This is a genomic window from Streptomyces lunalinharesii (assembly GCF_039532155.1).
GTDB classification, from domain to species: Bacteria; Actinomycetota; Actinomycetes; order Streptomycetales; family Streptomycetaceae; genus Streptomyces; species Streptomyces lunalinharesii.
This window is the reverse complement of record NZ_BAAARK010000004.1, coordinates 112,884-170,554: the sequence shown is the minus strand read 5'-3', so window position 1 is coordinate 170,554 and position 57,671 is coordinate 112,884. Positions and strand designations below refer to the sequence as shown.

At 74.6% G+C, this 57,671-nt stretch carries 11 protein-coding genes (2 of these 11 cut by a window edge); 4 read left to right on the top strand and 7 right to left on the bottom strand.

Translation table 11 applies throughout. The features are described from left to right. The 3 genes in view from ABD385_RS08445 to ABD385_RS08435 are tightly spaced (at most 34 nt apart) and all read left to right on the top strand, a layout consistent with a single transcriptional unit that may run on beyond the window. Positions 1–13,894: the 3' end of a type I polyketide synthase gene (locus ABD385_RS08445; RefSeq protein WP_344574416.1), read on the top strand. The gene continues 14,579 nt to the left of window position 1, outside the view; the window shows 13,894 of its 28,473 coding nt (coding positions 14,580–28,473); its start codon lies beyond the left edge, outside the window; its stop codon occupies positions 13,892–13,894. Between the two features lie 11 nt (positions 13,895–13,905). Next, the gene (locus tag ABD385_RS08440) at positions 13,906–19,278 is read left to right on the top strand and encodes an SDR family NAD(P)-dependent oxidoreductase (RefSeq protein WP_344574415.1); all 5,373 of its coding nucleotides are present in this window, start codon (positions 13,906–13,908) and stop codon (positions 19,276–19,278) included. A 34-nt stretch (positions 19,279–19,312) separates the two neighbouring features. Further along, positions 19,313–26,341: an SDR family NAD(P)-dependent oxidoreductase gene (locus ABD385_RS08435; RefSeq protein ID WP_344574414.1), complete on the top strand. Its 7,029-nt coding sequence runs from the start codon at positions 19,313–19,315 to the stop codon at positions 26,339–26,341. A 65-nt stretch (positions 26,342–26,406) separates the two neighbouring features. Here ABD385_RS08435 and ABD385_RS08430 read toward each other — a convergent pair whose 3' ends face one another. Further along, positions 26,407–27,597, bottom strand: a complete 1,191-nt coding sequence (locus ABD385_RS08430; protein ID WP_344574413.1) for a cytochrome P450 — start codon at positions 27,595–27,597, stop codon at positions 26,407–26,409. Positions 27,598–27,849: 252 nt separating this feature from the next. On the opposite strand from ABD385_RS08430, the gene ABD385_RS08425 reads away from it, so the two are divergent. Then, a complete protein-coding gene (locus ABD385_RS08425; RefSeq protein ID WP_425585378.1) occupies positions 27,850–48,204 on the top strand; it encodes a type I polyketide synthase in 20,355 nt (6,784 codons plus the stop codon). A 252-nt stretch (positions 48,205–48,456) separates the two neighbouring features. On the opposite strand, the gene ABD385_RS08420 is transcribed toward ABD385_RS08425, so the two are convergent. The 6 genes from ABD385_RS08420 to ABD385_RS08395 all read right to left on the bottom strand — a co-directional run. Beyond that, on the bottom strand, positions 48,457–48,705 hold the full coding sequence (locus ABD385_RS08420; protein WP_344574411.1) for a hypothetical protein: 249 nt from the start codon (positions 48,703–48,705) through the stop codon (positions 48,457–48,459). Positions 48,706–49,071: 366 nt separating this feature from the next. After that, positions 49,072–50,136, bottom strand: a complete 1,065-nt coding sequence (locus ABD385_RS08415; protein ID WP_344574410.1) for a tyrosine-protein phosphatase — start codon at positions 50,134–50,136, stop codon at positions 49,072–49,074. A gap of 298 nt (positions 50,137–50,434) precedes the next feature. Then, the gene (locus ABD385_RS08410) at positions 50,435–55,660 is read right to left on the bottom strand and encodes a type I polyketide synthase (protein ID WP_344574408.1); all 5,226 of its coding nucleotides are present in this window, start codon (positions 55,658–55,660) and stop codon (positions 50,435–50,437) included. 65 nt (positions 55,661–55,725) lie between these two features. Beyond that, on the bottom strand, positions 55,726–55,917 hold the full coding sequence (locus ABD385_RS08405) for a ferredoxin (RefSeq protein WP_344574407.1): 192 nt from the start codon (positions 55,915–55,917) through the stop codon (positions 55,726–55,728). A 92-nt stretch (positions 55,918–56,009) separates the two neighbouring features. After that, positions 56,010–57,185, bottom strand: coding sequence for a cytochrome P450 (locus tag ABD385_RS08400; RefSeq protein WP_425585370.1), 1,176 nt, complete (start codon positions 57,183–57,185; stop codon positions 56,010–56,012). 30 nt (positions 57,186–57,215) lie between these two features. Further along, on the bottom strand, positions 57,216–57,671 hold the 3' portion of the coding sequence (locus ABD385_RS08395) for a DegT/DnrJ/EryC1/StrS family aminotransferase (RefSeq protein WP_344574406.1). It continues 603 nt past the right edge of the window; only the last 456 of its 1,059 coding nucleotides appear in the window; its start codon lies off the right edge, out of view — the gene reads right to left on this strand; the stop codon is at positions 57,216–57,218.

Genomic DNA, 57,671 nt, shown 5'->3' with positions numbered 1-57,671 from the left:
CGACGACGAGCCCCTGGCCATCATCGGCATGAGCTGCCGCTACCCCGGCGGCGTCGGGTCGCCGGAGGACCTGTGGCGGCTGGTCGTCGAGGGCGGCGACGCCATCGGTGAGTTCCCCACGGACCGTGGCTGGGACGCCGAGGGCCTCTACGACCCCGACCCGGACCGGACCGGCCACACCTACTCGACCCGGGGCGGCTTCCTGCACGACGCCCCCGAGTTCGACGCCGGCTTCTTCGGCATCTCGCCCCGCGAGGCCCTCGCCATGGACCCCCAGCAGCGCCTGCTGCTGGAGACCTCCTGGGAGGCGATGGAGGCCGCCGGCATCGACCCGGCCACCCTGCGCGGCAGCAGCACCGGCACCTTCATCGGCGCCAGCTACCAGGACTACGGGGCCTCCGGCGCGAGCCCGGAGAGCGCCGAGGGACACCTGATCACCGGCACCATCTCCAGCGTCCTGTCCGGCCGCCTCTCCTACACCTACGGCTTCGAGGGCCCGGCCGTCTCCCTCGACACCGCCTGCTCGTCCTCCCTCGTCGCCCTGCACCTGGCCTGCCAGTCGTTGCGCAACGGCGAGAGCTCCCTGGCGCTGGCCGGCGGCGTCAGCATCATGTCCACGCCCGCCGCGTTCGTCGGCTTCAGCCGCCAGCGCGCGATGGCGCCCGACGGCCGCTGCAAGGCGTACTCCGACCAGGCCGACGGCATGAGCCTGGCCGAAGGCGTCGGGCTGGTCCTCGTCGAACGGCTCTCCGACGCCCGCCGCAACGGGCACCAGGTCCTGGCCGTCATCCGCGGCTCCGCCGTCAACCAGGACGGCGCCTCCAACGGCCTGACCGCCCCCAACGGCCCGTCCCAGCAGCGCGTCATCGGCCAGGCACTGGCCAACGCCAAGGTGGACCCCGACGGCATCGACGTCGTCGACGGCCACGGCACCGGCACCGCGCTCGGCGACCCCATCGAGGCGCAGGCCCTGCTCGCCACCTACGGCCAGGGCCGCGACCCCGAACACCCGCTGCTGCTGGGTTCGGTGAAGTCCAACATCGGCCACACCCAGATGGCGTCCGGCGTCGCCAGCGTCATCAAGATGGTCATGGCCATGCGCCACGGCACCGTGCCGCACAGCCTGCACATCGACCGGCCCTCCTCGCACGTCGACTGGAGCACCGGCGCCCTGCACCTGCTCACCGAGCCGCTGCCCTGGCCGAGCACCGGGCACCCGCGCCGCGCGGGCGTCTCCTCCTTCGGCCTGAGCGGCACCAACGTCCACACCATCCTCGAACAGGCCCCGGAGGAGCAGCCCGAGGAGACCACCGACACCGCACCCGCCCGCCCCCTCGACGCCACCGCCGTTCCGCTGGTCCTGTCCGGACACACCGAAGCGGCCGTGCGCGCCCAGGCCGGCCGACTGCTGTCGCACCTCGCCGACCACCCCGACCTGCCGCTCACCGACCTCGCCCGGTCCCTCGCCACCACCCGGTCCGCGCTGGAGCACCGCGCGGCCGTCGTCACCGACGACCCCGACGCGCTCGTCCGGGCGCTGACCGCGCTGCGCGACGCGACCGCCGACGGCGGGCTCCTCACCGGCCGCCCCGACTACGGCCGGCTGGCCTTCCTCTTCACCGGCCAGGGCAGCCAGCGCCCCGGAACGGGCCGTGAGCTCTACGACCACCACCCGGTCTACGCCGAGGCGCTGGACGCCGTCCTGGCCCGCTTCGACCTCGAACTCGACCGTCCGCTGCGGGACATCCTCTTCGCCGCCCCGGACACCCCCGAGGCCGCGCTGCTGGACGACACCCGCTACACCCAGCCCGCGCTCTTCGCCCTCGAAGTGGCGCTGTTCCGCCTCGCCGAGTCCTGGGGCCTGCGCCCCGACTACGTCGCGGGCCACTCCATCGGCGAGTTCGCCGCCGCGCACGCCGCCGGCGTCCTCTCCCTGGAGGACGCCTGCACCCTGGTGGCGGCCCGCGGCCGGCTGATGGCCGAACTGCCCGCCGGCGGCGCCATGACCTCCGTCGAAGCCACCGAGGACGAGGTGACCGCCGCGCTCGCCCCCTACGAGGGCCGGGCCACCATCGCCGCCGTCAACACCCCGACCTCCCTGGTCGTCTCGGGCGACGAGGACGCGGTGCGCGCCGTCGCGGCCCACTTCGAGGAGCAGGGCCGGCGCACCAAGCGGCTGCGCGTCAGCCACGCCTTCCACTCGCCGCACATGGACCCGATGCTGGCGGACTTCGCCCGCGTCGTCCGTGGCGTCACCTGCCAGGAACCGACCGTGCCGCTGGTGTCCACCGTCACCGGCACCCTCCTCACGCACGACGAGCTCGCCGCGCCGGAGTACTGGACCGGGCAGGTCCGCGGCACCGTCCGCTTCGCCGACGCCGTGCGGCACCTCACCGACCACGGTGTGACGACCTTCTTCGAGCTCGGCCCGGACGCGGTGCTCACCGGCGCGGTCCGCGAGGGCACCGACGAGGAGACCCGCGCCACCGCCGTCCCGGCCCTGCGCCGGGACCGGCCCGAGGCCCAGACCCTGGCCACGGCAGTGGCCCAGCTGCACCTGCACGGGGTAGCGGTCGACTGGGACGCCTTCTTCGCGGGCCGCGCAGCCGGCCGGATCGACCTGCCCACCTACGCCTTCCAGCGCGAGCGCTACTGGCCCGAGGCGCACGCCGCAACCACCGCACCCGGACAGCCCGCCGACGCGGCGGACACCGAGTTCTGGTCGGCGGTGGAGCGCGCGGACCTCGCGTCCCTGGGGTCCGCACTGGACCTGGACGACGACACCCTCACCACCGTCGTGCCCGCCCTCTCCGCCTGGCGGCGCCGCAGCCGGGAGCGTTCCACCGTCGACGGCTGGCGCTACCGCACCACCTGGAAGCGGCTGACCGTCCCGGCGGCCAGCGCACGTCCCACCGGGACCTGGCTGGTGCTCGCACCGGCCGACGGCGAGTCGGCCTGGCTCGACCCGATCGCCGACGTCCTCGGCGCCGACGCCGTACGCCTCGTCGTCACCGCCCCGGACCGCCCGGACCTGGCCGGGCGACTGGCGGAACTCGGCGCGGAACACGGCGAGTTCACCGGCGTGCTGTCGCTGCTGGCCACGGCCGGCGACGGGGACGCCGACGCCGCCGACGCCACGACCGCCGGCCTGCTGCTGACGACGACCGCCGTCCAGGCCCTGGGCGACGCGGGCATCGAGGCCCCGCTGTGGTGCGTGACCCGCACCGCCGTGGCCGTGGACCGGGCCGAACACCCGGCCCGCCCCGCCCAGTCCGCCGTCTGGGGCCTGGGCCGGGTCGCCGCCCTGGAGCACCCGCAGCGCTGGGGCGGTCTGATCGACCTGCCCGACGCGCTCGACGCCGGCACCCTGCGCCGCCTGGCCGCCGTCCTCGCCGACAACGGCGGCGAGGACCAGCTCGCGCTGCGCACCACCGCGGCCTTCGGCCGTCGCCTGGCCCAGCACCGGGCCGAACCGGCCCCCGACGCGGGCACCTTCAGCCCCACCGGCACCGTGCTCGTCACCGGCGGCACCGGCGCCCTGGGCGGCCACGTCGCCCGCTGGCTGGCCGCGGCGGGCGCCCCGCACCTGCTGCTGGTCAGCCGCCGCGGCGCGGACGCCCCCGGCGCCGCGGAACTCGCCGCGGAGGTCGAGGAACTCGGCGCCCGGGTCACCCTCGCGGCGTGCGACACCGCCGACCGCGACGCGCTCGCCGCGGTCCTGGCCGCCGTCCCCGAAGCGGAGCCGCTGACCGCGGTGTTCCACACCGCCGGCACCGTCGACGACGGCACCCTGGACACGCTCACCCCCGAGCAGTTCACCGCCGTCCTGCGCGCCAAGGTCACCGCCACCCACCACCTCCACGAGGCCACCCGCGAGAGGGAGTTGAGCGCGTTCGTGCTCTTCTCCTCCGTCGCCGGCACCCTCGGCGCACCCGGCCAGGGCAACTACGCCGCCGCCAACGCCTACCTCGACGCCTTCGCCGAACAGCGCCACGCCCTCGGCCTGCCCGCCACCTCGGTGGCCTGGGGTCCCTGGGCCGAGACCGGCATGGCGGCCGACGGCACCGGTGTCCAGGAGCGGATCCGCCGCGGCGGCTTCACCCCCCTGCCGCCCCGCCTCGCCCTCGCCGCCCTGCGGCGGGCGATCGAGCACGGCGTCCCGACGCTGACCCTCGCGGACATCGACTGGCCGCGCTACGCGGAGGTGTTCACCGCACTGCGGCCCAGCCCCTTCGTCGGCGACCTGCCGGCACTGCGCCGGGCCACGTCGCCGGCCGGGACGCCGCAGGCCGCACTGCCGGAACCGGCCCTGCGCCAGCGGCTGGTCGGACTCTCCCCGACCGCGCGCCCCGGCTTCGTCCTGGACCTGGTGCGCACCCGGGTCGCGGCGGTCCTCGGGCACACCGGCACCTCGGACATCGGCGCCGACCGCGCCTTCAGCGACCTCGGCTTCGACTCGCTGACCACCGTCGAACTGCGCAACACCCTCACGGCCGGCACCGGCCTGAAACTGCCCGCGACCCTCGTCTACGACCACCCGACCCCGACCGCACTCGCCGAGTTCCTGCTCGCCGAACTCCTCGGCACCCTGCCGGCTTCGGACCTCGACACCCCCGCGCCGGCCGGCCGTGCCGCGGACGACGACCCCATCGTCGTCGTCGGCATGAACTGCCGCTTCCCCGGCGGCGTCCGGTCGCCGGAAGACCTCTGGCGGCTGCTGAGCGACGGCGAGGACGCCATCGGCGGGTTCCCCGCGGACCGCGGCTGGGACCTCGACGCGCTCGCCCAGGGCGCCTCCGCCACCCTCGAAGGCGGGTTCCTGGAGGGCGTCGGCCTCTTCGACGCCGGCTTCTTCGGCATCTCGCCCCGCGAGGCGCTGGCCATGGACCCGCAGCAGCGCCTGCTGCTGGAAACCTCGTGGGAGGCGTTCGAGCGGGCCGGCATCGACGCGAGCGCGCTGCGCGGCAGCCGCACCGGCGTCTTCGTCGGCACCAACGGCCAGGACTACACCACCCTCCTGCGCCAGGCCAGCGGCACCGCCGACCTGCGCGGCCACGTCGCCACCGGCAACACCGCCAGCGTCATGTCCGGCCGCCTCTCCTACACCTTCGGCCTGGAGGGCCCGGCCGTCACCGTCGACACCGCCTGCTCCTCCGCGCTGGTCGCCCTGCACCTGGCCGCCAACGCGCTGCGCAACGGCGAGTGCACGCTGGCCCTGGCCGGCGGCGTCTCGGTGATGTCCAGCCCCGGCGCCTTCACCGAGTTCACGATGCAGGGCGGACTGGCCGCGGACGGACGGTGCAAGCCCTTCGCCGACGCGGCCGACGGCACCAGCTGGTCCGAGGGCGTGGGCGTCCTCGTCCTGGAACGGCTCTCCGACGCCCGCCGCAACGGCCACGACGTCTGGGGCATCGTGCGCGGCACCGCCGTCAACCAGGACGGCGCCTCCAACGGGCTGACCGCGCCCAACGGACGGGCCCAGCAGCGCGCCATCCGCCAGGCCCTCGCCGACGCCCGCCTCGCCCCCGCCGACGTCGACGTCGTCGAGGCCCACGGCACCGGCACCACCCTCGGCGACCCCATCGAGGCGGGCGCCCTGATCGCCACCTACGGTCCCGACCGGCCGCAGCCGCTGCTGCTCGGCGCCGTGAAGTCGAACCTGGGCCACACCCAGGCGGCCGCCGGCGTCGCCGGCACCATCAAGATGCTCCTGGCGATGCGCCACGGCGTGCTGCCCAAGACCCTGCACGTCGACGCCCCGTCCTCGCACGTCGACTGGACCGACGGCACCGTCGCGCTCGTCACCGAGCAGCAGGACTGGCCCGAGACCGGGCACGCCCGCCGGGCCGGCGTCTCCGCCTTCGGCGTCAGCGGCACCAACGCCCACGTCATCCTCGAACAGGCACCGGACACCGACGTGCCGGTGGCGGCGGAGCCCACCACGACGCCGGGCCTGGTGCCCTGGCCGGTGTCGGGCAGGTCCGCGGCCGCCCTGGCGGCCCAGATCGAGCAGGTCTCGGCACTGACCGACACCGCACCGCTCGACGTCGGCCACTCCCTGGCCACCGGCCGTACGGCCTTCGCGCACCGCGCGGTCCTCGCGACCGACGGGGCCGAGGTACGGGAACTCGCCCGCGGCGTCTCCCACGGGAGCGACGGGAAGGTGGCGGTGCTGTTCTCCGGCCAGGGCGCGCAACGCGTCGGCATGGGGCGGGAGTTGTCCGACCGGTTCCCGGTGTTCGCGGCGGCGTTGGACGAGGTGTTGGCGCACTTCGACGACGCGCTGCGGGAGGTGATGTTCGGCGGGGCGGACGGCCTGGACGAGACGGGCTCCACCCAGCCGGCGTTGTTCGCCGTGGAGGTGGCGCTGTTCCGCCTGGCGGAGTCGCTGGGCGTGCGGCCGGACTTCGTGGCCGGGCATTCGATCGGTGAGCTCGCCGCGGCGCACGTCGCCGGGGTGCTGTCCCTGGACGACGCCTGTGCGCTGGTCGCGGCCCGGGCACGGTTGATGCAGGCGCTGCCTGCGGGCGGCGCGATGGTGGCCGTCCGGGCGACCGAACGCGAGGTCGGTCCGCGGCTGGTCGACGGCGTGTCGATCGCGGCGGTCAACGGCCCCGAGGCGATCGTCCTCGCCGGCGACGAGAGTGAAGTCCTGCGCATCGCCGCCGAGTTGGCGGCCGAGGGACACAAGACCCAGCGCCTCGCGGTGAGCCACGCCTTCCACTCGGCGCTGATGGAGCCGATGTTGGCGGACTTCCGCCGGGTGGCCGAGGGGCTGTCGTACGAGGCCCCGCAGATCCCCGTCGTCTCCAACGTGACGGGCGAGGTGGCCACCGCGGAGCTGCTGTGCTCGCCGGACTACTGGGTGCGGCACGTGCGGGAGACGGTGCGCTTCGCCGACGGCGTGCGGGCACTCGAAGCCGAAGGTGCGACGGTCTTCCTGGAGTTGGGCCCCGACGGTGTGCTGGCCGCGATGGCCCAGCACACCCTGGACGGCGACGTGACCGTCGTGCCGGCGCTGCGCAAGGACCGGCCCGAGGAGACCGCACTGCTCACCGCGCTCGCCCAGTTGTACGTCGTGGGCGTCGGGGTCGACTGGTCCGGGATCTTCACCGGTACCGGCGCCCGCCGCGTGGACCTGCCCACCTACCCCTTCCAGCCGGAGTGGTTCTGGCCGGAGATCGCGACCGCACAGGACCGACAGGACGTCCCGCAGGACTCCGCGGACGCCGAGTTCTGGGACGCGGTGGAGCGTGCGGACCTCCCGACGCTCGCCGACGACCTCCAACTGGACGACGACGCCCTGTCGACCCTGGTGCCCGCGCTCTCCGCCTGGCGCCGCAAGCGCGTCGAACGCTCGACCGTCGACGGCTGGCGCTACCGGGTCACCTTCACCCCGCTGGCCGGCACCGCGCCCGGCACCCTCACCGGACGGTGGCTGGCGCTCGTCCCGACCGGCGGCACCGACGACGTGTGGACCGCCGCGGTCCTCGCGGCCCTCGGTGAGACGGCCGTCGTCGTCGAGGCCGACCCGAACGACCCGGCCGCACTCACCGAGCCGCTGGCCGAAATCGCCGCTCAGAACGCCGAGTTCGCGGGCGTACTCTCACTGCTGGCCGCCCCGTACGCCGACGCCCTGCCCACCGGTCCGGCCTGGCCGACCGAGGCGGTGGCGGCCCTGGCCGACGCCGGGATCGACGCCCCGCTGTGGTGCGTCACCCGCGACGCGGTCACGGTGGGCCGCGCGGAGACCGAGGTCAGCCCGGCCCAGGCGACGGTGTGGGGCATCGGCCGGATCGCCGCTGTGGACCACCCGGACCGCTGGGGCGGCCTGGTCGACGTGCCGCGGGTGCTCGACCGGCGCGCCACCGAACGGCTCCGCACCGCCCTCGCGGGCATCGGCGACGAGGACCAGGTGGCGCTGCGGCCCGCCGGCCTCTTCGGGCGCCGGCTGGTGCGCGTCGCCCCCGACGCCCCGACGGCCCCGTGGCAGCCGACCGGCACGGTCCTGATCGTCGGCCCGGCGGCCGGCACCGGCGGACACTGTGCCCGCTGGCTCGCCGAACAGGGCGCCCAGCACCTGCTGCTGGTCGACCCCACCGCATCGGACCCCGCACCGGCGCGCGCCGCACTCGACGCCCTGGGCGTCCCCGTGACGGTGCTCGACTGCGGCCCGTCCGACGGCGAGGCCCTGCTGACCGCGCTCGCCGCGCTGCCGGCCGAGGCGCCGCTGACCGCCGTCGTGTACACCGACGAGCCGTCCGACGCCGAGGAGCCCGACGCGGCCCTGGCCGCGCTGCGCGCCGACGTGGCGAGCCTGGCGGAGGTGGCCGAGGCGGCGAGGGGCGACCGTCCCCTGGACGCGTTCGTCCTCTTCTCCTCCATCGCCGCCACCTGGGGCGCCGGCGGCCGGGCCACCGAGGCCGCGGCCGGAACCGAACTCAACGAGATCGCCAGGGTGTTGCGGCAGCGGGGACTGCCCGCCGTGACGGTGGCCTGGAGCGGCTGGGCCGACGTCGCGTCCGACAGCCTCGCCGCCCACCTGCGGGTCAACGGGCTGCCCCCGATGGACTCAGCACGGGCCCTGACCGCGCTCGCCGGCTCGTTCGGCACCGACACCTCCGCGGTGACGATCGCCGACGTCCAGTGGGACCGGTTCGTGCCCGCCTTCACCCGCAACCGGCGCAGCGCCCTCTTCGCGCAGCTGCCGGAGGCCCGGGCCGCGCTGGCGCAGCCGGACGCCGCCGAGGCGGGCCCGGCGGGCACCGCGACCGGCCTGCGGGCCGAACTCGCCGCCCGCCCGGACGCGGAACGGACCGAGGTCCTGCTGGCCCTCGTCAGGGCCCGGGTCGCCGCGGTGCTCGGGTTCGCGGACGCCGACGCCGTACCCACCGGCCAGCCGTTCCGGGACCTCGGCTTCGACTCGCTGACCGGCGTGGACCTGCGCAACCAGCTCGCCACCGCCACCGGTCTGGCGCTGCCCGCGACCCTCGTCTTCGACTACCCCACGGCCGAGGCGCTCGCCGACCACCTGCGGGCCGAACTCCTCGGCGAGGACACGGCGCAGCACGGCGCGGCGCTGCGGGTGGGGTCCGCCGCCACGACCGACGACCCGATCGTCATCGTCGGCATGAGCTGCCGCTACCCGGGCGGGGTCGGCTCGCCCGAGGACCTGTGGAAGCTGGTCACGGACGAAGTCGACGCCATCGGGGGCTTCCCGACGGACCGCGGCTGGGACCTGGAACGGCTGCTGCACGGCGACCGGGACGGCCGCGGCCGGACCGTCACCGGCGAGGGCGGCTTCCTCTACGACGTGGCGGACTTCGACCCCGGGTTCTTCGGGATCGCCCCGCGCGAGGCCATGGTGATGGACCCGCAGCAGCGCATCCTCCTGGAAGCCACCTGGGAGGCCCTGGAGCGCGCCGGCGTCGACCCCGCCGGACTGCGCGGCGGCGACACCGGGGTGTTCGTCGGCGGCGGCTCGGGCGACTACCGGCCCGAGGCCGGCCAGTTGGGCCACGCGCAGACCGCGCAGTCGGCGAGCCTGCTCTCCGGCCGGGTGTCCTACACCTTCGGTCTGGAAGGCCCCTCGGTCAGCGTCGACACGGCCTGCTCGTCGTCCCTGGTGGCGCTCCACCTGGCCGCCCAGGCCCTGCGGGCGGGGGAGTGCTCCCTCGCGCTGACCGGCGGCGTGACGGTGATGTCCAGCCCGGTGAACTTCGTCGAGTTCGGCGAGATGGGAGCCCTCGCGTCCGACGGCCGCTGCCGGCCCTTCGCCTCCGCGGCGGGCGGCACCGGCTGGTCCGAGGGCGTCGGCGTCCTCGTCCTGGAACGGCTCTCCGACGCCCGGAGCAACGGCCACCAGGTCCTCGCGGTACTGCGCGGCTCGGCCGTCAACCAGGACGGCGCCAGCAACGGCATCACCGCACCCAACGGCCCCTCGCAGCGCCGGGTCATCCAGCGCGCGCTGGCCAACGCGGGTCTGGCGCCGGCGGACGTGGACGCCGTGGAGGCGCACGGCACCGGCACCACCCTGGGCGACCCCATCGAGGCGCAGGCCCTCCTCGCCACCTACGGGCAGGGCCGGGACGCCGAACTCCCGCTCCGACTGGGCTCGTTGAAGTCGAACATCGGCCACACCCAGGCGGCCGCCGGCGTCGCCGGTGTGATCAAGATGGTGCTGGCGATGCAGCACGGCGTGCTGCCCCGGTCCCTGCACATCGACGAGCCCTCGGCGCACGTCGACTGGACCGCCGGAGCCGTCGAACTGCTGGACCAGGCCGCCGAATGGCCGCGTACCGGACGCCCGCGCCGGGCCGGCATCTCGGCCTTCGGCGCCAGCGGCACCAACTCCCACGTGATCATCGAACAGCCCGCGGAGGTCGCGGCGGACGCACCCGCGCGCCCCGAGGAGGCCGGCGGCCCGCTGCCGGTCCCGGTGACCGGTGCCGTGCCGGACGCACTGCGCGCCCAGGCCCGACGGCTGCACGCCTACGCGACCGCCCGGCCCGACCTCACCGTCGCCGAGCTCGCGCTGTCCACGGCCACCACCCGGTCGGTCTTCGCCCACCGGGCCGCGGTCCTCGCCGAGGACCGCGAGGGGCTGCTCACCGGCCTGGCCGCGCTCGCCGACGGCCTCGACACGCCCCAGGTCCTGCACGGCCAGGTCGCGGACCGCCGCGGCAGGCTCGCGGTGCTGTTCTCCGGCCAGGGCGCGCAGCGCGTGGGCATGGGGCGTGAACTCCATGCCCGCTACCCGGTGTTCGCCGAGGCTTTGGACGCCGTGACGGCCCGCCTGGACGGGGAGCTGGACCTGCCGCTGCGGGACGTGATGTTCGGGGAGGCGGAGCTGCTGAACGAGACGCGCTTCACCCAGCCCGCCCTGTTCGCCGTCGAAGTGGCGCTGTTCCGACTGGTCGAGTCGTGGGGCATCCGCCCGGACTTCGCCGCCGGCCACTCCATCGGCGAGATCACCGCCGCGCACGTCGCCGGGGTCCTCTCCCTGGACGACGCCTGCCGACTGGTGGCCGCCCGGGCCCGGTTGATGAACGCCCTGCCCACCGGCGGCGCCATGGTCGCCGTGCAGGCCACCGAGGAGGAGGTCCGGTCGCACCTGGCCGACGGCGTGTCCGTCGCCGCGGTCAACGGACCGCGGTCGGTGGTGCTCTCCGGCGACGAGGCCGCGGTGCTGGGCATCGCGGAGAAGTTCACCGTCGACGGCCGGAAGACTACGCGTTTGCGGGTCAGTCATGCGTTTCACTCCGTGCACATGGATGCCATGCTCCAGGACTTCCGACGGGTCGCCGGAAGCCTCACGTACCACGCCCCGGCGATCCCGCTCGTGTCCAACGTCACCGGTCAGGCGGCCACCGAGCAGGAGGTGTGCGACCCCGACTACTGGGTCCGCCACGTCCGCGAGGCGGTCCGCTTCGGCGACGGGGTGCGCACCCTGGCCGAACGCGGCGTGACCGCCTTCCTGGAACTCGGCCCCGACGGCACGCTCTGCGCCATGGCCCAGGAAACCCTGGAAGCCCTGCCCGGGCAGCCGGTCACCGTCCCGGCGCTGCGCCGGGACCGCGGTGAACAGGAGTCCGTGGTCAGTGCCGTGGCCCGGCTGTACGTCGGGGGAACCGCCCCCGACTGGGCCGCCCTGCTCGGCCCGGCCGCGCCCCGCCGCACCGACCTGCCCACCTACCCCTTCCAGCACCAGCGGTACTGGCCGGCGACCCAGCCGGCCACCGACCCGGCCGCACCGTCCGCCGCGGACGACGGCTTCTGGTCGGCGGTGCGCGAGGCCGACTTCGCCGCGCTGGAGACGACGCTCAACGTCGACGGGGACGCCCTGGCCAAGGTGCTGCCCGCGCTCGCGGACTGGCGCCGCCGGCGGGACGAGGAACACACCGTCGACGGCTGGCGGCAGCAGATCACCTGGCAGCCGCTGACCCCGCAGGCCGCCCCCACCGCGGCCGGCTCCTGGCTCGCCGTCCTCCCGGCCGGCCACGCCGACGACCCCTGGGTCGCCGACGCCGTCGCCGCCCTGGGCCCGGACACCGTGCGCCTGGAAGCGCCCGGCCCCGACCGCGCGGACCTCGCCGCGCGACTGCGTGAACTCGCGCAGGAGGGCGCCGAGTTCACCCAAGTGGTGTCCCTGCTCGCGCTCGTCGACGCACCCGCACCGGGCGCGGCGGCCCCGGCGGGCCTGGCCCTGACCACCGCCCTGATCCAGGCGCTCGGCGACGCGGACCTGACCGCACCCCTGTGGTGCGTCACCCGCGGCGCGGTCGCCGCCACCCCCGCCGAACCGGTGCCCGGGCTCGCCCAGGCCGCGGTCTGGGGCCTGGGGCGGGTCGCCGCCCTGGAGTACCCGCAGCGCTGGGGCGGTCTGATCGACCTGCCCGACACCCTCGACGGCCGGTCCGCGGCCCGCTTCGCGGAGGTCCTCGCGGCACCGGGCACGGAGGACCAGATCGCGATCCGGCCCTCCGCCGCCCTCGGCCGCCGGCTGGTGCCCGTACCGGCCGGACGCGACGCGCGGGAGTGGGACCCCACCGGCACCGTCCTGATCACCGGCGGCACCGGAGCCCTGGGCGCCCAGGTGGCCCACCGGCTCGCCGCGGCCGGCGCCCGGCACCTGCTGCTGCTCAGCCGCCGGGGCGCCACCGCGCCCGGCGCGGACGGGCTGTGCGCCGAACTGAACGCGCTGGGCGCGGAGGTGACCCTCACCGCCTGCGACGTCGCCGACCGCGACGCGCTCGCCGAGGTCCTCGCCGCGATCCCCGACGAGGCCCCGCTGACCGGTGTGATCCACACCGCGGGCGTCCTGGACGACGGCGTCCTCGACAGCCTCACCCCGGACCGCTACGAGGCCGTGTTCCGTGCCAAGGCCGCCTCGGCCCTGGCCCTGCACGACCTCACCCGGGACCTGGACCTGGCCGCGTTCGTCCTGTTCTCCTCGTCCTCGGGCACGGTCGGCAACGCCGGCCAGGCCAACTACGCGGCCGCCAACGCCTACCTGGACGCGCTCGCCGAACACCGTCGGGCCCAGGGCCTGGCCGCGACCTCGCTCGCCTGGGGCGTGTGGGGCGGCGGGGGCATGGCGGCCGACCAGCGGGCCGCCGACGTGGCCCAGCGCACCGGCATCCGTCCCCTCGACCCGGACCTCGCCGTCGTGGCGCTGCGCCGGGCCGTCATGGACGGGCGTCCCACCGAGGTCGTCGCCGACCTCGACCGCGACCGGTTCCTGCGCTCCTTCACCGCGGTACGGCCCAGCCCGCTGCTCGGCGAACCGACCGGCACCGAGCACCGGACGGCGGACGACGACGGCGACGACGCCACCGGCGACGCGCTGCGCGCCCAACTGGCCGACCTGCCGCCCGCCAAGCGCACCCGGGTCGTCCTCGACCTGGTCCGCCGCCGCGCCGCGGCGGTCCTCGGACACCCCACGGTCGACGCCGTGGGCGCCGACCGGGCGTTCCGCGACCTCGGCTTCGACTCGCTCAGCGCCGTCGAACTGCGCAACCAACTCGGCGCCGCGACCGGACTCGCCCTGGCCACCACGCTCGTCTTCGACCACCCCAACCCCAACGAACTGGCGGACCACATCCTGGGCCGGCTCGTCCCCGACGCCGAGCCGGGGCAGGAGACGGCCGACGACGAGGCGGACGCCGCGGGCGTCCGGGCCTTCCTCACCTCCGTCCCCATGAAGCGACTGCGCGAGATCGGCGTGCTCGACCCCCTGCTGAAGCTCGTCGCCGAACAGGCCGCGGCCTCCGACGACGCGGCCGCCACGACGGCGGACGACGCCTACGACGCATCGATCGACGCCATGGACGTCGCCGACCTGGTACAGGCGGCGTTCGACGGCGACTCCTCCCACGAGCGTGGACAGAGCTGAAAGAGCGGACCATGACCACATCCAGTGAAACCGTCGTCGCAGCCCTCCGCGCCTCGCTGAAGGAGGCCGAGCACCTGCGCCGGCAGAACCACAAGCTCGTCGCCGCGGCCACCGAACCGATCGCCATCGTGGCGATGGCCTGCCGGTACCCGGGCGGCGTGGCGTCGCCCGAGGACCTGTGGGAACTGCTGGCCGCCGGCAAGGACGCGATCGGCGCCTTCCCCACGGACCGCGGCTGGGACCTGGGCGCCCTGCGGGACGCCGGCGTCGACGCCCGCGGCAACGCCGTCAGCCAGGAAGGGGGTTTCCTCGACGGCGTGGGGGACTTCGACGCCGACTTCTTCGGCATCTCCCCGCGCGAAGCCGTCACCATGGACCCGCAACAGCGGCTGCTGCTGGAAACCTCGTGGGAGGCCATCGAGCGCGCCGGCATCGCCCCCACCACGCTGCGCGGCAGCCGCACCGGCGTGTTCATCGGCACCAACGGCCAGGACTACGCCCACCTGCTGATCCGTTCGCTGACCGACGCCACCGGGGACATCGGCACCGGCATCGCCGCCAGTGCCACGTCCGGCCGGCTGTCCTACACGCTGGGCCTGGAAGGCCCCGCGGTGACCGTCGACACGGCCTGCTCCTCGTCCCTCGTGGCCCTGCACACGGCGGCCCACGCGCTGCGGGCCGGTGAGTGCACGCTGGCCCTGGTCGGCGGCGTGAACGTGATGGCGTCGCCCGGTTCCCTGATGGAGTTCAGCCGGCAGGGCGGCCTGGCGGCGGACGGCCGGTGCAAGGCGTTCGCCGACGCCGCCGACGGCACCGGCTGGTCGGAGGGCGCGGGGGTCCTCCTCGTGGAGCGCCTGAGCGATGCCCGCCGCAACGGGCACCCGGTCCTCGCCGTCGTCCGCGGCTCGGCCGTCAACCAGGACGGCGCCTCCAACGGCTTCACCGCGCCCAGCGGCCCGGCCCAGCAGCGGGTGATCCGGCAGGCACTGGCCGGCGCCGGGCTGTCGACCGGCGACGTGGACGTGGTCGAGGCGCACGGCACGGGCACCGCCCTGGGGGACCCGATCGAGGCCCAGGCGTTGCTTGCCACCTACGGCCAGGGCCGTGACCCCGAACGCCCGTTGCTGCTGGGCTCGGTGAAGTCCAACCTCGGCCACACGCAGGCGGCCGCGGGGGTGGCCGGGGTCATGAAGGTGGTCCTGGCGATGCGGCACGGGGTGCTGCCCCCGACCCTGCACGTCGACGAGCCGTCGTCGCACGTCGACTGGTCGTCCGGCGCGGTGGAGCTGCTGACGGAGCCCCAGGGGTGGCCGGCCGGCGACCGGCCCTGGCGGGCCGGGGTGTCGTCGTTCGGGATCAGCGGCACCAACGCCCACGTCATCATCGAACGGGCCGTCCCCGACGACGCGCCGCGGACGGAACCCGGCACGGCGCCCACCGACGTGCCGTGGCTGGTGTCGGCCAAGTCCGAGCAGGCACTGGCGGCACAGGTCGAACGGATCACCTCCGGCCGCGGTACGGCGTCGCCGCTGGACGTGGGCTTCTCGCTCGCCTCGGGGCGCTCGCCGTTCGCGCACCGCGCGGTGCTGCTCGCGTCCCCCGACGGCGCGCTGACGGAGGCGGCACGGGGCCGGGCGGAGGCGGACCGCCCGCTCGCCGTGCTGTTCTCGGGGCAGGGCGCGCAACGCGTCGGGATGGGCCGGGAACTCCACGGCCGGCACCCCGTGTTCGCGGCGGCCCTGGACGCGGTGCTGGCGCAGTTCGCAGCCGAACTGCCGGACCTGCGCCCGGTGATGTTCGGCGACGTCGACGGACTGGACGGGACCGGGTTCGCCCAGCCCGCGCTGTTCGCCGTCGAGGTGGCGCTGTTCCGACTGGTGGAGTCCTGGGGCATCCGCCCGGACTTCGTGGCCGGCCACTCCATCGGGGAGATCACGGCGGCGCACGTGGCCGGGGTGCTGTCCCTGGAGGACGCCTGTGCGCTGGTGGCGGCGCGGGCGCGGTTGATGCGGGCGTTGCCGGCCGGCGGGGCCATGGTGGCCGTCCGGGCGTCCGAGGAGGAGGTGCGGCCGCGGCTGGTCGACGAGGTGTCGATCGCGGCGGTCAACGGCCCCGAGGCGGTCGTCCTCGCCGGTGCGGAACCCCAGGTGCTGCGGATCGCCGCGGAGCTGGCGGCCGAGGGACGCAAGACGCAACGCCTCGCGGTGAGCCACGCCTTCCATTCGGCGTTGATGGACCCGATGTTGGCGGACTTCCGGCGGGTGGCCGAGGGGCTGTCGTACCAGGCCCCGCGGATACCCGTGGTGTCCAACGTGACGGGTGAGGTCGCCGCCGCGGAGCTGCTGTCCTCGCCCGACTACTGGGTGCGGCACGTGCGGGAGACGGTCCGCTTCGCGGACGGCCTGCGGACCCTGGCGGCCGAAGGCGCCTCGGTCTTCCTGGAGTTGGGCCCGGACGGCGTCCTGACGGCGATGGCGCAGCACAGCCTGGACGAGGCCGCGCTGTGCGTCAGCGCCCTGCGCGCGGACCGGCCCGAGGAACCCGCCCTGCTGACCGCGCTCGGCCGGCTGCACGTCGCGGGCGTGCCGGTGGACTGGGCGGCGTGGTTCGCCGGTACCGGCGCCCACCGCGTGGACCTGCCCACCTACTCCTTCCAACGCGAGCGCTACTGGCCCGCGCCCGCCGCGTCGGCCGGGGACGTGACCGCCGCCGGCCTGCTCCCCGCCGCACACCCCCTGCTGGGCGCGGCGGTGCCGCTGGGGGGCTCGGGCGGGCTGCTGCTCACCGGCCGACTGTCCCCGCGCACCCACCCCTGGCTGCTGGACCACGTGGTGGACGGCGCATGCGTCTTCCCCGCCGCCGGCTTCGTCGAACTCGCCGTCCGCGCGGGCGACCAGATCGGCTGCGACCACCTGCACGCCCTCACCCTCACCGAGCCGCTCGTCCTGGCCGGCGACGACGCCGTGCTCCTCCAAGTGTGGCTCGGCGCCCCCGACCCGGACGGCGGGCGCGAGGTCCGGGTGTCCTCGCGGGCCGCGGGCACGTCCGACCGGCCGTGGACGGACCACGCCCACGGCACGCTGACGCCCGAGGCACCGACCGCCGGACGAACGGCGCACGGGACGGCGACGTTCGACGCCTCGGCGTGGCCGCCGGCCGGCGCCGCAGCGACGGACCACGACGAGGACGTCGAACACGGCCCGGTGTTCCGGACCGTCCGCGCCCGGTGGACCCTCGACGACGAGACCTTCGTCGAGGCCGCGCTGCCCGACGAGGTGGCCGACGCGGCGGACTTCGGCCTGCACCCGGCGTTGCTGGAAGCCGTGACGCAGGCGGTCGCGCCCGACGGGGACCTCGCACCGTCGGCCTGGCACGGGCTCGAACTGCACGCCAGTGGGGCCTCGGACGTACGCATCCGCCTGACGAGGACCGGCCCGGACACGTACGCCGTCGCCGTCGCCGACGCCGCGGGTGCCCCCGTCCTTTCGGCGGACTCTCTGGTCCTGGCGGCCCGGAAGCCCCTTGCGCGACCCGCCGACAGCGGTGCGGAGGAAGGGGCGCTGCTGCGGCTGGACTGGGTACCGGCCGCCCCGACACCGGCCACCGACGAGGTGCGCAGCGTGACGCTGGGCACCGGCGGACTGGCGTCCCTGGCGGACGTGCCCGAACTCGTCGTCGCCCCGGTGCCGGGCGCCGGCGACGACGTCCCCGGCGCCGTCCACGAACGGACCGCGTGGGCGCTGGAGTTGATCCAGGCATGGTTGGCGGACGAGCGGTTCGCCGCCGCCCGCCTGGTGTTCGTGACCGACGGCGCGGTGTCCGGTGACGATCTGGTCGCCGCTGCGGTGTGGGGCCTGGTGGCCTCCGCGCAGTCGGAACACCCGGACCGCTTCGCCCTGGTGGACACCCCGGACGCGGACCTCCCGGCCGCGCTGCCGGGGCTGCTGGCCGCCGGCGACGCCCAGTTCCTCGTGCGCGACGGCACGGTGCACCTCGCCCGGCTCGCCCGGCTCGCCGCACCCGACGACGCCGCCCCGCACCTCCCCGCCTGGGACCCGGACGGCACGACGCTGATCACCGGCGGCACGGGTGGCCTGGGCAGCCTCCTCGCCCGGCACCTCGTGGCCGAGCACGGGACCAAGCACCTCGTCCTGGTGAGCCGCAGCGGCGAGAGCGCACCGGGTGCCGCCGCACTGCGCGCCGAATTGACCGCCCTCGGCGCCGACGTGACGATCGCGGCCTGCGACACCGCCGACCGGGCCGCGCTCGGCCGGGTGCTCGACTCCCTCACCCATCCGCTGGCCGCGGTGATCCACACGGCCGGTGTGCTGGACGACGGCGTGGTCACCGCACTGACCCCGGAACGGCTGTCGGGCGTGCTGCGCCCGAAGGCGGACGCGGCCTGGCACCTGCACGACCTGACGCGGGGGACGGACCTGGGGGCGTTCGTCGTCTTCTCCTCGATCTCCGGCGTGATGGGCGGCGCCGGACAGGCCAACTACGCCGCCGGCAACGTCTTCCTCGACGCCTTGGCCCGGCACCGCGCCGCCCGGGGCCTGCCCGCCCAGTCCCTCGCCTGGGGCGCGTGGGCGCAGGCGAGCGGCATGACGGGGGCACTGTCCGACGCGGACATGCAGCGGATCGCGGCCACCGGCGTGCCGCCGCTCACCGCCGAGCAGGGCCTGGCACTGTTCGACGCCGCCACCGCGACGGACGAACCCCACCTCGTCCCGGTCGGCCCGGTCGCCGCCGGCACCCGGGTCCGCGGCGCCGTTCCGCCGGTCCTCCGGGGCCTGGTCAAGGGCGCCCGGCGGACCGCGGCCAACTCCGCCCCCGGCGCCGACGCCCCCGCCGTGCTCGCCCGGAACCTGGCGCAGGCACGGCCGGAGGACCGGGTCCGGTTGCTGACCGACCTCGTGCGGACCGAGGCCGCCGCCGTGCTCGGGCACGCCTCGGCCAAGGCGGTGGACGCCCGGCGGGAGTTCCACGACCTGGGCTTCGACTCGCTGACCGCCGTCGAACTGCGCAACCGGCTGGCCACCGCGACCGGTCTGCGGCTGACCGCCACCCTCGTCTTCGACTACCCCACCCCCCTCGCCCTCTCCGAACACCTCGTCCCGCAGCTCGTGGACGAAGCCCGGACCGCGGCGGGCCCGGCCCTGCTCGCGGAACTCGATCGGCTCGACGCCGCACTCGCGGCCGGCGCGCCCGACTCCCGCACGCGCACCGCCGTCGCCAACCGCCTGTCGCAACTGCTGGACAGGTGGCGGGGGGCCGCGGAGCAGGAGAACGGCTCCGGGGTCGCCGAACGTCTCGAATCCGCCAGCGCGGTGGAAATCCTCGCCTTCATCGACAACGAACTCGGGCGTCACAGCGACCGCTGAACCCGGCCCCCATTCATACGGAAGGTTCCTCGTCATGCCGAACGACCACGAGCTCGTTGACTACCTGAAGTGGGTCACCAACGACCTGCACCAGACCCGAGAACGGCTCCGGGAGGCCGAGTCCGCCCAACAGGAGCCGCTCGCCATCGTCGGAATGTCCTGCCGTCTGCCGGGCGGCGTGCGTTCGCCGGAAGACCTCTGGCAGCTGCTCAGCGAGGGGCGCGACGGCATCGCGGAGTTCCCGGCCGACCGCGGTTGGGACCTGAGCTCGCTCACCGGCGGGGGCAACGGCAGCAGCACGACGGCCGAAGGCGGCTTCGTGGACGCCGCCGCGTTCGACGCCGGCTTCTTCGGCATCTCGCCCCGCGAGGCCATGGCCATGGACCCCCAGCAGCGGATCCTGCTGGAGAGCGCCTGGGAAGCCCTGGAGCGGGCCGGCATCGACCCGGTGTCCCTGCGCGGCACCGACACCGGTGTCTTCGTCGGCACGAACGGCGTCGACTACACCAACGTCGTGCTGAACTCCCGTGAGGACGTCGAAGGACACGCCAGTACCGGCCTGGCGGGCAGCGTCCTGTCCGGGCGGCTGTCCTACACCTTCGGTCTGGAGGGCCCGGCCGTCACGGTCGACACGGCCTGCTCCTCCTCGCTCGTCTCCCTGCACCTGGCGGCCCACGCACTGCGCTCCGGCGAGTGCGGGCTCGCCCTCGTCGGTGGCGTGACGGTGCTGTCGTCACCGATGAGCTTCGCCGGTTTCAGCCGGCAGGGCGGACTGGCCGAGGACGGCCGCTGCAAGGCGTTCGCCGAGGCGGCCGACGGCACCGGCTGGTCCGAAGGCGTGGGCCTGCTGGTGGTGGAGCGGCTGTCCGACGCCCGCCGGAACGGACACGAGATCCTCGCCGTCGTGCGGGGCTCGGCCGTCAACCAGGACGGCGCCTCCAACGGCCTGACGGCGCCCAACGGCCCCTCCCAACAGCGGGTGATCCAGCAGGCACTGGCCAACGCCGGACTGTCGCCCGACGACGTGGACGCCGTCGAGGCGCACGGCACCGGCACCACTCTCGGCGATCCGATCGAGGCCCAGGCCCTGCTGGCGACCTACGGCCAGGGCCGTGACCCCGAACGCCCGCTGCTGCTGGGCTCGGTGAAGTCCAACCTCGGCCACACGCAGGCGGCCGCGGGGGTGGCGGGGATCTTGAAGGTGGTCCTGGCGATGCGGCACGGCGTGCTGCCGTCGACCCTGCACGTGGACGCACCGTCGTCGCACGTCGACTGGTCGTCCGGCGCGGTGCAGTTGCTGACGGAGCCTCAGGAATGGCCCAAGGCCGGCCGGCCGTGGCGGGCGGGCGTGTCGTCGTTCGGGATCAGCGGCACCAACGCCCACGTCATCATCGAGCAGGCACCGGTCGCCGGGGAGGGCGACGACGAGGACGGCGCGGAGCTGCCCGCGGCGCCGGTCCTGGCGCCGTCGACCGTGCCGTGGCCGGTCTCCGCGCGCACCGAGGACGCACTGGCCGCGCAGCTGGAGCAGGTCACCGCGCTGACCGACGCCTCCCCGGTCGACCTGGGCTTCTCGCTGGCCACCTCCCGCGCACACCTGGAGCGTCGCGCGGTGCTCCTGGCCGGGGACGACGGGACCTCCGAGGTCGCCCGCGGCGTCTCCCACGGGAGCGACGGGAAGGTGGCGGTGCTGTTCTCCGGCCAGGGTGCGCAACGCGTCGGCATGGGGCGGGAGTTGTCCGACCGGTTCCCGGTGTTCGCGGCGGCGTTGGACGAGGTGTTGGCGCACTTCGACGACGCGCTGCGGGAGGTGATGTTCGGCGGGGCGGACGGCCTGGACGAGACGGGCTTCACCCAGCCGGCGTTGTTCGCCGTGGAGGTGGCGTTGTTCCGCCTGGCGGAGTCGCTGGGTGTGCGGCCGGACTTCGTGGCCGGGCATTCGATCGGTGAGGTTGCGGCGGCGCACGTCGCCGGGGTGTTCTCGCTGGCGGACGCGAGTGCGCTGGTCGCGGCCCGGGCGCGGTTGATGCAGGCGCTGCCAGCGGGCGGCGCGATGGTGGCCGTCCAGGCGGCCGAGGCCGAGGTGCGGCCGCGGTTGGTGGACGGCGTGTCGATCGCGGCGGTCAACGGCCCCGAGGCGGTCGTCCTCGCCGGCGACGAGACCGAAGTCCTGCGCATATCGGCGGAGTTGGCGGCCGAGGGACGCAAGACGCAGCGCCTCGCGGTGAGCCATGCCTTCCACTCGCCCTTGATGGAGCCGATGCTGGAGGAGTTCCGGCAGGCGGTTCAGGGGCTGTCGTACGAGGCTCCGCGCATCCCGGTCGTCTCCAACGTGACGGGCGAGGTCGCCGCCGCGGAGCTGCTGTGCTCGCCGGACTACTGGGTGCGGCACGTGCGGGAGACGGTGCGCTTCGCCGACGGCGTGCGGGCACTCGAAGCCGAGGGTGCCACGGTCTTCCTGGAGTTGGGCCCCGACGGTGTGTTGGCCGCGATGGCCCAGCACACCCTGGACGGCGACGTGACCGTCGTGCCGGCGCTGCGCAAGGACCGGCCGGAGGAGACCGCACTGCTCACCGCGCTCGCCCGCCTGCACGTCACGGGCGTGCCGGTGGACTGGGCCGCGTGGTTCGCCGGTACCGGTGCCCGCCGCGTGGACCTGCCCACCTACCCCTTCCAGCACGAGCGGTACTGGCCCCGGCCCGCCGTCTCGGCGGGGGACGTGACCGGTGTCGGGCTGCTCCCGGCGCACCACCCCCTGCTGGGCGCGACGCTCACCCTCGCGGACTCCGACGAGGCCGTGTTCACCGGCCGGTTCTCGTTGCGGACCCACCCCTGGCTGACCGACCATGCCATCGGTGACCACGTCCTCTTCCCGGGCGCCGGCTTCCTGGAGCTGGCCCTGCGTGCGGGAGACCAGGTCGGCTGCGGCCGGGTCGAGGAGTTCGTCCTGCTCGCCCCGCTGGTGCTGACGGCGGAGAACGGCGCCCAGGTCCAGGTGCTGATCGGCGCCCCCGACGAGCGGGGCACCCGGACGATCTCCGTCCACTCGCGCGCCGACGACGCGCCCGACCAGCCGTGGATCCAGCACGCCAACGGCACCCTGACCACCACGGAACGCATCGCGGACTTCGGAGCCCCGGTCTGGCCGCCCCACGACGCGGTCGCCGTCGACCTGGAGGGCTTCTACGACGGCACCGGGTACGGCCCGGCCTTCCAGGGCCTGCGCTCGGTGTGGCGCCGGGAGGACGAGGCGTTCGTCGAGGTCGCACTGCCGGCCCAGGTCGCCGACGACGCGGCGTCCTACGGCATCCACCCGGCGCTGCTGGACGCGGTGCTGCAGACCCACCGGATGGCCGGTGTCGGCGGCGACGACGACCAGCTCCTGCCGTTCGTCTGGCAGGGCGTGTCGCTGCACGCCGGCGGCGCCTCGGTGCTGCGGGCCCACGTGGTGAAGACCGGTGACGACGCGGTGTCCATCGCCGCCGTCGACGTCGAGGGCGCCCCCGTCCTGTCCGCCGAGGCACTGGTACTGCGCGGTCAACTGGCCGGTGCGGCGGCCCCGGTGGCCGCCCGGCGCACCGCGGAGCAGGACGCGCTGCTGTCGCTGGACTGGGTGGCCGCCCCCGAGGTGCAGCCGGCCGCCGTCCGTTGTGTGGCGCTGGGCGCCGACGACCTCGGCGTGGGTGCCTCGGTCGCCTCCCTGGCGGAACTGACCGGCGACGAAGACCTCGTGGTCGTCCCCGTGTCCGGCACGGGCGAGGACGTGCCCGCCGCCGCGCACGCGCTGACCGCCACGGTGCTGGGCCTGCTCCACGAATGGGAGGAGCAGGTCTCCGGCTCCGCCCGCCTGGTGTTCCTCACCCGGGGCGCCGTCTCCACCGCCGAGGGCGAACCCGTGCGGGACGTGGCCGCGGCCGCGGTGTGGGGCCTGGTGCGCTCGGCACAGACGGAGAACCCGGGGCGGATCGCCCTGTTGGACGTCGACGACAGCGACGGGGACCTCGCCACGCTGCTCGCGGAGCTGCCCGGCCTGCTGGCCACCGAGGACGCCCAGTTCGTCCTCCGCGACGGAGCCATCAAGGTGGGGCGGCTGGCACTCCTGGGCAGCGATGCGGGACTGCTGCCGCCCGCCGGGCCGTGGCGGCTGGACAGCGCGGCCCGTGGCAACCTCGCCAACCTGGTGCTCGCGCCGTGCCCGCAGGCCCTGGAACCGCTCACCGAAGGACAGCTCCGCATCCAGGTCCAGGCCGCCGGCGTGAACGCCCGGGACGTGGCCAACGCCCTCGGCGAGCACCGGGACGCGGCCGCGCCGCTGGGCGTCGAGGCCACCGGTGTGGTGACCGAGACCGGACCCGGAACGAGCCGGCTGCGCCCGGGGGACCGGGTGATGGGCCTGGTGCCCGGCGGCCTCGGGCCGGTGGCCGTCGCCGACGAGCGGCTGCTGACCCGCGTCCCCGACGGCTGGACGCCCGAGCAGGCCGCTTCCGCACCACTGGCCTTCCTGACCGCCCACCACGCACTCAAGGACCTCGCCGGGCTGCGGCCGGGCCAGTCGGTCCTCGTACAGGTGGACGCCGACGGAGTCGGTCCGGCGGCGGTCCAACTGGCCCGCCACCTCGGCGCCGAGGTGTTCGTCATCGCCGACGAGGGCCGGGCGACCTCCCTGCGGGAGCTCGGCGTGGCGCCCGACCGGATCGCCCCGGTCCTGACCGCCGACGTCGAGCAGCGCTTCCGGGCGGCCACCGCGGACCGCGGCATGGACGTGGTGCTGACCGACCTGACCGGCGAACCCGCTGCCGCCGCACTGCGGTTGACCGCGCCCGACGGCCACTTCCTGCACCTCGGCGCCGACAGCGACGACCCTGGGGCCGACGCCCAGGTGCGCCACCACAGCGTCGACGTGGCCGCAGCGGACCCGGAACGCGTCCAGGCGGCGTTCGACGAGCTGCTGGCCCTCTTCGACCAGGGCGTGCTGCACCCGCTGCCCGTCACCGTCCGGGACGTCCGACGGGCCGTTGGAGCGTTCGACGCGGTGCACCGTGGCGAGCACTCCGGCAAGGCCGTGCTGACCATGCCGCGCACCTGGGCACCGGACGGCACCGTCCTGATCACCGGCGGCACCGGCGGCCTGGGCCGCGAACTGGCCCGTCACCTGGTCACCGAGCGGGGCGTGCGCCACCTGCTGCTGCTCAGCCGCAGCGGCCCCGACGCCCCCGGCGTGGACGCCCTGCGCGAGGAGTTGGCCGCCCACGGCGCCGAGGTCGAGGTCCGCGCCTGCGACGTGGCCGACCGCCAGGACCTCGCCGCCGCCGTGGCGTCGGTGCCCGCCGCGCACCCGCTGACCGCCGTGATCCACACCGCCGGCGTCCTCGACGACGGCGTGGTGACGTCGCTGACGCCCGAGCGGTTGGCGGCCGTGCTGCGTCCGAAGGTGGACGCCGCCTGGCACCTGCACCAGGTCACCGAGGACCTCGACCTGGCCGCGTTCGTGCTGTACTCCTCGATCGCGGGCGTCACCGGCGCCCCCGGCCAGGGCAACTACGCCGCGGGCAACGTCTTCCTCGACGCGCTCGCCCGCCTCCGCACGGCCAACGGCCTGCCCGCACAGTCCCTCGCGTGGGGTGCCTGGGCCCCGGGCAGCGGCATGACCGCCGACCTGACCGAGGCCGACCTCCAGCGGAGCGCCGTGTACGGGGCCAAGCCGCTCACCGTCGAGCAGGGCATGGCGCTGTTCGACGCGGCGGGGGCGTGCGACGCGGCCCACCTCGTCGCACTGGGACGGACCGCCGGCCCGCTGCGCATCGACGGCCCTGTGCCGCCCGTACTGCGCGGCCTGGTCGCCACCCGCCGGCGCGCCGCCGGCCAGCCCGCCGCCGACGCGGCGGGCGGCCTCACCGGGCGGCTCGCGGACCTGGACGAGGACGCGCGGACGGCCACCCTGGTCGACCTGGTGCGGACCGAGGCGGCCGCCGTGCTCGGGCACGCCTCGCCGGAGGGCATAGAGACCCACCGGGAGTTCCTGGAGCTGGGCTTCGACTCGCTGACCTCCGTCGAACTGCGCAACCGGCTCGCGGCGGCCACCGGGCTGCAACTGCCCGCGACCGTGGTCTTCGAGAACAAGACCACCGAGAAGCTCGCGACGTGGCTGGGCGGCGAACTCGGCACCCGGCCGGCCGGGGGCGCCGCATCGGGCGGTGCCGGGGGTGCCCGCTCGGGCGCCGTCGAGCAGGAGGACTGGCTGGTGGAGCGCTTCCTCACCTCCATCAGGGAGGACCGGATCGCCGAGGCCCGGCGCCTGGTGTCGGCCATGGGCGGGGTCGGCCCGTCGTTCGAGAACACCGCGGAACTGGAGGACCTGCCGCTGCCGACCACGCTCGCCGAGGGCTCGGCGTCGCCGCGGCTGATCTGCATCAGCACGCCCACCGCCAACGGCGGCGTCCACGAGTACGCCAGGTTCGCCGCCCGCTTCCGCGGCCGACGGAACGTCATCGCCCTGCCGCTGGTCGGCTTCGCCCCGGGGGACCCGCAGCCGGCCACGGCCGAGTGCGCCGCCCGGTCGATCGCGGAGAGCGTGCTGCGCGCCAGCGACGGTGAACCCTTCGTCCTGGTCGGCCACTCCTCCGCCGGCGCGTTCTCCTACGCAGCCGCGGGCGTGCTGGAGAGCACCTGGGGCATCAAGCCCGCCGGCCTGGTGCTGCTGGACACCCTCAGCATCCGGCACGAGGAGAACGAGGACATCGACTACGGCGGTCTGCTGAAGGCGAACTTCCTGGCCTCGGAGGCGACCCAGGTGCGGATCCTCAAGCCCAACCTGTCCGCGATGGGCAGGTGGATGCACCTGCTGAACAGCATCCACGTGCCGCAGATGTCCGCCCCCGTGCTCAGCATCCAGGCGTCGCGGCTCTACCCGGGCATCGCGGCCGGCGGCGAGGGGCTGAGCCAGATGATCCCGTCGGCCGAGATCGTCGAGATCGACGCGGACCACCTGTCCATCGTCCGGTCCGACGCCCCGACAGCCGCGAAGATCGCGGACGACTGGCTGGCGGCGACCTTCGACGCGTGACGGCGACGCCGTGACACGGCAACGGCGGGCGGCCCCCTGGGTCGCCCGCCGTTGCCGTGCGCCGACTACCAGGTCACCGGCAGCTCACTGAGCCCGCCGGACAACCGGCCGGTCCGCACCGCCAACTCGTCCTCCGGGTGCGCCAGCCGTAGGCCGGGCAGCCGGGTGAACAACTGCGTGAAGACCGTGTTCAGCTCGATGCGCGCCAGGGGCGCGCCGATGCAGTGCCAGATGCCGTGCGCGAACGTCAGATGCGGGTTGGGGGACCGGGTGACGTCGAACTGCTCCGGCTCGTCGAAGGCCCGCTCGTCGAAGTTGGGGAGGCTGAAGTCGAACAGGACCAGGTCCCCGGCCCGGATCGTCTCCCCGGCGACCGTCAGGTCCTCGGTGGCGTAGCGGGGCAGGATCGAGCCGCCGGCCTTCGCCGCCCGCAGCACCTCCTCGACGGCGCGCGTCATCACGTCCGGGTCCGCCAGCGCCGCCGCCCGCTGCTCGGGGTGGGCCGCCAGCAGCACCACGCCGTGGTCCATGATGGTCACGACGCTGTCCAGCCCCGCGAACAGCAGGCCCACGGCCAGGTGCGTCACGCGCTCGTCGGACAGCCCGCCCGCGATCAGGCGGGTGATGATGTCCTCGCCGGGCTCGGCCCGCTTGCCTCCGACCAACTCCGCGACGAGCGCGTAGAGGTCGCGCTGCATGCGCCGCACGCCCTCGCGGTCACCGAGCACGGCCGTCTCGGCCATCAGTGCCGTGAGGGGTTCGCGGCTCTGCGGGGGCACGCCGATGATGTCGCAGAGCACCGTCGTCGCCACCGGCACGGACACGCCGCCGTGCACGTCGCCGGGTGGCGTGCGGCCGGTGAAGTCGTCGAGCACGGCGTCCACGACCGCCGCCACCCGTGGTTCCATCTCGCGCATCCGCCGGGCGGCGAACATCGGGGCCAGGAGCTGGCGGGACTCGGTGTGCGTACGGCGGGCGGACTCGGCGTCGGTGTCGGTGATCATCATGTCCAGGAACGGGTTGCGCACGTACTGCGCCGCGTTCGCCGGGTCCGGATGCGAGTGGCCGATGCGCTCGTCGTGCAGCAGTTCCTTGAGCAGGGTGTGGCGGGTCACCAGCCACCCCTCGTCCCCGGCGGGGGTGCGCACCCGGCAGAGCGGCCCCTGCTCCTGGAGGTCGCGCAGGAGGGGGCTGACGCGCAGTAAGTCGGGGGGTGCGAGGTCGAGGGACGGCAGATCACGGTGGGGGGCTGTCATGCGTGGATCCCTTCACAGGTGCAGTGGTGCGCCGCGCACGCCGCGTGCGCGCGCGACGCCGCGACGCTAGTGCCCCAGACACCCGGAATCCCTTAGCCCTGTTTTCACCACTGTGGCGCGGACCTGGCGTTGTGCCGCGAGACTACGGAAACCCGCAGTCCGCCTCGGGTGAGGATGACCGTGAACAGTGGGTCAGACGTGAGTGTCGACGCTCTGGGCCCCAGAACCGGCATTCCACGAGGGGTTGGCATTCTGATGTCGAACGAGGCGAAGCTTCGCGAGTACCTCAAGCGCGCGATCGCGGACCTCCAAGAGACTCGCCAGCAATTGGACGAGACGGAGCAGAGGCAGCGCGAGCCCATCGCGATCGTGTCGATGGCCTGCCGCTTCCCCGGCGGCGTGCGGTCGCCGCAGGAGCTGTGGGAGTTGCTCCACGGCGGCGTCGACGCGATGGCCGCCTTCCCCGGGAACCGCGGCTGGGACCTCGACGGGCTCCACGACCCCGATCCGGCCCGCCAGGACACCACGTACGCCCACGAGGGCGGATTCCTCTACGACGCCGGCGAGTTCGACCCCGGCTTCTTCGGGATCGCCCCGCGCGAGGCGCTCGCCATGGACCCGCAGCAGCGGCTGCTGCTGGAGACCGCGTGGGAGGCCGTGGAAAGCGCCGGCATCGCCCCGCAGTCCCTCGCCGGCAGCCACACCGGCGTGTTCGTCGGCACCAACCACGCCGGCTACGACGCGGACAGCACCCGGCGGACGGAGGAGACCGGCGGACACCTGCTGACCGGCAACCTCATCAGCGTCGCCTCCGGCCGGATCTCCTACGTCCTCGGCCTCGAAGGCCCCGCCCTGACCGTGGACACGGCGTGCTCGTCGTCACTGGTGGCGCTGCACCTGGCGGCGCAGTCGCTGCGGCGGGACGAGTGCGACCTGGCGCTCGTCGGCGGCGCGACCGTCATGTCCACCCCGCAGATGTTCGTGGACCTGGCCCGCCAGCGCGGCCTGGCCCCCAACAGCCGCTGCAAGCCGTTCGCGGCGGCCGCCGACGGCACTGCCTGGGGCGAGGGCGTCGGACTGGTGGTCGCCGAGCGGCTCTCCGACGCGGTGCGCAACGGCCACCCCGTGCTCGCGGTGCTGAAGGGCTCCGCCGTCAACCAGGACGGCGCCTCCAACGGGCTCACCGCCCCCAACGGCCCGTCCCAACAGCGCGTCATCCGCCGGGCACTGGCCGACGCCGGGCTCGGCTCCGGCGACGTCGACGCGGTGGAGGCCCACGGCACCGGCACCCGGCTCGGCGACCCCATCGAGGCGCAGGCCCTGCTCGCCACGTACGGACAGCAACGCCCCGCCGACCGCCCCGTGTTGATCGGCTCCATGAAGTCCAACATCGGGCACACCCAGTCGGCCGCCGGCATCGCCGGCGTCATCAAGATGGTGCTGGCGATGTGCCACGGCGTGCTGCCCCAGACCCTGCACACGGACGCGCCCACCCCGCACGCCGACTGGAGCGAGGGCAACGCCAAGCTCCTGGCCGAGCCCGAGCTCTGGCCGACGGTGGACCGCCCGCGGCGCGCCGCCGTCTCCTCCTTCGGCATCAGCGGCACCAACGCGCACGTCGTGCTGGAACAGGCACCCGAGCCCGAGCCGGCGTCCGAGCCCGCGCCGGCGCCGGCCGCCCGGCCCGGCGTGCTGCCCTGGATCCTGTCCGCGCGGACCGGCGAGGCCCTGCGGGCCCAGGCGGCGGTGCTCGGCCGCCACGTCCGCGCCCGCGGCGCCCTCGAACCGGCCGACGTCGCCCACTCCCTGGTCACCACCCGCTCCCTCATGGAGCACCGCGCCGCCGTCGTCGCGGGCGACCGGGACGCCTTCCTCCGCGGCCTGGACGCCCTCGCCGAGGGCCGTACCGCGGCGGGGCTGGTGACCGGCGTCGCCGCCCAGACGCCCGCCGCGTTCCTGTTCACCGGCCAGGGCCCCCAGCGCCTGGACATGGGGCGCGAACTGCACGCCGCGTACCCCGCGTTCGCCGCGGCCTTCGACGCGGTGTGCGCCGAGTGCGACCCGTACCTGGAACGGCCGTTGCGCGACATCGTCTTCGCCGAGGAGGGCACGGACGACGCCGCCCTGCTCGACCGCACCGACTACACCCAGCCCGCGCTCTTCGCCTTCGCCACCGCGCTGTTCCGGCTCCTCGAATCCTGGGGCGTCACGCCGCAGTTCGTCGCCGGCCACTCCGTCGGCGAGCTGACCGCCGCCCACGTCTCCGGCATCCTCTCCCTCGCGGACGCCGCGAAGCTCGTCTCGGCCCGCGGCGCCCTCATGGCGACGCTGCCGCCGGGCGGCGCCATGGTGGCCGTCCAGGCCACCGAGGAGGAGATCTGGGCCTCCCTCGCCGGCAAGGAGGACCGCGCCACCATCGCCGCGGTCAACGGACCCCAGGCCCAGGTCATCGCCGGTGACGAGGACGTCGTCGCCGACGTCGCCGCCCACTGGGAGGGCCAGGGACGCCGGGTCAAGCGCATCAAGGTGCGGGTCGCCGGCCACTGCCCGCGCATGGACAGCATCCTGGAGGACTTCCGGAGCGTCGCCGCGACCCTGGAGTACCACGCCCCGCGCATCCCGGTCGTCTCCACCGTCACCGGGGAACTCGCCGTCGGCGACGACCTGCGCACCCCCGACTACTGGGTCCGGGAGATCAGGGAGGGCGTCCGCTTCTGCAACACCGTGCGCACCCTGGAGGCCGAGGGCGTCACCGCGTTCGTCGAACTCGCCCCCACCAGCGTGCTCACCACGATGGTCCAGGACTCCCTGACCACCCTCGAACGGCCTCTCCTGCTGTCCCTCCTGCGCGGCGGCCACCCCGAGGCCCAGGCACTGACCGAGGGCGTCGCCGCCCTGTCCGCGCACGGCGTCCCCGTCGACTGGACCGCCCTGCTCGGCCCGCTCGGCGGCCACCGCGTCGAGCTGCCGACCTACGCCTTCCAGCGTCGCTGGTTCTGGCTGGACGCCGCCGACGACGCCGCTGCCGGACCCGACGCCGCCGACGCCCCAGAGGCCGGCGAGGCCGGATTCTGGGAAGCCGTCGAACGCGAGGACCTGGAAGGACTCTCGGCCGTCCTGGCCCTCGACGGCAGCACGGTCGACTCGCTCGGCAGCCTCCTGCCCACGCTCTCGGCGTGGCGCAGGCAGCGCAGGACCCAGGCGGTGGCGGACGGCTGGAGCTACCGGATGGAGTGGACCCCCGTCACCGCCCGCACCGGCTTCACCGCCACCGGCAACTGGCTCGTCGCGCTGCCCGACGGCGTCGCCGACGACCCGTGGACCGGCCGGCTCCTGGACGCGCTGCGCGACCAGGGCCTGCACACCGAGGTGCTGGTGCTCTCCGGCACCGAGGACCCGTCCGAGCCGCTCCCTTGGCCCGACGGCCCCGTCGACGGCGTGCTGTCGCTGCTGGCCCTGGACGAGCGCCCGCACCCCGACCTGACGTCCGTGCCCCGCGGCCTGGCCGCCACCACCGCCCTGCTGCGCGCCGTGGAGAGCTCCGGCAAGCAGATCCCGCTGTGGTGCGCGACCCGCGGCGCCGTCTCCGTCGACGACCGCGACGCGCTCACCAACCCGCTCCAGGCACAGGTGTGGGGCTTCGGCCGGGTGGCCGCGCTGGAGTACCCGCGGATCTGGGGCGGACTCGTCGACCTCCCCGAAACCCCGGACGCCCGGGCCGTCTCCGGCCTCCTCGACGTGCTCGCCGGCGCGGAGGACCAGGTCGCGATCCGCGCCGCCGGGACCTTCGCCCGCCGCCTGGCCCGGATCGCCCCCGGCGGCGACACCGGCGCCGGATGGACCGCCCGCGGCACGGTGCTGATCACCGGTGGCACCGGTGCGCTCGGCACCGAACTCGCGCGCTGGTTCGCCGACGCCGGGGCGGAACACCTGGTGCTCACCAGCCGCAGCGGCCTGGCGGCCCCCGGCGCACCGGAACTCGCGGCCGAACTCACCGACCGGGGAACCCCGGTCACCATCGTCGCCTGCGACGCCGCCGACCGCGACGCGCTGGCGGCCGTCCTCGCGGACATCCCCGCCGAGACGCCCCTCACCGGTGTCGTGCACGCCGCCGGCGTCATGGACGCCGGCATGCTGGACGCGCTGACCCTCGAACGCTTCGAGGCCGTGCTGCGCCCGAAGGCCACCGCCGCCCTGAACCTGCACGAACTCACCCGGGACCTCGACCTGGAACTGTTCGTCCTGTTCTCCTCGATCGCCGGCTCCCTCGGCAACGCCGGACAGGCCAACTACAGCGCCGCCAACACCTTCCTCGACGCGCTCGCCGAACACCGGCGCGCGCAAGGACTGCCGGCCACCGCGACGGCCTGGGGCGCCTGGGCGGACCTCGGCATGGCGACGCAGAGCAACGTCGCCGACCGGGTGAGCCGCGACGGACTGCTCCCCATGGCCCCGGCCTCCGCGCTCGCCGCCCTCCGCCAGGCGCTGGCCCAGGGGCTGACGAACGTGACCGTGGCCGACGTGGACTGGGCGGCGTACGCCCCCGCCCTGACCGCGGTCCGCCCCAGCCCGCTCCTCGCCGACCTGCCGGAGGCGCGCCGCGTCCTGGCCGCCACGCCCGAGGCCGCACGCGCGGACTCCTCCCCGTTGAGCGGCCGGATCGGCGCACTGCCCGCCGCCGAGCGGGAACGGGTGCTGCTCCAGACGGTCCAGGAAGAGGCCGCGAAGACCCTCGGACTGGACGAGCCGGACGCCATCGACGCGCGGCGGGCGTTCCGGGACGTGGGCTTCGACTCGCTGATGTCGGTCGAACTGCGCAACCGCCTGGCCACGGCGACCGGCCTCGCCCTGCCCACCACCCTGCTGTTCGACCACCCCACGCCCAGCGCGGTCACCGCGTACCTGCTCGCCGAGATCCTCGGCACGGTACAGACCACGGCCGTCGTGGAACGGACCGTCGCCGCCTTCGACGAGCCGGTGGCGATCGTGAGCATGGCCGGCCGGTTCCCCGGCGGCGTGCAGTCGCCCGAAGACCTCTGGGAGCTGCTGGCGGAGGGCCGGGACGCCATCTCCGTCCTCCCCGACGACCGCGGCTGGAACCTCGACCGGCTCTACCACCCCGACCCCGACCACCCGGGCACGAGCTACGCCCGCGGGGGCGGCTTCCTCTACGGGGCGGCCGACTTCGACGCCGAGTTCTTCGGCATCTCGCCGCGTGAGGCCCTCGCCATGGACCCGCAGCAGCGGCTGCTGTTGGAGGCGTCCTGGGAGGTCCTCGAACGGGCCGGCCTCGACCCGGAGACCCTGCGGGGCAGCAGCACCGGCGTCTTCGTGGGCACCAACACCCAGGACTACCGCTCGGTGCTGAACGCCGGTCGCGAAGACGTCACCGGCCACTCGCTCACCGGCAACTCGATGAGCGTGGTCTCCGGCCGGGTGTCGTACACCTACGGCTTCGAAGGCCCGGCGGTCACCGTGGACACGGCGTGCTCGTCGTCGCTGGTGGCCCTGCACATGGCGGTGCAGTCGCTGCGGTCGGGCGAGTGCTCGCTGGCGCTCGCCGGCGGCGTGACGGTGATGGCGACGCCGGAGACCTTCGTGGAGTTCTCCCGGCAGCGCGGCCTGTCCGAGGACGGCCGCTGCAAGCCGTTCGCGGCGGCGGCCGACGGCACCGGATGGGCCGAGGGCGTCGGACTGCTGCTCGTGGAGCGACTCTCGGACGCCCGGCGCAACGGGCACCAGGTGCTCGCCGTCGTCCGCGGCTCGGCGGTCAACCAGGACGGCGCGTCCAACGGGCTGAGCGCCCCCAACGGCCCCTCCCAGCAGCGCGTCATCCGCCAGGCACTCGCCAACGCGGGCGTGGCCGCGTCCGACGTGGACGCCGTCGAGGCGCACGGCACCGGCACCCGGCTCGGCGACCCCATCGAGGCCCAGGCACTGCTCGCCACCTACGGACAGGACCGGCCGCAGGACCGTCCGCTGCTGCTGGGGACCTTGAAGTCCAACTTCGGACACACCCAGGCCGCCGCCGGCGTGGCCGGCGTCATGAAGATGGTCCTGGCCCTCCGCCACGGCCTGCTGCCCCGCACCCTGAACGTCGACGCGCCCACCCCGCACGTCGATTGGACCGCGGGCGCCGTCGACCTGCTCACCGAGCCGCTGCCGTGGCCCGCGTCCGACCGCCCGCGGCGCGCCGGCGTCTCCGCGTTCGGCGTCAGCGGCACCAACGCGCACGTGATCCTGGAAGAGGCCGAACCAGCCGAAGAGGCCGAAGCCGAGGCACCGTCCGTCGCCCCCGAGACGGCGGTACCCCTGCTGCTCTCCGGCAAGTCCGACGCCGCGCTGCGCGACCAGGCGGCCCGGCTGCTGGCCCACCTCGACCGCGCGCCCGAAGCACGGCTCGCGGACCTCGCGTTCACGCTGGCCGGACGCACCGACTTCCCGCACCGCGCGGCCGTCGCCACTGACAGCCACGAGACCGCGGTGCGCGCCCTGGCCGCCCTCGCCGAAGGCACCGACGACGGCGCGCTGACCACGGGCACCGCGCACGACGGCAAGGACGCCGTGCTCTTCTCCGGCCAGGGCTCGCAACGCCTGGGCATGGGACGGGAGTTGTACGGCACCCAGCCGGTCTTCACGGACGCCTTCGACGCGGTGTGCGCCGCCTTGGACGAGCACCTGGAGCGTCCCCTGCGCGACGTCGTCTGGGGCGCGGACGCGGACCTGTTGAACCAGACCGCCTACGCCCAGGCCGCACTGTTCGCCGTCGAGGTGGCGCTGTTCCGCCTGGTGGAGTCGTGGGGCGTGCGGCCGGAGTACGTCGCCGGACACTCGGTCGGGGAGATCGCCGCCGCCCACGTGGCAGGCGTGTTCTCACTGGCCGACGCCTGTGCCCTGGTGGCGGCCCGCGGACGCCTGATGCAGGCGCTGCCGGCCGGCGGCACCATGGCCGCGATCCGGGCCACCGAGGACGAGGTCCGCCCGCGGCTCACCGACGACGTCGCGATCGCGGCCGTCAACGGCCCGTCGTCCGTGGTCGTCTCGGGGACCGAGGACGCCGTCGAGGCGGTCCGCGCGCACTTCGCCGGCGAGGGCCGCAAGACCAGCCTGCTGCGGGTCTCGCACGCGTTCCACTCGCCGTTGATGGACCCGATGCTCGCCGACTTCCGCGCCGTCGCGGAGAACCTGACGTACGACGAGCCGCACCTGACCGTCGTCTCCAACGTGACCGGCGCCCCGGCCACCGGGGACGAACTGCGCACCCCCGACTACTGGGTCACCCACGTCCGTGAGGCCGTGCGGTTCGCCGACGGCATCCGCGCCCTGCACGACGACGGCGTGACGCGCTTCCTGGAGCTGGGCCCCGACGGCACCCTCGCCGCCATGGCCCGCGAGTCGCTGCCGGACGCGACCACGGTCGTCCCCGCGCTGCGCAAGGACCGCCCCGAGGAGCCGACGCTGCTCGCGGCGCTCTCCCAGCTCCACGCGCAGGGCACGGCGGTCGACTGGGCCGCGCCCTTCACCGGCACCGACGCGCACGCCGTCGACCTGCCCACGTACGCCTTCCAGCACCGGCGCTACTGGCCGGTCCCCGACCGCACCGGTACCGGCGACCTCAGCGCGGCCGGCCTCGACGCGGCCGGGCACCCGCTGCTGAGCGCCGCCGTGGAGCTCTCCGACGGCGCCGGACTGCTGTTCACCTCACGCCTGTCGCTCCAGTCGCACCCGTGGCTGGCCGACCACGCGGTGAACGGTGCGGTGCTGCTGCCCGGAACGGCCTTCGTCGAACTCGCCGTCCGCGCCGCCGACGAGGCGGACTGCGACCGGATCGAGGAACTCACCCTGGCCGCCCCGCTCGTACTGCCCGAGCACGGCGGCGTGCAGCTGCAACTGCACGTCGGGCCCGCCGACGAGGCCGGCGGCCGGCCGGTCACCATCCGGTCCCGTCCGGAGGGCGACGGCGACCGGCCGTGGACCCAGCACGCGAGCGGCGTGCTGACGCCCGGCGAGCGCGCCGCCCACGCCGGCTACGACTTCCGGGCCGAGTCCTGGCCGCCCGCCGACGCCGAACCCGTCGACCTGACCGGCCTCTACCCGCACCTGGCCGCGAGCGGATACGACTACGGACCGCACTTCCAGGGCCTGCGCGCCGCATGGCGCCGGGGCGACGAGGTGTTCGCCGACGTGGCCCTGCCGGACGTCGCCGAGGGCGACGCGTCCGCGTACGGTCTGCACCCGGCCCTCCTGGACGCGACCCTGCACGCCTGGGCCCTCGACGGCCTGGACCGGGGCGTGCTGCCCTTCTCGTGGGAGGGCGTCACGCTGCACGCCTCCGGGGCCGCGGCCGTCCGCGCCCGGATCGTCCAGCACGGCGGCGACACGCTGTCCGTCGAGGTCGCGGACACCTCCGGCGAGCCGGTCGCCTCCATCGGCACCCTCGACCTGCGGGCGCCCGCCGCCGACCAGTTGGCGGGCACCGCGGACCGGATCGGGCGCGACGCGCTGTTCCGGATGGCGTGGAACCCCGTCCGGCTGCCCCCGGCCGGCGCCGCGGAGTCCGTGGCCCTGCTCGGCTCCCTGCCCGGCGCACCGTTCGACGGCTACCCGGACCTGCCGACCCTGGCCGAGTCCGGTCCGGTGCCGGGCGCGGTGGTCGTGCCGGTGACGGCCGGCGCCGGCGACGTTGCGGAGGCGGCGCACGCCACCGCCGGCCAGGCGCTGGACCTGGTCCGGTCCTGGTTGGCGGACGACCGGTTCGCCACCTCGCGACTGGTGTTCGTCACGCGCGGCGCGCTGGACGGCACGGACCTCACCCAGGCCACCGTGTGGGGCCTGGTGCGGTCCGCGCAGGCGGAGCACCCGGGCCGGTTCGGCCTGGTGGACCTCGGCCCCGACGCGGACCCGGCGGTGCTGCCGCTGGCCCTGGCCGCGGACGAGCCGCAGCTCCTGCTGCGCGACGGCGCGGTGCTCGCGGCGCGGCTGGAGCGGGCGCCGGTGGCACGGGCGCTGACCGACGTCCCCTGGGACACCGCAGGAACGGTGTTGATCACTGGTGGTACCGGTGGTCTGGGCCGGGTGGTGGCGCGGCATGTGGTTGCCGAGCACGGGGTGCGGAGTCTGCTGCTGGTGAGTCGGCGGGGTCCGGATGCCGAGGGTGTCGAGGAGTTGGTGGCGGAGCTCGGGTGGTTGGGTGCCGAGGTTTCCGTGGTGGCGTGTGACGTCTCTGATCGGGATGCTGTCGGGGAGTTGGTCTCCGGGCATCGGATCGGTGCGGTGGTGCACACGGCGGGTGTTCTGGACGACGGTGTGGTGGGGTCGTTGACGGCCGAGCGGTTGTCGGCGGTGCTGCGGCCCAAGGTGGATGCCGCATGGCATCTGCACGAGGCCACCAAGGACCTGGACCTCGCGGCGTTCGTCCTCTTCTCGTCCGTCTCCGGTCTCTGGGGCGGCGCCGGTCAGGCCAACTACGCGGCCGGCAACACCTTCCTGGACGCACTGGCGCACCACCGCCGCGCGGCCGGACTGCCCGCCACGTCCCTGGCATGGGGCCCGTGGTCGCAGGACGGCGGCATGACCGGCACGCTGACCGACGTCGACCTCCAGCGGATCGCCCGTGCGGGCATGCCCGCACTCAGCCCCGCGGAGGGCGCCGCGCTCTTCGACGCCGCACTGGCCGCCGACGACGCGCTCGTCCTGACCGTGCGCCTCGACCTGGCCGCCCTGCGCAAGCAGGGAGACGTGCCGGCGGTGCTGCGCGGCCTGGTCAGGACCCGGGTCCGTTCGACGGTGGCCGGCTCGGCCGCGGTCGCCGGCCTCGTGGAGCGCCTGTCCGCGCTGGGTTCGGCGGAGCGCCGCGAGACCCTGCTGGACCTGGTGCGGGCCCAGGTCGCGGTCGTCCTGGGCCACGCGGGCCCGGAGACGGTCGACCCGGACCGCGCCTTCCAGGACCTCGGTTTCGATTCCCTGACCGCCGTCGAGCTGCGCAACCGGCTCAATGCGGCGACCGGCATGCGCCTTTCGTCCACCACGGTGTTCGACTACCCCTCGGCGGGCGTGCTCGTCGACTTCCTCCTGGACGAGCTGTTCGGCGCGCACGACCAGGACGCACTGGCGCCCGCGGGCCCGAGCCCACGGGCAACGGCCGACGACCCGGTGGTGATCGTCGGCATGAGCTGCCGCTACCCGGGCGGCGTCGCCTCCCCGGAGGACCTGTGGCGCCTGGTGTCCGAGGGCACCGACGCGGTGTCCGACTTCCCGACCGACCGCGGCTGGGACGTGGAGTCCCTCTACAACCCCGACCCCGAGGCCATCGGCACCTCGTACAGCCACTCCGGTGGCTTCCTCCACGAGGCGCCGGAGTTCGACCCCGAGTTCTTCGGGATGAGCCCCAGGGAAGCGCTCGCGACGGACTCGCAGCAACGGTTGCTGCTGGAGACGACCTGGGAGGCCATCGAGCGGGCGGGCATCGACCCGACGTCGCTGCGCGGCAGCCGGACCGGCGTCTTCGCCGGCGTGATGTACGGCGACTACGAGCAACTTCTCGTCGCGGACCAGTTCGAGGGCTACCGCGCCAACGGCAGCGCGGCCAGCGTCGCTTCGGGCCGGGTGTCCTACACGTTCGGTTTCGAGGGCCCGGCGGTGACGGTGGACACGGCGTGCTCGTCGTCGCTGGTGGCGCTGCACCTCGCGGCGCAGGCACTGCGTTCGGGCGAGTGCTCGCTGGCACTGGCCGGCGGCGTGACGGTGCTCTCCACCCCGACGATGTTCGTGGAGTTCTCGCGGCAGCGCGGCCTGGCGGCGGACGGACGGTGCAAGTCGTTCGGCGACGGCGCCGACGGTGTCGGCTGGGGTGAGGGTGTCGGCATGCTCGTCCTGGAGCGGTTGTCCGACGCGCGTCGCAACGGGCACCGGGTGCTGGCGACCGTGGCGGGTTCCGCGGTGAACCAGGACGGTGCGTCGAACGGTCTGACGGCGCCGAACGGTCCGTCGCAACAGCGGGTGATCCGGCAGGCGTTGGCCAGTGCGGGCTTGTCGACCGCGGATGTGGACGCGGTGGAGGCGCACGGTACGGGCACCACGTTGGGCGACCCGATCGAGGCCCAGGCACTGCTGGCCACCTACGGCCAGGACCGGTCGGTGGACCGGCCGCTGTGGTTGGGTTCGATCAAGTCCAACATCGGTCACGCGCAGGCGGCCGCCGGTGTGGCGGGCATCATCAAGATGGTGCTGGCGATGCGGCACGGTGTGCTGCCGCGGACGCTGCACGTCGATGCGCCGTCGTCACACGTGGACTGGAGTGCCGGAGCGGTGGAGCTGCTGGCCTCCGAGGTCGAGTGGCCGCAGGGCGAGGGCCCGCGGCGCGCCGGTGTCTCCTCCTTCGGCGTCAGCGGGACGAACGCGCACGTCATCCTGGAGCAGCCCGAGCCGATCGCGGACGACGCCGCACCGGACGTCGCCGAGGAGGAGCCCGGCGCGCTGGCGTGGGTGCTCTCCGGCCGGAGCGAGGCCGCGCTGCGCGGCCAGGCGGCCCGTCTGCTGTCCCACGTCGCCCGCCGCGACGCGCGCTCCGCGCGGGACATCGGCCGCTCACTGGTGAGCGCACGGACGAGCTTCACCCACCGCGCGGTGGTGTGGGGCGAGGACCGCGAGGCGCTGGTGCTCGCGCTGTCCGCCCTGGCGGTCGGCGAGGCCGACGCGGGCCTGGTGGAGGGCGCGTCCGGCCCGGGCAGGACGGCCTTCCTGTTCTCCGGCCAGGGCTCCCAACGCCTGGGGATGGGACGGGGGCTGTACGACCGCCACCCGGTCTTCGCCGCGGCGTTCGACGCGGTGTGCGCCGCCTTGGACGAGCACCTGGAGCGTCCCCTGCGGGACGTCGTCTGGGGCGAGGACGCGGACCTGTTGAACCAGACCGCCTACGCCCAGGCCGGATTGTTCGCGCTGGAGGTGGCGCTGTACCGGCTGACGGAGTCGTGGGGCGTGCGCGCCGACTTCGTGACCGGCCATTCGATCGGTGAGGTCGCCGCGGCGCACGTGGCCGGGGTCTTCTCCCTTCCGGACGCGTGCGCGCTGGTGGCGGCCCGGGGCCGACTGATGCAGCAACTGCCCACGGGCGGAGCGATGGTGGCGATCCGGGCGACGGAACAGGAGGTCCGTCCGCACCTGACGCAGCACGTGTCGATCGCGGCGGTCAACGGTCCGTCGTCGGTCGTGGTCTCCGGCGCGGAGGACGACGTGCTGGCCGTCGCCGCGCACTTCGAAGAGGAGGGCCGCAAGACCACCCGACTGCGGGTCTCGCACGCCTTCCACTCACCGCTCATGGAACCGATGCTCGACGCGTTCCGGGCCGTGGTGGCCCGGCTGTCCTTCGGCACGCCGACGATCCCCGTCGTCTCGAACCTGACCGGCCTCCCCGCGGAGCCCGAGCAGCTCGGCCAGGCCGACTACTGGGTCCGGCACGTGCGCGAGGCGGTGCGCTTCGCGGACGGGGTGGCGGCGCTGCACCGAGAAGGCGTGACCCGCTTCCTCGAACTCGGTCCGGACGGCGTGCTGTCGGCGATGGCCCAGGAGTCGCTGCCGGACGGCGTCGTGCTCGCTCCGGTCCTGCGCAAGGACCGGCCCGAGGAGACGGCACTGCTCGGTGCCCTGGCACACCTCCACGTCCACGGCGCCGGCGTCGACTGGGCGACGCTGTACGCCGGTACGGGTGCGCGGTGGGTGGACCTGCCGACGTACGCGTTCCAACACGAGCGGTACTGGCCCTCGGGCCGCGTGGGCCGCTCCGGTGACGTGCGGTTCGCGGGCCTGGACTCCCCGGCGCACCCGCTGCTCGGCGCCGCGGTCGAACTCGCCGGCTCCGGTGGCTTGTTGTTCACCGGACGGTTCTCGGTGTCCGCGCATCCGTGGTTGGCGGACCACGTGGTGCTCGGATCGGTGGTGGTGCCCGGAACGGCGCTGGTGGAACTGGTGCTCCGGGCGGCCGACGAGGTCGGCTGCGACCTGCTGGAGGAACTGACGCTGGCCGCCCCGCTGGTGCTGCCCGCCTCGGGCAGCGGCGTGCAGGTGCAGGTGTGGCTGGGCGAACCGGACGGTTCGGGCCGCCGCTCGGCGTCGGTGCACGCGCGGGAGACCGAGGGTCCCTGGACCCTGCACGCCAGCGGTGCGGTGACCTCGGGGGCCCGAGCGGTCGCCTTCGACGTCGCCGCCTGGCCCCCGCCGGGTGCACAGCAGGTCGACGCGGCGGACTGCTACGACGCACTCGCCGATGCGGGTCTCACGTACGGCCCGGTGTTCCGGGGCCTGCGCGCGGCCTGGCAGCTCGGCGCGGACGTCTACGCCGAGGTCAGCCTCCCGGAGGGCACGGACGGCGGCGCCTACGGACTGCACCCCGCGCTCTTCGACGCCGCCCTGCACGCGGCGGCGGCGCGCGGCGGGGACGTGACCGGCGTCCCCTTCTCGTGGAGCGGAGTCGCCCTGCACGCTTCCGGGGCCTCCCACCTCCGCGTCCGGATCCGCACCACGGAGAACGGGATGTCCGTCGCGCTCGTGGACACCTCCGGTGCCCCGGTCGCCTCCGTGGACTCCCTGGTGGCGCGTCCGCTCTCGGCCGCGCAGGTACAGGCCGCCGACCGGGACGCCCTCTTCACGGTCGACTGGGTCCCCGTCCCGCTCACGGGTGAACGCGTCGAGCCGGGCACCGGGCCGCAGGGCGAGCCGTTGCGCACCCTCGCGGACCTGGCGGGCCCGACCGTTCCGTCGACGGTCCTTCTCGCACCCCCCGCCGACGCCGCGGGCGTGGTGGAGTCCGTGCACCGCACCACCGCCTGGGCGCTGGAAAGCGTGCAGACGTGGTTGGCGGAGGAGCGGTTCGCGTCCTCGCGACTGGTGTTCGTGACCCGCGGTGCGGTGTCCGGCGCTGACCTCGCGGCCGCCGCCGTGCACGGCCTGGTGCGCTCGGCGCAGTCGGAGAACCCGCAGCGCTTCGGCCTGGTGGACCTCGACGACGACGCCGACGCGACCGTGCTGGCGCAGGCCCTCGCGACCGACGAGCCGGAACTGCTGGTCCGCGGCACCGAGGTGCTGGCACCGCGGCTGGCCCGTACCCCCTCCACGCACGCGGGCAGCTGGGTCACCTCCGGCACGGTCCTCGTCACGGGAGGAACCGGGGGCCTGGGTCGTGCCGTGGCACGGCACCTGGTGACCGCACACGGGGTACGGAGCCTGCTGCTGGTCAGCCGCCGTGGCCTGACCGCCGAGGGCGCACCCGAGCTCGTGGCCGAACTGGCGCGGGCCGGCGCGACGGCGGCGGTCGAGACCTGCGACGTCTCGGACGCGGCGGCGGTGGCCGACCTGATCCGCCGTCATGAGCCGACGGCCGTGGTCCACACGGCCGGTGTCCTCGACGACGGCGTGGTGGAGTCGTTGACCCCGGAACGCCTGGCGGGGGTGTTGCGGCCGAAGGTGGACGCGGCATGGCACCTGCACGAGGCGACCAGGGACCTCGACCTGAACGCGTTCGTGGTGTTCTCGTCGGTCGCCGGCACGGTCGGCAGCGCAGGCCAGGGCAACTACGCCGCGGCGAACGCCTTCTTGGACGCGTTGGCCCGCCACCGACACGCGCAGGGGCTGCCCGCCGTGTCACTGGGATGGGGGGCGTGGGCCCAGGACAGCGGGATGACCGGCGCTCTCACCGACGTCGACCTCCGGCGCATCACCCGCCAGGGCATGCCGCCGCTGTCGACCGAGGAGGGGTTGGCCCTCTTCGACGCCGCGCTCGGCACCGACGAGCCCGCGCCGCTGCCCGTCCGCCTGGACCTCGCGGCGCTGCGCGCACAGGGCGAGCCCCTGCCGCTGCTGCGCGGCCTGATCCGCACGCGGGCCCGCCGGTCCGGCGCCGTCGCGGCAGCCGGTCTCGCGTCCCGCCTGACCGGGCTGCCCACGGCGGAGCGGCGCGCGGCGCTGCTCGACGTCGTACGCGCCCAGATCGCGGCGGTCCTGGGGCACGTGGGCCCGGAGACGGTCGCTCCGGACCGTGCCTTCCAGGACCTCGGCTTCGACTCGCTGACCGCCATCGAACTCCGCAACGTGCTGGCCGGGGCCACCGGACTGCGGCTCCCGGCGACAGCCGTGTTCGACTACCCGACGGCCGACGCCCTGGCGGACCACCTCCTGGGCGAGCTGTTCGGCGCGGACACCGCGGCGCCGCTCGCGGTGTCCGCGCTCCCGTCCCTGACGGACGACCCCGTGGTGATCGTCGGCATGAGCTGCCGCTTCCCGGGCGGCGTCGCCTCGCCGGAGGACCTGTGGCGCCTGGTGTCCGAGGGCACCGACGCGGTGTCCGGATTCCCCACCGACCGCGGCTGGGAGATCGACGACAGCCACGACCCCGACGCCGAGGGCACCATCGCCACCCGCTCCGGCGGGTTCCTCAAGGACGCGGCGGAGTTCGACCCGGAGTTCTTCGGGATGAGCCCCCGCGAGGCACTGACCACCGACGCCCAGCAGCGGCTGCTGCTGGAGACGACCTGGGAGGCGCTGGAGCGCGCCGGCATGGACCCGGCCACCCTGCGCGGCAGCCGGACCGGCGTCTTCGCCGGAGTGATGTACCACGACTACTCCACGCTGCTGTCCGGGCGCGAGTTCGAGGGCTACCAGGGCAGCGGCAGCGCGGGCAGTGTCGCCTCGGGCCGGGTGTCCTACACCTTCGGTTTCGAGGGTCCCGCCATCACGGTGGACACGGCGTGCTCGTCGTCGCTGGTGGCGCTGCACCTGGCGGCCCAGTCGCTGCGGCAGGGCGAGTGCGAGTTGGCGCTCGCGGGCGGCGTGACGGTGATGTCGACGCCGTCGACGTTCGTGGAGTTCTCCCGCCAGGGCGGTCTCGCCCAGGACGGCCGCTGCAAGGCGTTCTCCGACGGCGCTGACGGCGTCGGCTGGGGTGAGGGTGTCGGCATCCTGGTCCTGGAGCGGTTGTCCGACGCGCGTCGCAACGGGCACCGGGTGCTGGCGACCGTGCGGGGTTCGGCGGTGAACCAGGACGGTGCGTCGAACGGTCTGACGGCGCCGAACGGTCCGTCGCAACAGCGGGTGATCCGGCAGGCGTTGGCCAGTGCGGGTTTGTCGACCGCGGATGTGGACGCGGTGGAGGCGCACGGTACGGGCACCACGTTGGGCGACCCGATCGAGGCCCAGGCACTGCTGGCCACCTACGGTCGGGAGCGGCCGGCGGACCGGCCGCTGCTGCTGGGTTCCATCAAGTCCAACATCGGTCACGCGCAGGCGGCCGCCGGTGTGGCGGGCATCATCAAGATGGTGCTGGCGATGCGGCACGGTGTGCTGCCGCGGACGCTGCACGTCGATGCGCCGTCGTCACACGTGGACTGGAGTGCCGGTGCGGTGGAGCTGCTGACCGCCGCGACCGAGTGGCCGCAGGGGGACGGTCCGCGGCGCGCCGGGGTCTCCTCCTTCGGGATCAGCGGGACGAACGCGCACGTCATCCTGGAGCAGCCCGAGCCCGTCGCGGCCGACGCCGCACCGGAAGCCACCGAGGACGCGGCGGTCGACGCCGCCGGGTCGGTGCCGGTGTTGCTGTCGGGCCGCAGCGAGCCGGCGCTGCGGGCCCAGGCGGCCCGACTGCTGGCCCGTCTGGACGACGCGGGCCCGGGTACCCGGATCACCGACGTCGCCCACGCGCTGGCGACCGGCCGGTCGGCGTTCTCCCACCGCGCGGTGATCCTGGCCGCGGACCGGGCGGACCTGCTGCGCTCGCTGTCGGCTCTGGCCGACGGCCGCACCGAGCCGGCCGTCGTGGCGCACGACCGCACCCGGTCGGGGCGGCTGGCCTTCCTCTTCTCCGGCCAGGGCTCGCAACGCCTGGGAATGGGACGGGAGTTGTACGGCACCCAGCCGGTCTTCACGGAGGCGTTCGACGCGGTGTGCGCCGCCTTGGACGAGCACCTGGAGCGTCCCCTGCGCGATGTCGTCTGGAGCGAGGACGCGGACCTGTTGAACCAGACCGCCTACGCCCAGGCCGCACTGTTCGCGATCGAGGTGGCGCTGTACCGGCTGGTGGAGTCGTGGGGTGTCCGCCCGGACCACCTCCTGGGGCACTCGGTGGGGGAGATCGCCGCCGCGCACGTCGCGGGCGTCCTCTCTCTCTTTGACGCCTGTGCCCTGGTGGCGGCCCGCGGTCGGCTCATGCAGCAACTGCCGTCCGGCGGAGCCATGGTGGCGATCCAGGCGACGGAGGAGGAGGCGTTGCCGCACGTGTCGGAGCAGGTCTCGATCGCGGCGGTCAACGGTCCGTCGTCGGTCGTGGTCTCCGGTGCGGAGGCCGACGTGCTGGCCGTCGCCGCGCACTTCGAAGAGGAGGGCCGCAAGACCACCCGACTGCGGGTCTCGCACGCCTTCCACTCACCGCTGATGGAACCCATGCTGGCCGACTTCCGCGCCGTCGCCGAGGGCATGACCTACGCCGCGCCGCGGCTGCCCGTCGTCTCCAACGTCACCGGCGAGCCCGCCACCGCACAAGAGCTGTGCTCCGCGGAGTACTGGGTCGACCACGTCCGCGCCGCCGTACGGTTCGCCGACGGGGTCGCCGCGCTGAGCGCCCAGGGCGTGACGCGCTTCCTGGAGCTGGGGCCCGACGGCGCCCTCTCCGCGCTCGCCGCGGAGAGTGCCGCGGACGGGTCGGTGCTCGTCCCCGTGCTGCGCAAGGACCGGCCCGAGGCAACGGCACTGCGCACCGCCGTGGCACGACTGCACGCCCACGGCGTGCCCGTCGACTGGTCCGCGGTCTTCGCCGGTTCGGGTGCGCGGTGGGTGGACCTGCCGACGTACGCGTTCCAGCGCGAGCGGTTCTGGCCGGCCGGAGGGGCGGCTCGGGCGGGTGACGTGCGGTCCGCCGGACTGGGCTCGACCGGGCATCCGCTGCTGGGTGCGGCGGTCGAACTCGCCAACTCCGGCGGCCAGTTGTTCACCGGCCGCCTGTCGACGTCCGCACAGCCGTGGTTGGCGGACCACGTGGTGCTGGGCTCGGTGCTGGTGCCGGGGACGGCGCTGGTGGAACTGGTGCTGCGGGCGGCCGACGAGGTCGGTTGCGCCGCACTGGAGGAACTGACGCTGGCCGCGCCGTTGGTGCTGCCCGCTTCGGGGTCCGCGGTACAGGTGCAGGTGTGGGTGGGCGAGCCCGAGGACGGGGGACGCCGACCGGTGTCCGTCCATGCCCGCGAGGGCGAGGGCCCCTGGACCCTGCACGCCAGCGGTGCGGTGACCCCGACCGTCGAGGAGGTGGTGACGTTCGAGGCGGCGGTCTGGCCCCCGCAGGGCGCCGAGCCGCTCGACGTGGCGGACTGCTACGAGCGCTTCGCGGACGCCGGGTTCGCGTACGGCCCGGTGTTCCAGGGCCTGCGGGCCGCCTGGAAGCTCGACGCGGACGTCTACGCCGAGGTCCGGCTTCCCGAAGGGACGGACGGCGCTGCCTACGCGCTGCACCCCGCACTCTTCGACGCCGCCCTGCACGCGGGGCTCCTGGGCGACGGGGGAGCGGCCGAGGCAGCCGTCCCGTTCTCGTGGAGCGGGGTTTCCCTGCACGCGTCCGGCGCGTCCGGAGTGCGGGTCCGGCTCCGCTCCACCGAGGACGGCACGCAGATCGCCCTCGCCGACCCGACCGGTGCGCCGGTGGCGTCGGTCCGGTCGCTGACCGCGCGCCCGATCACCACCGGGCAGTTGCAGACCGGCGACCGTGACGCGCTCTTCCAGGTCGACTGGACCGACGTGCACCTCGCGGACGAGCCGGCCGACTCCTTGGCCGTGCTCGGCAAGGACGCCCACGGCGTCCTCGACGAACTCGCGCTGCAGCCCCACGCGGATCTCGACGACCTGGCGGAGGCCGGTGTCCACGACATCGTGTTCGCCCCGCTGGCCGCCGCGCCCGCCGGGACGGTGGAGTCCGTCCACGCCGTGACCGCCTGGGCCCTGGCGCGGGTGCAGTCGTGGTTGGCCGACGAGCGGTTCGCGGACTCGCGGCTGGTCTTCGTCACCCGCGGCGCGGTGTCCGGAGCGGACCTCCCGGGTGCGGCGGTGTGGGGCCTGGTGCGCTCCGCACAGGCGGAGCACCCGGGCCGCTTCGGCCTGGTGGACGTGGCGGAAGAGGCCGAAGTGGCTCTCCTGCCGCGCGCGTTGACGTCGAACGAACCGCAGTTGCTGGTGCGCGACGACCAGGTCCTCGCCCCGCGAGTGGCCCGGGCCGAACGCCCGGACGCGATGGAACCCGGCACCGACTGGAACTCCGGGACGGTGTTGATCACTGGTGGTACCGGTGGTCTGGGCCGGGTGGTGGCGCGGCATGTGGTTGCCGAGCACGGGGTGCGGAGTCTGCTGCTGGTGAGTCGGCGGGGTCCGGATGCCGAGGGTGTCGAGGAGTTGGTGGCGGAGCTCGGGCGGTTGGGTGCCGAGGTTTCCGTGGTGGCGTGTGACGTCTCTGATCGGGATGCTGTCGGGGAGTTGGTCTCCGGGCATCGGATCGGTGCGGTGGTGCACACGGCGGGTGTTCTGGACGACGGTGTGGTGGGGTCGTTGACGGCCGAGCGGTTGTCGGCGGTGCTGCGGCCCAAGGTGGATGCCGCCTGGCATCTGCACGAGGCCACCAAGGACCTGGAGCTGGACGCGTTCGTGGTGTTCTCGTCGGTCGCCGGCACGTTCGGCAGCGCGGGCCAGGCCAACTACGCGGCCGGCAACGCCTTCTTGGACGCCTTGGCGCAGCTCCGCCGCGCGGCCGGACTGCCCGCCACGTCGCTGGCATGGGGCCCGTGGTCGCAGGACAGCGGCATGACCGGCACGCTCACCGAGGCCGACGTGCAGCGCATGGCCCGCTCGGGCATGCCGCCGCTGTCGACCGAGGAGGGCCTGGCCCTCTTCGACGCGGCGCTCGCCATCGACCGGCCCGCCGCGCTGCCGGTCCGGCTGGACCTCGCGACGCTGCGTCGACAGGGCGAGGTCCCGTCCCTGCTCCGCGGCCTGATCCGGGTCCCGGGACGCCGGGCGGCGGCCACGGCGGACGGAGACGCCGCGGCGGCCTTCGCCCGGCGCCTGGCCGACCGGTCGGCGGCAGAGGGCCGCGAGGTCGTACTGGACGCCGTGCGCGGCCAGGTGGCGGTGGTCCTCGGGCACACCGGAGCGGCGGAGATCGACGAGGACCGGGCCTTCCTGGACCTCGGTTTCGACTCCCTCACCGCGGTCGAACTCCGCAACCGGCTGGGCGCCCTCACCGGGATCCGCCTGCCGGCGACCCTGCTCTTCGACTACCCGACGCCGGCGGAGCTGGTCGACCACCTCCACGCCCGGATCGCACCCGGGGCGGCCTCCGGCCCGGAGGCGCTCCTGGGCGAGCTCGAACGGCTGGAGAAGGCGTTCGGCGGGCTCGCCGTCACGGAGGAGGTCCACGAGCAGGTGGCCGGCCGCCTGGAAGTCCTCCGGTCCAAGTGGGACGCCCTGCGGGACGCCTCCGCGGCGGCCGGGCAGGGTGCTCCCCGGTCGGATGCGGACTTCGACTTCGAGTCCGCGTCCGACGAGGAGGTCTTCGACCTCCTCGACAACGAGATCGGCCTGTCCTAGGGCTCGTCGGGGGTGGGGGCGGTGGCAGCACCACCGCCCCCACCCCCCCCGGCATCCCGGTCCGCGGGCGGACCGGGGCCCACGTCACCACGTTCCCTCGGGGACGGACGGGGACGGGCGGGGACGGACGAAGGCGGAAGGAGCACGGCGGAACCGCGAAAGCGGAGAGTCCGCTGCTTGGGTGCGGTGCACCGGAGCAGCGGACTTTCCGTGCGCACCCGGCGGAACGGAGCTCCGCCGGATGCGTAGTGGTCAGCGGTTGAAGATGGGCATGATCTCCTTGCTGTCGTCGCACCACACCTCGTGGTACCCGTTCGCCTGTGCCAGCGGCAGTTCCGTCGCCTCGCAGACCGCCTTGGAGGGGTACTTCTCGGCCCCGATCGGCACCCAGCCGCCGCCGGGCGGGGGCGCGGCGACGGCGGTGGCGGCGGTCAGCGGAACGGTGACCGCCGCGGCACCGACGGCCAGCGCGACACCGATCCGACTACGCCACGACTTCATACCTGTCTCCTCACTCGTCGATTCCCCGGTACGGGAACCACCCTGCTCGGGGCCGCTACCGCCGGCCTGCCGCTCCGCCAACATCCGCCTAACACGCCCGCGAGCAGGGAAAATGCGCCGAAGAGACCGCGACCCGACGGGTCACGGCCGCCGGGTGGGGGACACCCGCGACTGCCGGCCGGGAACCACCACAACCACTGCAACCACTGCAACCACTGTGCCGACCCGGCACGCTCCACCAAGACGGCCCTCCCGGCAGCGTGCCGGAAGGGCCGTTCTCCGTGCCGTGCCGCTGCCGTCCCGCAGCGATCTGTCTGCGGTCCGTTCGCGGGATCGTGTGTGGTCGTGCCACAGGGCCGGGGCCGGTCAGGGGACGAGCAGCGTCTCGCGCAGCCGCTCCAGGTCCTGCTGGCTCAGTCCCAGCCCTTGCCGAAGATAGGTGTCGAAGGTGCCGAAGCGCGCCTTGACCTCGTCGAAGGCCGTGTTGAGGTACCGGAGCCTGGCGTCCAGGATCGGCTTGAGACGGGCGGCCGTGTCCGGCGTCTCCTTGGCGAGCGTCGCGGCGTTCCGTGCCGCCAGGTAGTCGTTGGTGGCCAGGTAGTCCCGCACGACCGTGTCGCGGTCCACTCCCAGGGCCGTGAGCAGCGCGGCGGTGCCCCAGCCCGTACGGTCCTTGCCGCCCGTGCAGTGGAAGGCCAGCGGGGCGGCGCCGGCGGTGTCGGCGAGCCGGAACAGCGTGCGGTAGGCGTCGAGCGCGGAAGGTCTGGAGACGTACCGCCGGTAGGTGCCGGCCATCAACCGGGCGGATGCCGCGGCCGTGGCGGGCAGTTCAGGGGTGAAGTCGCCGCCCAGCACGTCGGCGGTGACGTAGCGCGCGCCCGCCGGCACCCGGTCCGGGGCCTCGGCGCGCTCGGCCGGCACGCGCAGGTCCAGGTCCGTGCGGATGCCCAGTCGCTGGAGCACGGCCAGGTCGGCGTTGGAGAGCGAGTGCAGGCCGTCGGTGCGGTACAGCACGCCCATCTTGACCCACCTGCCGTCGGTGGTGCGGTAGCCGCCCACGTCGCGGAAGTTGGGCACGCTGGGCAGGTGCAGCGAGCGGTCGGCGAGAGTGAGCGGGTCGCCCTGGTCGGGGACGAGGCGGAACCACTGGCGGTCGACGGCGGGCAGACCGCGCACGGTGACGCGGGCCTCGGTGCCGCCGCGCGCCACGACCCGCCCCTCGGCGTGGACGGCCACCGAGGCGACGCCGGGCGCTCTCCAGGCCACGACGAACGAGCCGTCCTCCTGTTGGGTCACCGTGGCGTCGGTGAAGGGGATCCCGTGTGCGGCGAGCGGTGCCCGCGGGGCGTGTTGGCCGGCTTCGGGGGACGGGTCGAGGGAATCGGCCGCGGCGAGCGGCGTGGCGCCCCCCACTGCCGATACGGCGGCCATGAACGAGACGGCTATGCGGCGGGCAGATAACACCGCCGCCGTGGAAGGGGAACTCATAACGAGACCGTACGGCCCGAAATAGGCGGGAATTATCTAGTTTTGTGCGGCGGACCCGGGCCACGACGGGCGCGCGGAGCCCGGCACACCGAAGCGGCGGGCGCCGCCGGCGCACGCCCTGGCCGCGACGGGCGGCGCGGGGTCCGGCCGCCCGTCGGACGACCGGACCCCGCACCCCGCAAACCCCGGCGTCCGACGACGGTGGTGGGCGCCCCGGAGGTCATCCGGACCCACCTGCCCGTCAGCCCTCCGCGTCCATCAGGCGGAACAGGTCCTCGTCGCTGGCCGAGTCCAGGTCCAGCGCCGCGTCCGAGCCGGGGTCGGTACCGCCGTCCGCCGCCCGCGCCCCGGCCGTCACCGCCTTCAGCCGCGCCATCGCTTCCTGCGGCACCTCCGCGCCGGCCGTGAGCAGGGCGTGCAACTCGCCGACGAGCGCGGCCACATCGCGACCGGGGGCGTCCGGCGGTGCGAGGCGTTCGCGCACGAGGCGGACCACGGCGAGCGGCTTGGGGTAGTCGTAGACGAGCGTGGCGGGCAGCCGCAGTTCGGTGGCCGCGATCAGGCGGTTGCGCAGTTCGACGGCGTTGACCGAGTTGACGCCCAACTCCTTGAACGTACGGTTGCCGTGCTCGGCGGACAGCTCCTCGCCGCCCAGCACGGCCGAGGTCTCCGCGAGCACCAGGGCCAGCACGAGCGCGTCCTGCTCGGCGTCGTCGAGACCGGCCACGCGGGACGCCAGCCCCGACGGCTCCGCACCGGCCGCCGCGTCACCGGCCGACCCGGCGTCCGCCGCCCCCTCGGCGGCGCGGTCCACCGGGCCCACGGGCACCGGCGCCAGCCAGAACCGCCGCCGCTGGAACGCGTACGTGGGCAGCGGCACGGTCCGGGCCCCGGGGAGCACCGCGTCCCAGTCGACCGCGACGCCGTGGGCGTGCAGCCGGGCGACCGCGGTGAGCAGGGACTGCCGCTCCGACGCCCCGCCGCGCAGGCTCGGCAGCACGGCGGCCGCCGGCTGCGCGTCACCCGACTCCAGGCACTCGTCGATCATCGGCGTGAGCGCCGGCTCGGCGCCCAACTCCACGAATCCGGTGACGCGCGCGTCCAGGAGGTGGTCGATCCCGTCCCGGAACCGCACGGACTGCCGCACGTGCCGCACCCAGTGCTCCGGGTCCCGCGCCTCCGCCTCGGTGAACGGCCGGCCGGTGACGGTGGAGACGAGCGGCACGGCGGGCGCGGCGAACGACAGCGTCCCGACGACCTCGCGGAACGCGGCCAGCATGGGTTCCATCAGCGGCGAGTGCGGCGCGGTGCTCACCGTGAGCCGCCGGGTCTTGTGGCCGGCGGCCGCCAGCCGGTCGGTGAGGGCGAGGAGCGGCGCCTCGGCGCCCGAGAGCACCAGGGAGTGCGGCCCGTTCACGGCCGCGACCGCCACCGAGTCCGTCACGTCCGCGAGCCACGGCAGTACCTCGTCCTCCGTGATGCGCACCGCCACCATCGCGCCCCCGGGCGGCAGCGAGCCCATCAGCCGGCTCCGGGCCGCCACCAGGGTGCACGCGTCCCGCAGCCCGAGCACGCCCGCCACGTGGGCGGCGGAGATCTCGCCGATCGAGTGCCCCACCAGGTGGTCGGGGACCACGCCCCACGACTCGAACTGCCGGTACAGGGCGACCTGGACGGCGAACAGCGCCGGCTGCGTGTAGGTCGTGTCGTCGAGGAGGGCCGCCTCGTCGGAGTCGGGCGCCGCCCACATCACCGGGGTCAGCGGCCGGTCCAGCAGCGGGTCCAGCGCGGCACAGACCTCGCGCAGGGCCCGCCCGAAGACGGGGAACGCCTCGGCGGCCTCGCGCCCCATGCCGCTGCGCTGGCTGCCCTGCCCGGAGAACACGAAGGCCAGGCCGCCCGGATCGGCGTCGTGCGGGGTGACTCCCGAAGAGCCCTCGCCCCGCCCGAACCGGTCTGCCGCGGACAGCAGTTGGGCCCGGTCGGTGCCGCTGACGACGGCCCGGTGCCGGTGCACGGCACGCGTGGTGGCCAGGGCGTGGGCGACGTCCTGGGCGCGCAGCGCGGGGTCGGCGGCAACGTGTTCGGCCAGCCGCCGCGCCTGCGCGCGCAGTGCCGCCGGACTCCGGGCGGACAGCACCCACGGCACGGTCGGGTCACCGATCGGCTCCGGGGCCGCGGTCGCCGCGCCCCCGTCCGGTGCCGTCTCCGGCACCCCACCGGGCGACGCCTGCGCCGCGGCGGCCGGCGGCTCCTCGACGATCACGTGTGCGTTGGTGCCGGTGAGCCCGAACGAGGACACGCCCGCCCGCCGGGTCGCCCCGTCGTCCGGCAGCCAGGGCCGGGCCTCGGTCAGCAGCCGTACCGAACCGGCGGACCAGTCGACCTTGGTCGAGGGCACGTCGACGTGCAGGGTCCTGGGCAGCACGCCGTGGTGCAGCGCGAGCACGGTCTTGATGACGCCGACGACGCCGGCGGCGGCCTGCGTGTGACCGACGTTCGACTTCACCGACCCCAGCCACAGCGGCCGTTGCACCGGCCGCTCCCGGCCGTAGGTGGCCAGCAGGGCCTGCGCCTCGATGGGGTCGCCCAGCGGGGTGCCGGTGCCGTGCCCCTCCACGGCGTCCACGTCCTGCGGCAGCAGCCCGGCGTCGGCCAGCGCCTCGCGGATGACGCGCTGCTGCGCCGGGCCGCTCGGCGCGGTCAGCCCGTTGGAGGCACCGTCCTGGTTCACGGCGGACCCCCGCACCAGGGCCAGGATCCGGTGTCCGTTGCGCCGGGCGTCGCTCAGCCGCTCCAGCAGGAGCAGCCCGGCACCCTCCGACCACGCGGAGCCGTTCGCGGAGTCCGCGTACGCCATGGCGCGGGAGTCGGGGGACAGCGCCCGCAACCGGGAGAAGTGCGCGAAGGGCGACGGATTCGCCATCACGGTGACGCCGCCGGCCAGCGCCAGGTCGGTCTCGCCCGACCGCAGGGACCGGCACGCCAGGTGCAGGGCGACGAGCGACGACGAGGAGGCGGTGTCGACCGTCAACGCAGGGCCTTCGAGCCCGTAGGTGTAGGCGATGCGTCCCGAGATCGCACTGGCGGAAGCACCGGTGATCAGCATGCTCTCCCAGGCGCGGGGCACGGCGGACGCCTGCGCGCCGTAGCCGCGGTCCATCGCCCCGGTGAACACGCCGGTGCGGCTGCCCTTGAGGGACCGCGGGTCGATGCCCGCCCGCTCGAACGTCTCCCAGGCGGCCTCCAGGAGCAGCCGCTGCTGCGGGTCGGTCGCCGTCGCCTCCTGGTCGGACAGGCCGAAGAAGCCCGCGTCGAAGTCGCCCGCGTCGTGCAGGAAGCCCCCTTCGCGGGCGTACGAGGTCCCGGGGCGGTCCGGGTCCTCGTCGAAGAGCCGCTCCAGGTCCCAGCCCCGGTCGTCCGGGAACGGGGACATCGCATCGGTCCCGCCGGCCAAGAGGTCCCACAGCGCCTCGGGGGAGTCGGCCCGGCCGGGCAGCCGACAGGCCATGCCGACGATCGCCACCGGGTCGGCACCGTCGGCCGGCACCCCCCGTGCGGCCGGCCGGAGTCGGTCCTCCTGCTGGACCAGTACGTGGGCGACGGCGCGCGGATCGGGATGGTCGAAGGCCAGGGTGGCCGGCAGCGGCAGCCCGGTCGCCTCGCACAGCAGGCTCCGCAGCCGTACCGAACGGAGCGAGTCGAGGCCGAGCCGGCGGAAGTCCGTGTCGGGCGCGAACGGAACCGTGGTGCCGTCCTCCCCGAGCACCCGCCCGACGCAGTCCCGCACGAGGTCCAGGGCCTCCTCGACGGTGGCCGGGGGGACGGCGCCGGGACGGGCCGACACGGGCGGCGCCGCACCGTCGGCGAGCAGCCGCGTGAGCCGTTGCCGGTCGAGCTTTCCGGCGGGGGAGTGGGGGAGTGCGCGCACAGTGACCAGTTCGACGGGGATCTTGTGCTCGGCCACCCCCAGTCCCCGCAGGAACGCGGTCACCTCGCCCAGGCCGAGGGCGCGGTCCGCCTCCTCGGTCACGACCAGGCAGGGATACTGCCCCAGCCGGTCGTCCGGTGCTGCGACCACGGCCAGTGGGCCCAGGCCGGTGAGGCCCGCGAGCCACCCCTCGACCTCCGGGGCGGCGAACTTCCGGCCCGCCGTGTTGATCAACTCGGCGGTCCGGCCGTGCAGCACCACCACGCCGTCCGCGTCGACGGCAGCGAGGTCGCCGGTCCGCAGCCACCCGTCGTCGGTGAGGGCCGCGCGGGTCAGCTCCGGCTCGCGGAAGTAGCCGCGGAACAGCCCGGGCCCCCGGTACTGGAGTTCCCCGGTCTCGCCCGCCGCGCACACCGCACCGTGCGCGTCGACGGTCCGCAGCTCCACGCCGGCGACCGGGCCGCCGACACTGCCGTCGGGGTCCTGTGCCCGGGTGCGGGTGCCGGTGCCGATCTCGGACATCCCCCACACCACGACCAGTTCGCAGTCGAGGGCCGCCCGCACCCGCCCGGCGAGCGCGGGCGCGACCGCGGCGCCCGCCGTACGCACCTGGCGGGGGGCGAACCCCGCCGGCCCCTCGGACGACTCCAACCGGCCGACGACGTCCCACAGTTGCGTGGGCACGGCGAAGACGACGCGCGGGTCGTGCTCCCGGGCCAGGGCCAGGAAGCGGTCCGCGTCCCAGTCGGTGAGCACGACCTGGCGGCAGGCGGCGGACAGCGCCGCGTGCACGGCCTGGAGACCGAACAGATGGGTCATCGGGCAGGCCGTGAGGACCGTGCCGGAAAAGGCGTCGGCGGCCTCGGCGGTCACGGCCGCGGTGTGCGACAGCAGACCGTCGTGGCTGTGCAGACACAGCTTGGGCCGCGCCGAGGTCGTCCCGGACGACGGGACCAGGACGAACGGGAGGTCGGGGGTGACCTCCACCGGCCGGGGCCCACTGCCCGCCCAGGCCGCCAGCAGCCCGTCCAGCGTCCCGACCCGCGGCTCCTCGCCGCCGGTCGCCGCCCCGCCGGTCAGCAACACCCCGCGCAGCGACGGCACGCCGTCCAGCAGTGAACGGGCCGTCGCCGAGCCCTCGTCCGCCGCGCCCGACAGGACGAGGAGGACGGGCTCCGCGCGGGTCAGCAACGCGCGCGTCTCATCCGTCGAGGTGCCCTGGTGCAGGGGCAGCAGCACCGCGCCGACGGCCGCGACCGCCAGGTGCAGGGTCTGCACCTCCCAGCAGTTCGGCAGCCGCACCGCCACCACGTCGCCGGGCGCGACGTCCGACTCCTGGAGCCCGCGGGCCAGCGCGTCGACGTCCGCCCGCCACTCGGCCCACGTCCAGGAGCGGTCCCCGTCGACGAGGGCCACCGCGTCGGGGGCGGCCGCCACCGCGGAGGCAAACACCTCGGGGAGCGTGCGGCCCCCCGAGGCACCGGCCCCGTCGGACGGCGGGTCGATCACATAGTCATCGGTGTGGACGGGCACCATCTCTCCCGGATGTCGAGCCGTTGCGTCGGTCGGGGATCCGGCAGGTGGATCGCCCGTTGCGGGCGTCAGCCCTCGTGTGCGGTGATCGCCCCGGAGGGGCACAACGCCGCGGCGATACGGACCTTGGCCGCGTCGTCGGCGCCGGGCGCGGCGAGCAGGCTGACGATCCCGTCCTCGTCCTGGTCGAAGACCTGTGGTGCGGACAGCACGCACTGGCCCGCGCCCACGCAGCGGTCCGAATCGATGGTGATACGCATGCCGATGTCTCTCCTGCAAGGGGATCGGGGTCCACCGGCGGCCGCTGGCGCGCCGGGCGGACGGTACTGGGCCTTCCGCTGGCGGGACGTGCCTACCAGCGGACGGGAAGCTGCTCCAGGCCGTAGAGCACGCCGTCGTACTTGATGCTCAAGCCCTCGTCGGGCGTGGCCAGTCGGATGTCGGGAATGCGCTCGAAGAGCTTGCGGTAGGCGATCTCCATCTCGACGCGCACCAGGTTCTGCCCCAGGCACTGATGGATGCCGTAGCCGAACGCCACGTGGTGGCGGGCGCTCCGGGCGGGGTCGAACATGTGCGGGCACTCGAAGGCGCTCGTGTCGTGGTTGGCCGCGGCGATCAGGGGCACGATGCCGTCGCCCGCCTTGATGAGCTGCCCGGCGATCTCGACGTCCTCGACGGCCACCCGCAGGGACACGATGTCGGCGACCGAGTGGAAGCGCAGGGTCTCCTCCACCGCCCGGTCGTCACCGATCCACTCGGGGTTCGCCAGCAGGGTGACGACGCCCAGCGCGATGTTGTTGGCCGTGGTCTCGTGGCCGGCGATGAGCAGCAGCATCAGCACGCCCGACAGCTCGTGCGGCGCGATCGAACCGGCGGCCAGCAGCCGGCTGATGAGGTCGTCGCCCGGCCACTTCTGCTTGATGCCGACCAGCCGCTTGATGTAGCGCAGCAGCTCCTTGACGGCGGTCTCGCGCTGCGCGTCGGTCGAGGCGCGGAGCGAGACCAGGGTGCGGGTCCGGGACTCGAAGAAGTCGCGGTCGGAGGGCGGCACGCCGAGCAGCGTCGAGATCACCAGGGAGGGCACGGGCAGGGCGTAGTCCGCAACGAGGTCGGCGGAGTTGCCCGCGGCCAGCATCGCGTCGAGCCGCTCGTCCACCGTGCGCTCGATCGCCGGGCGCAACCCCCGGATCCGCCGCACGGTGAATTCGGGGATGAGGGCCTTGCGGAACCGGTCGTGCTCGGGGGAGTCCAACCCCACGAACCAGCCGGGGATCTGCTCCTGCGTGGGCACGCCCACCGTTCCGACGTTGGGGAAGCCCTTGTGCGAGGGGTTGGAGCTGATCCTCGGGTCGGTCAGCACGGCGCGCACGTCCTCGTGCCGGGTGACCAGCCACGCCCGGGCGCCGTTGGACAGGCGGGAGAGGACCAGTCCCTCGTGCTCGCGGTACCCGCCGTAGTCGGGCGGCGGGAAGGACACGCCGGGTTTGCGGGTGGGGAAGTCGACGACCATCGGGTCCGAGTGCGTCATGAACGGAATTCCTCTCTGCGGCGGGGCCGATCAGCCGACGCCGTAGAAGGCGCGGATCTTGCCGACGATGAAGTCCTGGTCGTCCGGGGACAGATCGGTGTGCGTGGGCAGGTAGAGCCCGTCCTCGGCGAACTCGCTGGCCTTGAGCGACGGCCAGTCCGCGTCGAAGTACATGGGCTGCCGGCTCATCGGCTTGAAGAAGAGCCGGGTCTCGATGGAGTGGTCGGCCAGGAACGCCTGGAGCTCCGCCCGGCGTTCCGCCCGGAGGTCGTACATCCACAGCACGTCCCGCGGGGGCATCAACGTGATTCCGGGGACGTCGGCCAGTCCCTCGTCGTAGCGCTTCTCGATCCTGCGGCGCAGTTCGAGGATCTCGTCGAGGCGCTCGGTCTGGGCCAGGGCCACGGCGGCCTGCATGGCCGTGATGCGGTAGTTGTACGCCACCTTCTTGTGCAGGAAGCTGTGGTCCTTGGTGAAGGCCATGGC

Excerpts from the sequence above, each read along its gene's own strand:
- ABD385_RS08430 (WP_344574413.1), bottom strand. The coding sequence starts at position 27,597 with ATGACAGCCCCCCACCGTGATCTGCCGTCCCTCGACCTCGCACCCCCC.
- ABD385_RS08400 (WP_425585370.1), bottom strand. The coding sequence starts at position 57,185 with ATGACGCACTCGGACCCGATGGTCGTCGACTTCCCCACCCGCAAACCC.
- ABD385_RS08405 (WP_344574407.1), bottom strand. The coding sequence starts at position 55,917 with ATGCGTATCACCATCGATTCGGACCGCTGCGTGGGCGCGGGCCAGTGC.
- ABD385_RS08415 (WP_344574410.1), bottom strand. The coding sequence starts at position 50,136 with ATGGCCGCCGTATCGGCAGTGGGGGGCGCCACGCCGCTCGCCGCGGCC.
- ABD385_RS08410 (WP_344574408.1), bottom strand. The coding sequence starts at position 55,660 with ATGGTGCCCGTCCACACCGATGACTATGTGATCGACCCGCCGTCCGAC.
- ABD385_RS08420 (WP_344574411.1), bottom strand. The coding sequence starts at position 48,705 with ATGAAGTCGTGGCGTAGTCGGATCGGTGTCGCGCTGGCCGTCGGTGCC.
- ABD385_RS08435 (WP_344574414.1), top strand. The coding sequence starts at position 19,313 with ATGCCGAACGACCACGAGCTCGTTGACTACCTGAAGTGGGTCACCAAC.
- ABD385_RS08440 (WP_344574415.1), top strand. The coding sequence starts at position 13,906 with ATGACCACATCCAGTGAAACCGTCGTCGCAGCCCTCCGCGCCTCGCTG.